Source organism: Vibrio sp. 1F169, from assembly GCF_041439605.1.
GTDB classification, from domain to species: domain Bacteria; phylum Pseudomonadota; class Gammaproteobacteria; order Enterobacterales; family Vibrionaceae; genus Vibrio; species Vibrio tasmaniensis_A.
In genome coordinates this window covers 1-57,671 of the sequence record NZ_JBGOOI010000020.1, presented here as the reverse complement: position 1 = coordinate 57,671, position 57,671 = coordinate 1, and the positions used below count along the sequence as shown (strand labels likewise).

51 protein-coding genes, 1 tRNA gene and 1 pseudogene (1 of these 53 running past the window's edge) are annotated in these 57,671 nt (G+C 43.8%); 15 read left to right on the top strand and 38 right to left on the bottom strand.

The features are described 5' to 3' along the window. Nucleotides 1-1,180: the beginning of an ATP-binding protein gene (locus ACED53_RS10565; protein WP_371692612.1), read on the bottom strand. 2,963 nt of this gene lie to the left of the window's left edge; only the first 1,180 of its 4,143 coding nucleotides appear in the window; its start codon is at nucleotides 1,178-1,180; its stop codon lies off the left edge, out of view. 370 nt (nucleotides 1,181-1,550) lie between these two features. Between ACED53_RS10565 and ACED53_RS10560 the strand changes: the two genes are divergently transcribed. Next, nucleotides 1,551-1,823 carry a hypothetical protein gene (locus ACED53_RS10560; RefSeq protein WP_009846433.1) on the top strand — a complete coding sequence of 91 codons (273 nt, stop codon included), beginning with the start codon at nucleotides 1,551-1,553 and terminating at the stop codon, nucleotides 1,821-1,823. A 19-nt stretch (nucleotides 1,824-1,842) separates the two neighbouring features. Further along, a complete protein-coding gene (locus ACED53_RS10555; RefSeq protein WP_009846432.1) occupies nucleotides 1,843-3,207 on the top strand; it encodes a hypothetical protein in 1,365 nt (454 codons plus the stop codon). 246 nt (nucleotides 3,208-3,453) lie between these two features. On the opposite strand, the gene ACED53_RS10550 is transcribed toward ACED53_RS10555, so the two are convergent. After that, a complete protein-coding gene (locus ACED53_RS10550) occupies nucleotides 3,454-4,227 on the bottom strand; it encodes an ABC transporter substrate-binding protein (protein ID WP_017061505.1) in 774 nt (257 codons plus the stop codon). 10 nt (nucleotides 4,228-4,237) lie between these two features. Continuing rightward, nucleotides 4,238-5,389, bottom strand: a complete 1,152-nt coding sequence (gene hisC / locus ACED53_RS10545; protein ID WP_017101044.1) for a histidinol-phosphate transaminase — start codon at nucleotides 5,387-5,389, stop codon at nucleotides 4,238-4,240. A gap of 181 nt (nucleotides 5,390-5,570) precedes the next feature. On the opposite strand from hisC, the gene ACED53_RS10540 reads away from it, so the two are divergent. The 6 genes from ACED53_RS10540 to ACED53_RS10515 all read left to right on the top strand — a co-directional run bounded on the left by ACED53_RS10540 (nucleotide 5,571) and on the right by ACED53_RS10515 (nucleotide 9,256). Further along, nucleotides 5,571-6,458, top strand: a complete 888-nt coding sequence (locus ACED53_RS10540) for a LysR substrate-binding domain-containing protein (RefSeq protein ID WP_009846429.1) — start codon at nucleotides 5,571-5,573, stop codon at nucleotides 6,456-6,458. A 285-nt stretch (nucleotides 6,459-6,743) separates the two neighbouring features. After that, nucleotides 6,744-6,992: a hypothetical protein gene (locus ACED53_RS10535; RefSeq protein WP_012603658.1), complete on the top strand. Its 249-nt coding sequence runs from the start codon at nucleotides 6,744-6,746 to the stop codon at nucleotides 6,990-6,992. Between the two features lie 161 nt (nucleotides 6,993-7,153). Then, nucleotides 7,154-7,756 carry a septation protein A gene (locus ACED53_RS10530; RefSeq protein ID WP_017101043.1) on the top strand — a complete coding sequence of 201 codons (603 nt, stop codon included), beginning with the start codon at nucleotides 7,154-7,156 and terminating at the stop codon, nucleotides 7,754-7,756. Nucleotides 7,757-7,951: 195 nt separating this feature from the next. Then, the gene (gene yciA / locus ACED53_RS10525) at nucleotides 7,952-8,350 is read left to right on the top strand and encodes an acyl-CoA thioester hydrolase YciA (RefSeq protein ID WP_009846426.1); all 399 of its coding nucleotides are present in this window, start codon (nucleotides 7,952-7,954) and stop codon (nucleotides 8,348-8,350) included. Nucleotides 8,351-8,559: 209 nt separating this feature from the next. Continuing rightward, entirely contained in the window at nucleotides 8,560-8,856 is a 297-nt protein-coding gene (locus tag ACED53_RS10520) for a YciI family protein (protein WP_012603655.1), read from the top strand. A gap of 1 nt (nucleotide 8,857) precedes the next feature. After that, the gene (locus tag ACED53_RS10515; protein WP_029223165.1) at nucleotides 8,858-9,256 is read left to right on the top strand and encodes a GspS/AspS pilotin family protein; all 399 of its coding nucleotides are present in this window, start codon (nucleotides 8,858-8,860) and stop codon (nucleotides 9,254-9,256) included. Nucleotides 9,257-9,392: 136 nt separating this feature from the next. Here ACED53_RS10515 and metE read toward each other — a convergent pair whose 3' ends face one another. Then, nucleotides 9,393-11,741 (bottom strand): 5-methyltetrahydropteroyltriglutamate--homocysteine S-methyltransferase, encoded by a 2,349-nt coding sequence (metE, locus tag ACED53_RS10510; RefSeq protein ID WP_017101042.1) that lies wholly within the window; start codon nucleotides 11,739-11,741, stop codon nucleotides 9,393-9,395. Between the two features lie 278 nt (nucleotides 11,742-12,019). Here metE and ACED53_RS10505 point away from each other — a divergent pair, with 278 nt between their 5' ends. Continuing rightward, complete coding sequence (locus ACED53_RS10505) at nucleotides 12,020-12,931, top strand: LysR substrate-binding domain-containing protein (protein ID WP_017101041.1); 912 nt, start codon at nucleotides 12,020-12,022, stop codon at nucleotides 12,929-12,931. Between the two features lie 156 nt (nucleotides 12,932-13,087). Here the strand turns inward: ACED53_RS10505 and ACED53_RS10500 are convergent, their stop codons facing one another. Continuing rightward, a complete protein-coding gene (locus ACED53_RS10500) occupies nucleotides 13,088-13,288 on the bottom strand; it encodes a DUF4250 domain-containing protein (RefSeq protein WP_009846421.1) in 201 nt (66 codons plus the stop codon). 121 nt (nucleotides 13,289-13,409) lie between these two features. Next, nucleotides 13,410-14,090 (bottom strand): hypothetical protein, encoded by a 681-nt coding sequence (locus tag ACED53_RS10495; protein WP_009846420.1) that lies wholly within the window; start codon nucleotides 14,088-14,090, stop codon nucleotides 13,410-13,412. A gap of 330 nt (nucleotides 14,091-14,420) precedes the next feature. Between ACED53_RS10495 and ACED53_RS10490 the strand changes: the two genes are divergently transcribed. Then, nucleotides 14,421-16,709, top strand: a complete 2,289-nt coding sequence (locus ACED53_RS10490; RefSeq protein WP_032499246.1) for a YgiQ family radical SAM protein — start codon at nucleotides 14,421-14,423, stop codon at nucleotides 16,707-16,709. A 177-nt stretch (nucleotides 16,710-16,886) separates the two neighbouring features. Here ACED53_RS10490 and ACED53_RS10485 read toward each other — a convergent pair whose 3' ends face one another. The 3 genes from ACED53_RS10485 to ACED53_RS10475 are packed head-to-tail and all read right to left on the bottom strand — an operon-like array spanning nucleotide 16,887 to nucleotide 19,841. After that, the gene (locus ACED53_RS10485; protein WP_017101039.1) at nucleotides 16,887-17,351 is read right to left on the bottom strand and encodes a GtrA family protein; all 465 of its coding nucleotides are present in this window, start codon (nucleotides 17,349-17,351) and stop codon (nucleotides 16,887-16,889) included. Continuing rightward, on the bottom strand, nucleotides 17,338-18,825 hold the full coding sequence (locus tag ACED53_RS10480; RefSeq protein WP_017101038.1) for a glycosyltransferase family 39 protein: 1,488 nt from the start codon (nucleotides 18,823-18,825) through the stop codon (nucleotides 17,338-17,340). The genes ACED53_RS10485 and ACED53_RS10480 overlap by 14 nt, the downstream gene beginning before the upstream one ends. Then, the gene (locus ACED53_RS10475) at nucleotides 18,822-19,841 is read right to left on the bottom strand and encodes a glycosyltransferase family 2 protein (protein WP_017101037.1); all 1,020 of its coding nucleotides are present in this window, start codon (nucleotides 19,839-19,841) and stop codon (nucleotides 18,822-18,824) included. The genes ACED53_RS10480 and ACED53_RS10475 overlap by 4 nt, the downstream gene beginning before the upstream one ends. A gap of 125 nt (nucleotides 19,842-19,966) precedes the next feature. On the opposite strand from ACED53_RS10475, the gene ACED53_RS10470 reads away from it, so the two are divergent. From ACED53_RS10470 to ACED53_RS10455, 4 genes are all read left to right on the top strand, one after another. Continuing rightward, nucleotides 19,967-20,644 carry a response regulator transcription factor gene (locus ACED53_RS10470; RefSeq protein ID WP_009846415.1) on the top strand — a complete coding sequence of 226 codons (678 nt, stop codon included), beginning with the start codon at nucleotides 19,967-19,969 and terminating at the stop codon, nucleotides 20,642-20,644. Beyond that, nucleotides 20,641-21,939: a HAMP domain-containing sensor histidine kinase gene (locus ACED53_RS10465; protein ID WP_017101036.1), complete on the top strand. Its 1,299-nt coding sequence runs from the start codon at nucleotides 20,641-20,643 to the stop codon at nucleotides 21,937-21,939. The genes ACED53_RS10470 and ACED53_RS10465 overlap by 4 nt, the downstream gene beginning before the upstream one ends. A gap of 127 nt (nucleotides 21,940-22,066) precedes the next feature. Beyond that, nucleotides 22,067-22,996 carry a pyridoxal-phosphate dependent enzyme gene (locus ACED53_RS10460; protein WP_029223166.1) on the top strand — a complete coding sequence of 310 codons (930 nt, stop codon included), beginning with the start codon at nucleotides 22,067-22,069 and terminating at the stop codon, nucleotides 22,994-22,996. Between the two features lie 117 nt (nucleotides 22,997-23,113). Then, nucleotides 23,114-23,851 carry a dienelactone hydrolase family protein gene (locus ACED53_RS10455; RefSeq protein WP_017101034.1) on the top strand — a complete coding sequence of 246 codons (738 nt, stop codon included), beginning with the start codon at nucleotides 23,114-23,116 and terminating at the stop codon, nucleotides 23,849-23,851. Between the two features lie 76 nt (nucleotides 23,852-23,927). Here the strand turns inward: ACED53_RS10455 and ACED53_RS10450 are convergent, their stop codons facing one another. From ACED53_RS10450 to ACED53_RS10430, 5 genes are all read right to left on the bottom strand, one after another. Beyond that, a complete protein-coding gene (locus tag ACED53_RS10450; RefSeq protein WP_017101033.1) occupies nucleotides 23,928-25,181 on the bottom strand; it encodes a D-amino acid dehydrogenase in 1,254 nt (417 codons plus the stop codon). Nucleotides 25,182-25,406: 225 nt separating this feature from the next. Beyond that, nucleotides 25,407-26,333, bottom strand: coding sequence for a LysR family transcriptional regulator (locus ACED53_RS10445; protein WP_017101032.1), 927 nt, complete (start codon nucleotides 26,331-26,333; stop codon nucleotides 25,407-25,409). A 596-nt stretch (nucleotides 26,334-26,929) separates the two neighbouring features. Then, nucleotides 26,930-27,020, bottom strand: a tRNA-Ser gene (locus ACED53_RS10440). A 180-nt stretch (nucleotides 27,021-27,200) separates the two neighbouring features. Further along, a complete protein-coding gene (locus ACED53_RS10435) occupies nucleotides 27,201-27,650 on the bottom strand; it encodes an L-alanine exporter AlaE (RefSeq protein ID WP_009846408.1) in 450 nt (149 codons plus the stop codon). 248 nt (nucleotides 27,651-27,898) lie between these two features. Continuing rightward, a complete protein-coding gene (locus ACED53_RS10430) occupies nucleotides 27,899-30,355 on the bottom strand; it encodes a hybrid sensor histidine kinase/response regulator (RefSeq protein ID WP_017101031.1) in 2,457 nt (818 codons plus the stop codon). A gap of 170 nt (nucleotides 30,356-30,525) precedes the next feature. Here ACED53_RS10430 and ACED53_RS10425 point away from each other — a divergent pair, with 170 nt between their 5' ends. Beyond that, a complete protein-coding gene (locus ACED53_RS10425) occupies nucleotides 30,526-31,095 on the top strand; it encodes a UPF0149 family protein (RefSeq protein ID WP_009846406.1) in 570 nt (189 codons plus the stop codon). 118 nt (nucleotides 31,096-31,213) lie between these two features. Here ACED53_RS10425 and ACED53_RS10420 read toward each other — a convergent pair whose 3' ends face one another. The 24 genes and pseudogenes from ACED53_RS10420 to aspS form a co-directional block, all read right to left on the bottom strand. Continuing rightward, nucleotides 31,214-32,245 (bottom strand): potassium channel family protein, encoded by a 1,032-nt coding sequence (locus ACED53_RS10420; RefSeq protein ID WP_009846405.1) that lies wholly within the window; start codon nucleotides 32,243-32,245, stop codon nucleotides 31,214-31,216. A gap of 189 nt (nucleotides 32,246-32,434) precedes the next feature. Then, a complete protein-coding gene (locus ACED53_RS10415; protein WP_017101030.1) occupies nucleotides 32,435-33,247 on the bottom strand; it encodes an ABC transporter ATP-binding protein in 813 nt (270 codons plus the stop codon). A gap of 354 nt (nucleotides 33,248-33,601) precedes the next feature. Then, nucleotides 33,602-34,663: an iron chelate uptake ABC transporter family permease subunit gene (locus ACED53_RS10410; protein WP_017101029.1), complete on the bottom strand. Its 1,062-nt coding sequence runs from the start codon at nucleotides 34,661-34,663 to the stop codon at nucleotides 33,602-33,604. Beyond that, nucleotides 34,660-35,700, bottom strand: a complete 1,041-nt coding sequence (locus ACED53_RS10405) for an iron ABC transporter permease (RefSeq protein WP_017101028.1) — start codon at nucleotides 35,698-35,700, stop codon at nucleotides 34,660-34,662. Before ACED53_RS10405 ends, ACED53_RS10410 begins: the two co-directional genes overlap by 4 nt. Before the next feature lie 46 nt (nucleotides 35,701-35,746). Continuing rightward, nucleotides 35,747-36,730 (bottom strand): Fe2+-enterobactin ABC transporter substrate-binding protein, encoded by a 984-nt coding sequence (fepB, locus tag ACED53_RS10400; protein WP_017101027.1) that lies wholly within the window; start codon nucleotides 36,728-36,730, stop codon nucleotides 35,747-35,749. A 117-nt stretch (nucleotides 36,731-36,847) separates the two neighbouring features. Continuing rightward, on the bottom strand, nucleotides 36,848-37,663 hold the full coding sequence (locus tag ACED53_RS10395; protein WP_012603634.1) for a siderophore-interacting protein: 816 nt from the start codon (nucleotides 37,661-37,663) through the stop codon (nucleotides 36,848-36,850). A gap of 168 nt (nucleotides 37,664-37,831) precedes the next feature. Continuing rightward, complete coding sequence (locus ACED53_RS10390) at nucleotides 37,832-39,892, bottom strand: TonB-dependent receptor (RefSeq protein ID WP_017101026.1); 2,061 nt, start codon at nucleotides 39,890-39,892, stop codon at nucleotides 37,832-37,834. 905 nt (nucleotides 39,893-40,797) lie between these two features. Continuing rightward, nucleotides 40,798-41,859, bottom strand: a complete 1,062-nt coding sequence (gene nadA / locus ACED53_RS10385; protein ID WP_009846384.1) for a quinolinate synthase NadA — start codon at nucleotides 41,857-41,859, stop codon at nucleotides 40,798-40,800. 209 nt (nucleotides 41,860-42,068) lie between these two features. Continuing rightward, nucleotides 42,069-42,851 (bottom strand): tol-pal system protein YbgF, encoded by a 783-nt coding sequence (gene ybgF, locus ACED53_RS10380; protein WP_009846383.1) that lies wholly within the window; start codon nucleotides 42,849-42,851, stop codon nucleotides 42,069-42,071. Between the two features lie 33 nt (nucleotides 42,852-42,884). Beyond that, entirely contained in the window at nucleotides 42,885-43,427 is a 543-nt protein-coding gene (pal, locus tag ACED53_RS10375; RefSeq protein ID WP_009846381.1) for a peptidoglycan-associated lipoprotein Pal, read from the bottom strand. Between the two features lie 111 nt (nucleotides 43,428-43,538). Beyond that, nucleotides 43,539-44,891: a Tol-Pal system beta propeller repeat protein TolB gene (tolB, locus tag ACED53_RS10370; protein WP_017101024.1), complete on the bottom strand. Its 1,353-nt coding sequence runs from the start codon at nucleotides 44,889-44,891 to the stop codon at nucleotides 43,539-43,541. 12 nt (nucleotides 44,892-44,903) lie between these two features. Then, nucleotides 44,904-45,941 carry a cell envelope integrity protein TolA gene (gene tolA, locus ACED53_RS10365; RefSeq protein ID WP_017101023.1) on the bottom strand — a complete coding sequence of 346 codons (1,038 nt, stop codon included), beginning with the start codon at nucleotides 45,939-45,941 and terminating at the stop codon, nucleotides 44,904-44,906. Nucleotides 45,942-45,954: 13 nt separating this feature from the next. Then, nucleotides 45,955-46,398: a protein TolR gene (tolR, locus tag ACED53_RS10360; protein ID WP_017101022.1), complete on the bottom strand. Its 444-nt coding sequence runs from the start codon at nucleotides 46,396-46,398 to the stop codon at nucleotides 45,955-45,957. A gap of 3 nt (nucleotides 46,399-46,401) precedes the next feature. Beyond that, nucleotides 46,402-47,085 (bottom strand): protein TolQ, encoded by a 684-nt coding sequence (gene tolQ, locus ACED53_RS10355; RefSeq protein ID WP_009846377.1) that lies wholly within the window; start codon nucleotides 47,083-47,085, stop codon nucleotides 46,402-46,404. Beyond that, nucleotides 47,075-47,511: pseudogene (gene ybgC / locus ACED53_RS10350) on the bottom strand (tol-pal system-associated acyl-CoA thioesterase). Before ybgC ends, tolQ begins: the two are co-directional and overlap by 11 nt. Before the next feature lie 172 nt (nucleotides 47,512-47,683). Continuing rightward, complete coding sequence (gene ybgE / locus ACED53_RS10345; protein ID WP_009846375.1) at nucleotides 47,684-47,986, bottom strand: cyd operon protein YbgE; 303 nt, start codon at nucleotides 47,984-47,986, stop codon at nucleotides 47,684-47,686. Beyond that, nucleotides 47,979-48,086: a cytochrome bd-I oxidase subunit CydX gene (gene cydX, locus ACED53_RS10340; protein WP_000270284.1), complete on the bottom strand. Its 108-nt coding sequence runs from the start codon at nucleotides 48,084-48,086 to the stop codon at nucleotides 47,979-47,981. Before cydX ends, ybgE begins: the two co-directional genes overlap by 8 nt. A gap of 31 nt (nucleotides 48,087-48,117) precedes the next feature. Next, on the bottom strand, nucleotides 48,118-49,254 hold the full coding sequence (gene cydB, locus ACED53_RS10335) for a cytochrome d ubiquinol oxidase subunit II (protein ID WP_017101021.1): 1,137 nt from the start codon (nucleotides 49,252-49,254) through the stop codon (nucleotides 48,118-48,120). Between the two features lie 13 nt (nucleotides 49,255-49,267). Further along, complete coding sequence (cydA, locus tag ACED53_RS10330) at nucleotides 49,268-50,854, bottom strand: cytochrome ubiquinol oxidase subunit I (RefSeq protein WP_009846373.1); 1,587 nt, start codon at nucleotides 50,852-50,854, stop codon at nucleotides 49,268-49,270. Nucleotides 50,855-51,405: 551 nt separating this feature from the next. Then, the gene (gene ruvB / locus ACED53_RS10325) at nucleotides 51,406-52,422 is read right to left on the bottom strand and encodes a Holliday junction branch migration DNA helicase RuvB (protein ID WP_009846372.1); all 1,017 of its coding nucleotides are present in this window, start codon (nucleotides 52,420-52,422) and stop codon (nucleotides 51,406-51,408) included. 103 nt (nucleotides 52,423-52,525) lie between these two features. After that, entirely contained in the window at nucleotides 52,526-53,137 is a 612-nt protein-coding gene (ruvA, locus tag ACED53_RS10320) for a Holliday junction branch migration protein RuvA (protein WP_009846371.1), read from the bottom strand. A 92-nt stretch (nucleotides 53,138-53,229) separates the two neighbouring features. Then, nucleotides 53,230-54,690, bottom strand: a complete 1,461-nt coding sequence (locus ACED53_RS10315; protein WP_017101020.1) for a methyl-accepting chemotaxis protein — start codon at nucleotides 54,688-54,690, stop codon at nucleotides 53,230-53,232. Nucleotides 54,691-54,884: 194 nt separating this feature from the next. Further along, a complete protein-coding gene (ruvC, locus tag ACED53_RS10310; RefSeq protein WP_009846369.1) occupies nucleotides 54,885-55,406 on the bottom strand; it encodes a crossover junction endodeoxyribonuclease RuvC in 522 nt (173 codons plus the stop codon). A 169-nt stretch (nucleotides 55,407-55,575) separates the two neighbouring features. Then, the gene (gene aspS, locus ACED53_RS10305; RefSeq protein ID WP_017101019.1) at nucleotides 55,576-57,354 is read right to left on the bottom strand and encodes an aspartate--tRNA ligase; all 1,779 of its coding nucleotides are present in this window, start codon (nucleotides 57,352-57,354) and stop codon (nucleotides 55,576-55,578) included. Nucleotides 57,355-57,671 lie beyond the last annotated feature (317 nt).

Genomic DNA, 57,671 nt, shown 5'->3' with positions numbered 1-57,671 from the left:
AGTACCCTGAATACTGGCCCTGTAATAGAGGAGACGCTAAATAGAGCGAAAGCATCGCTGAGTCTACCTCTCCTGTATCCACGGCATCGAGCAAAAGCAACTCAGAGCTATAGGTCTTAATTGGGCAAGCCTCACAATAGCGTTTCACAAGCTCTATTCCGACACTGTCGTTTATAGTTCCAATAACGGAGCTCTTCGTTAACTCACCGAATACCGCCAATTTACTCGTATCACTTTTACCAACCAGTGCCCACGGCTCAACCATGAAAGGCTTAGAATAGAGGTGATGCTCATCGTCACCAGTAGAAGGTGTCGCCTTAGTATGAATTACTGGAAGAGAAACTGGATGAGCTTGGTTGCCCTGTAAATCGAGGTCGTTGTCGTAAATAAAGTTTAACCCCGTAAGTCGGGATATTTCACTCAATATATCAATTGAAATACCATCTGGCTTACCTTCACTATTCTCGAAAGAAATAGGCTTCGAGTCTGTCTCAGATGATACATATATGTTCGGATTGAGAAGCAGGAACTGCTGTTCTTTTTCAGTTAATAGCAGCTTGTTTTTACTAACGACTAACAGAAGACGCCTTTGTATTTCGTTCAACCACTTTTTGCGAATATTAACAAGCTTGCTTGAGTTATCTTGGTTTATAGCGTTATTGATAATACCCAGCAACTTCCTATTTTCAGGCGTATCCAGCAAGGCAATAACATAATTATTTAAGGGTAAACCATCATGTAAGTTGACCGACAAAAATAACTCATAGGGGCTATTCATTAACTTGTTGTGCAGTAACACTCCATCATCAACAATGGCTAACGCGTTCTCTCGAGCTACAGCAGCAATCGCGGTTTGATAGGATGAATATGACTTAAAAGAAGAAAATGGGAGAAGCGATTTCACAGAAGACGCGTTACTCGAGTCTTCAAAATAAGCCAGGTTTCGTCCCTTCATTAATAAGTGGCTTTCAATAGGCTCACTACTTAGGCTAACCATTCGACTAGATAAGATAGGTTTAGAGTAAATAACACCGCTACTAGAAACATTTTGTTCAGCCGTAATAATGGCATCAACTTGTTCAGTTTTAAGTACGTTATTTAGATCCGACGGAGAATGAAAACCGACAAACTCCAAGCCATTCAACTCACGCTCTGCATAGAAACCGGTCAATTCAGGCAATAATCCCGAAACCTCCCCCTCTTGGACAACAACGTACGGAGAAAATCCTGAGGTTTGAACTCCGATTGTAATCGAACCACTAGCCTTAACGTAAAAAGATACGGAAGAAGCCAGGATAATTAGAGAAAGTAGATTAAAAGCGCGGAACATGAATAACCTAGAGTTTTATTAATTAGTGCACCTTATATCTTATTCACAGTCTCGACTCACCAATTTGCACTGAACAATATGGAACTTCTGTTTAACGCAATCGGTTGCTCCGTTTTGGCAGTATGACTTATAAAATGAATTGTAAGCAGTTGATACAAAGCTTAATAACCCAATCAGCTACTAGGTTGGTCTCCCCGATGTTATATGAGGTCCCATAACAATGATTAAATTTCTACATATCAGTGCAATTATATTACCTATAGCTTTGATCGGCTGCGGGGGAGATAGTTCAAAAAAATCAACCACCACTTCAAAGCCTAAAACCCAGCAAGTTACCGCGACTAAATCTACTCTAAACCAAAAACTGAACAAGGTAGATTTGCAATCAAAAAAACTGAGCTCAGAAGGCGTTAATACGATTATGAACTTGCCTGTCGGAAAGACGAGCCTATCTATCTCTACACCGACCAAATTCAGTCAAGTTAAACAATAGATATTGAAGGATTTGTATTATGAAAAAAACCGTTTTAGCTTCAACCATTTGTATAAGCCTATTCTCTTCATCTATCGTTAACGCCCACTACAATGGTGCTCATGAAGTCGGTGAGAACATGCGTAGTAGCATTGATGAAATGATTACAACTAAGCTTAAAGCGTCATTTTTTGACTCTGCTGCGCTTTATATGGACGCAACAAATGTTAAGCAATTAAAAACCTCCCCAACTGGATTGCTAACATCTTTGACTACGGGTTCGCAGAACACGGAACTTCCGTTGGAAACTAGACAGGAGTTGATCGACGCATCTCAAGAAGTCGGCTTTGTCGTTGACTACTTGAAGAAAAACCCTAAGACACAAGGTGTCGATAAAGAGGTGATGGATTTCTGTATTGCAGAAAACGTAGAAGCGAAGAATTGGCCGGGTATTGATTATGTTGTCGATCAATACGGCACAAAAAATGGTATCACTACGCTCCCCGTCTCTATTATCTATTTCGCATCCAAAGGCGAATGCCAAGATCCAAATGATTGGGCACCCAAGTTAAATCAGAGCACCGCAAAATCAGAATTTGAATCCTCAATTCCCCAAGAGATCATTGCTTACAGCTCAAACGTAGGTAACACTGGCGGTGAACTCGTCTTCATTCTTGAAAACAGTTATAACTTCAGTGACGAGCCCGAAGAGCAATTTGAGTCTTTTACTTTCTATCAAACATCAAGCGATGACACTCCTGGAACAGGTCTGTTTAGACGTACTCAAGTTAATAAAAACTCCTCAGATCCTACGCAAGCGTATTCAAAGTTTATCAACGTGGCATGTCAGGACTGTAATAGTGACAACGAGAAGTTTAAAGTTGAGAGCCGCGCCGAGTCTGGCTACGGTACAGTGTCAGTCGCTTCAAGTGCTGTCGAATCTGGAGGCAAATTAATTCCTGGTTTCGTAAGTGAAGATTCAACCGAAACCGAATACTTTGTTCAAGTAAACTATGAGACAAAGGCCCCTAACAAGGCTACATCTCTATTCGTTGATGCATTCAAATTCGAAGATTCCCTGATCCATGGCCGTTACTATTACGATGGTTTTAAAGGTGTGAAGTTCAGTGCTGAAGAGTTACAAACCGCGAATTTAATTGCTGAGTATTCCCTAGCTCATCCCCTAAGCTTAAACGGGCTATCGGTAGTGGAAACCAACGGTGTTCTAACGAATAACTCTTACTCACTACAGGTAAAATCAAATAACTCGGTCATTGTTGCTCCAGTAACCGTGACGGACGCAGAAGATATTCAATTATTAAATGAGATATCTAAGGTTACAGCAGAAGCTATCAATTACGACAATAGCGATGTGACGATTGCTGATTGGAATAAAATATACTAATCAGATCATTAGTTACGATTGTTCGCAAGGCACTGCCTACTTTCCTTGCACTAAGCCACTCAGTCGAGTGGCTTTTTTTGTACGTCTCTTCTCCCCTTCCCAACTACACACTTAAACACTTAACACTTAACACTTAACACTTAAACACTTAAACACTTAAACAATGGTCTTTTGGAGCCAATAAAAATCCGAGAGCCTCACAGCCTTCGGATGTTTTTGGTGTTCTACTTTCAGATGCTAGGCGAATTACAAATCAGCGCCATAGATATCAAATGTGAAGTACTTCGCTGCGATCTTATCATAGGTGCCATTTGCTCTAATCTCTTCAATCGCGGCATTGAATTGTTTCGCCAGTTTTGAATCCTGCTTTCTTAGTGCTAAAGCCGTACCTTCGCCAATGTAGGCTTTGTCGGTTACTGCTTTACCTTTAAATTCAAAGCCCTCACCTTCTTTTTTATCTAAGAAAGCTAATGACAGTTGATCCGAGTTGCCAAAGGTTAGATCTAGACGACCATTTTGCAGATCCAGATAAACTTCATCTTGGCCGGTATAGCGTTTAATGTTTGCCACATCACCAAACTTGTCGGTTACGTAGCGATCGTGAATCGTACCTTGCTGAACACCGATGGTTTTACCCGCTAAGCCGGCCTCATCAATGCTGAACTCGGCGCTCTTAGCAGCAACAAACACGGCTGGAGTTTGGTAGTACTTATCGGTGAACAAGATTTTGCGCTTACGCTCTTCGGTAATACGCATCGAAGCCATGATCACATCTGATTTTCTCGCCAATAGACTTGGAATCAACGAATCCCAGCTTTGCGATACCCACGTGCAATCGAGTTTAGCTTGCTCACACAAGGCGTCAGCTATCTCAATATCAAACCCGACAGGCACACCGTCACTGTTTTTATAGTTGAATGGCGGATACGTAAAGTCCGACGCCAAACGGATTTCTTTCGCCTGTACCGTTGTACCAAGTAAAGCGGCCGCACAAGCGAGTCCTAGTATTATCTTTTTCATCATTGCCATCCTAGATATGATCTTTATCGAGTTGAGATTGAGTTTCTATATATTGATCTTGTTGACGCTGTCGTTTTTGCTGATCTTGTTGAGTCTGTTGTAGCTCGATTTGGTAGCGTGTTAGTGACGTTATCACTTCTAGCATGCTCTCTTGGCTACCAATACTGATTCGAACACAGTTACGCAAAGCAGGTTCGTGGTTTTGATTCCTTGTCACAATGCCATCCTTCGCCAATACGCTAAACACATGGTGCCCCGGTTTTTGACGTAGCAAAACGAAATTAGTCGATGAAGGGTAAACCTGTTCTATAAATTCAAACCGCGTTAGCTCACAAGCAAACCGATTACGCAATTCAACCAACTTTAACGTCGCGCTTTCCATCAACGCAATTCGTTCATCAGACAATGCGTCTAGCACTATTTGAGATGAGCAATCTGGCATTGGATAAGGGGGGATCAGTTTCGCGACATACTGCATCACATTTTGACTCGCTAAGATAAAGCCACATCGAACCGCAGCCAATCCAAACGCCTTAGACAAGGTGCGAATCACAACCAAATGCGGATAACGCTCAATAAGGCTCACCGCTGACGTTTGTGGTTCAAATTCGATATACGCTTCATCGACCACCACTAGCGACTTGCCAATCGTGCCTTCCAGTACCTGAATCAAATCCAATTTAGGGATCACATTGCCCGTAGGGTTGTTTGGTGAGCAAAGAAACACGATATTAGCCAATTCCGCTTTATTCACGATATCAGCGACGTTCAGGCTGAAGTCTTCCTGCAATGGAGAGTCTAAAGTATTAATCGCCAATGCATCGGCGCAAAACTCATACATCGCATAGGTTGGAGAACAGATAAGTATGTTGTCGCTCGCCGGCTTACAGAATGTTCTGATCAGCAAATCAATCGCTTCATCTGCACCACGGACAGCAACCGTCGCGGCATCAGTGCCACAGTAATCTTGGTAAGCCTTAGCAATATCTTGTGGTAAGAAGTCTGGGTATCGGTTGTGACTTGCTTCTCCTTGAAACAGCGAGCTTTCCAATTCATTGGCGTTTAACCAAACACGTCCATCACCACCAATTCTTCTTGCCGATTGATAAGGTATTAATTTTTTTACAGCCTGAGGTACTAAGCTATCAATAAAAGATGTCAAGAAGCTATCCCTTTCACAAAATCACAATGTCTTCATCATTGCCTTTATATTCAATAAATGTGACCTATACACATATTGAATCACAAATGATGATTAAGTATTTACATTTAAACAGAACACTATTGATAAATGAATCGAAATAATCACATAATAGTCATGACAAAAACTCATAGGTAAAGATATGAATCGCACACTTCCTTCAACCAAAACCTTGCTCGCGTTTTTGTCTACGGCAAGGCATCTCAACTTTACGCGAGCGGCACATGAGCTGAATGTTACGCAAGGTGCAGTGAGTCGTCAGGTATTGTCGTTTGAAGAAAGTCTCGGGTGCGATCTTTTCTACCGACATGCTCGCGGGTTGTCATTAACACCTAAGGGAGAAGAACTGGTTCCGCTGATTCAAGATACCATCCAACAACTGCAATCGGCGTTAAATCAAGTTGCCAGTTCTCCATCGAAGATCAAGCTCAACGCACCAAGTTGTATTACCTCTTGGCTGCTACCCAAGTTGATGTCTTTTCAGCAAGCCTATCCTGAAATTGATGTCGAACTCACGTCGACCATCAAGCACGTTTTTGAACCAAGCTTTGACCCGTTTGACGCCGTAATCACCTATGGTAAGAAGCCAAGCCAACAATCGATAGTGAGCCAGTTATTGTTCAACGAGCAACTGGCTCCGGTCTGCCAAGCGCAAAGCATTACGCAAAGCCATCTTGTAAGTAGCGCTTCTACTATCATCAAGCCACACAAGCTCGCTCAATACACTTGGTTACACGCCAACAATGAGCAGAGTGATTGGCGACTTTGGTTAGAGCACATAGGAAGTCATGACCTTTCAAGCAAGAACAACCAACAATTCGCGACGCTCGATCAAGCGATGAACGCCGCCATTCAAGGGTTTGGTATTGCCATAGGCGACATAACGCTGGCCAAGCAAGATATTGATTTGGGTAGATTGGTGAAAGTGAGTGAAGGCAGTGTCTTCTCTGGAAATGGTTACTTCTTACTGCAACCCAAGAATCGACAAAATACATCCTTATCTACGCTGGTTGATTGGCTCGTCGATTAGCGGCAATCATCGTTGGTAGGCCCCTTTATTAGCGGCAGTAGAGCGTCATAATGAGAATTTTACCGTTCTCAAAATGAAACTATTTTCCGGTAGCTACGTATTGGTGTTTAGAGTTTAGAACGGACGTTTCTTTAACTAGTTGAAAAGAAAATTAATTCAACTTTTTACGTCAGAAATTCTATCCCAATGGATAAAATGGCATTCGAATTGCTTTGTCATAGATAACCCAACCAATATACAGCAGGTTGCACCAATAACATTGCAGCTTGTCACGGAGGATAGGCTATGACCTTACAAAGACATACATATTACGGCTTAATTCACCATGGAATTAAAACCCTATTAATGGACAGAATTGGCCACTTCACAGAGCGTGAATATCACGAATACCTTGACCTAACGACCGGCAAATCGACATGTTTTGCCATGAGTGAACAAGAGCTCGAGAATACCTTAGACAGTTTAAAGAGCGAAGGTTACCTTGAAGACATCAAGAAGCTAATACCTCGCTATCAAACCACATCAATGCAATAACGTTCTTAATCTCGATTAGGCGCTTCAATCCTTTATTGGGGTTAAACTTGTCAAAACGGTTAGATGTAATTAATTGGCATCCAATTGTCTCGAGCTATTTAGCATCGAGACAGTTTTGGTTAGACTGTCTGCAACTCAACTAACTGGATAGTCAGTGCCACATGAAGCAAATTCTTGATTTCATTCCTCTCATTATTTTCTTTGCGCTTTACAAGATGTACGACATCTACACCGCTACAGGTGCATTGATTGTTGCTTCCGCAGTACAAATCATTTTGACGTACATCATCTACAAGAAAGTAGAGAAAATGCAGATCATCACATTCTTGATGGTTGCCGTATTTGGTGGCATGACCATCTTTTTGCATGATGACAACTTCATAAAATGGAAAGTGACCATCGTTTATGCGCTATTTGCTATCGGCCTTACAGTCAGTCACCTAATGGGAAAATCAGCGATTAAAGGCATGTTGGGTAAAGAGATCTCTCTTCCTGAAGCAGTATGGGGCAAGATCAACTGGGCTTGGACTCTGTTCTTCACATTGTGTGCGATCCTCAATGTTTACGTTGCTTTCAACCTGCCATTGGATGTGTGGGTCAACTTCAAAGTGTTTGGCTTACTAATCGCTACTTTTGCATTTACCTTGCTAACGGGCGTTTATATCTATAGACATTTACCAAAAGACACGCTTCCGTCAAAAGATCAAGAAACACAAGACGATAAGCAACAAGATCTCTCCGGTAAAAATACCGACGAGAAATAACCCTTGGGGATGAGTCCTCATCCCCTTTTTGATACAATTATTATCAATATGCGATTTAACAGTGGCCAATGATACTCGTGATCATTGGCCACTGATTGTTTGTGTTCGGTGAATACGTTAAAAATACGACCACCGCGAACCCCGCAAACACATCTATTTAAATTTAAAACAATCAATACCATTAAGAGTACAACAATGACTATTCAATCAACTTTGAACCCGATTGGTTCTTTACTTCTTCGCACTTTGGCGATGCCTTCTGATACCAATGCAGCAGGCCAGATTTTCGGTGGTTGGATAATGTCTCAGCTCGACCTTGCTGGCGGGATACTGGCGAAAGAGATCTCTAACGGCAAGATAGTCACCGTGTCAGTATCAAGCATCGAATTCAAACAGCCAGTGTCGGTTGGCGATGTGGTCTGTGTTTATGGCGACTGCACCAAGATTGGCCGTAGCTCGATGAATATCGACCTAGAGGTGTGGGTTAAGCCGGTACTTGATCACGGTATTGGCGATCGTTACAAGGTATGTGGCGCGACATTCAACTACGTTGCCGTGGACGAAAGCGGTAAACCTCGCTCAATCAACAAATAACGTTTTTCATTAAGCCATTAACGCAAATGGTCTTTAGTTTCAGCAAATGAAATTACTAAAGACCATACAACTCTCTCGTACCAATTCACCTCGCACCAATTCACAATTTCTTATCATTAACTCTTCCAATACCGATTAGTTCGCGTAAATTAGCCAGATAACTAATTTAATCGCTCTCATTCAGTGAAGTAACATAAGGATATCTCAACATGTGGTACGTGATTTTTTCTCAAGACGTCGAAAACTCATTAGAAAAACGCCTAAGTGTTCGCCCACAACATCTAGAACGCCTACAAACACTTCACGATGAAGGCCGACTGTTAACAGCAGGTCCAATGCCAGCAATTGACTCCGATAACCCTGGCGAAGCAGGCTTCACTGGTTCTACTGTTATTGCTGAATTCAACTCTTTGGAAGACGCACAAGCATGGGCTGATGCAGACCCGTACATCGCTGCTGGTGTCTACCAGAATGTAATTGTTAAACCATTCAAGAAAGTATTTTAACGTGAAAAAATGGATTATTGGGTCACTGGCTATTGCCCTACTCGCAGGCTGCAGCTCATCAAGTGAACAAGACAAACAAAGACAGTTAGAGATGATGGCTCACCATCGTGCGGGCGTTTTATCTGCCGGCCTACCTATTGAGTATGGTCCACTCTCTATCATGCGTGTGCTAGCAAAAAATACTGTCGTCGAAATCATGATGATCTACAACCAAGATGCAAAAGGTGCTAAGCCTTTAAACCAAGTTGTAGATATGAGTGTGAATAGCTACTGCACCAACTCTGAAGTAAGAGCTAACCTCGACATGGGCTTAGCTTACAACATCAAAATTCGCAATACTCGCGGACAACTGATGGTTGAAAAGCTGATCAGCAAAGAGACTTGCCAGAGCAGCAGCTAGATTCGAGATTCGAGATTCGAGATTCGAGATTCGAGATTCGAGATTCGAACAAGTATAAAACCAGAAGGCCTCGCAAATGCGAGGCCTTTTTTGTGGGTCATCGTGGAGTAGAGGGTCAATCAAATCTTAGACTGAATTATGCCTCAGCTGATTCCCACTCTTTACGCAGTGTCTTCGTCGCCGAAACTAAGTTAGTGAGTGCCGCTTCTGTCTCTGCCCAATTACGTGTCTTCAGCCCACAATCAGGGTTTGCCCATAAACGTTCTGCAGGTATTTTTTCTGCCGCTTTCTTAAGTAAATCAACAATCCACTCTTCTGAAGGGATGTTTGGCGAGTGAATATCATAAACGCCAGGTCCAATCGCATTCGGATAGTTAAACTCTTCAAACGCTTTCAGTAGTTCCATGTTCGAACGAGAAGTCTCAATGGTAATCACATCGGCATCTAGCGCGGCCACTGAATCAATGATCTCGTTGAACTCGCTGTAACACATGTGGGTATGAATCTGAGTTTCTGGTTTAGCACTCGCCGCTGAGATCTTAAAGGCATCCACTGCCCATTCTAAGTACTCTGCATGGTCGCGCTTTTTCAAAGGCAAACCTTCGCGAATAGCAGGCTCATCGATTTGAATAATGTTGATTCCTGCGTCTTGCAGATCAGACACCTCATCACGCAGCGCAAATGCCAGCTGGTTAGTGATCTCTTTACGCGAGATATCTTCACGTGGGAATGTCCAACATAAGATAGTCACTGGCCCTGTGAGCATGCCTTTCATCTGCTTTGAAGTTAGAGATTGAGCATAAGTCGACCACTCGACCGTCATTGGTTTTTCACGCTCAATATCCGCAACCACAATCGCCGGTTTCACGCAACGAGAGCCATAACTTTGTACCCAACCAAACTTAGTGGTTTGGAAGCCGGCTAGGTTTTCTGCAAAGTACTCCACCATGTCATTGCGTTCCGCCTCACCATGCACAAGCACATCCAAATCTAAGGCTTCTTGGCGCTTAACAGCATCAGCAATATGACCTTTCAATGCGGTTGTGTATTCCGCTTCATTCAGTTTGCCAGTTCGGTAAGCACTACGCTGAAGACGAATCTCTCCTGTCTGTGGGAACGAACCAATGGTTGTCGTTGGTAACAGCGGTAACCCGAGAACTTCAGACTGATGCGCTGCGCGCTCTGCGTATGGAGCACTGCGTTCTGCCAGTGCTTTGGTAATGGTATTGATACGAGCCTGAACTTGTGGCTTGTTCACATGAGTCGCGTTCTTACGGGCAACAATTGGTTGGCTGTAAGTCTCACACGCCAAAATGGCATTTTGATCGCCGTCTAACGCCGCACCCAACAAGCTCACCTCGGTGACTTTCTGTTTTGCGAAGGCAAACCAACTCTTCACTTCTTCGCTAAGCGTTTCTTCTAACTCCAAATCAACAGGACTATGCAGCAATGAACATGAACTTGCGATCCAAAGCTTATCTCCTAGTTTGTCTTTCACAGGTTGCAGTAACTCAAGCTGCGCGGCTAAGTCAGCTCGCCACACATTGCGTCCATTGATTGCACCCGCAGAAAGTACCCAATCTTCCGGTAACTTATTAACCACTTCATCGAGTTGCTGCGGTGCTGCTACTAAGTCGATATGTAAGCCGTTGATAGGCAGATCTACGATTTTATCTAATGTATCTGTGACCGAATCAAAGTAAGTGGTAAGTAGTAGTTTTACATCGCCTTGAATCACTTGGTAAGCCAGCTTGAATGAATCTACCCACTGATTATCAAGCTCCAAAGCCAGGATTGGCTCATCAATTTGGACCCACTCTACGCCAAGCTTTGAAAGCTTTGCCAAAATGGCTTGATACGCGGTAAGAAGGCGAGGAAGTAGAGATAAGCGGTCAAACCCATCTTCCACTTCTTTGCCTAGGTATAAGTAAGAGAGTGGCCCAAGGAGTACAGGCTTAACTTTGTGTCCTGCTTTAATCGCTTCATTCACTTCATCAAACAGTTGAGGCCAACTTACTTCAAAAGAGTCATCTTTGCTGAACTCAGGAACAATGTAGTGATAGTTAGTGTTGAACCACTTGGTCATGTCAGAAGCAGCTGAACTGTCTTTAGTGACATCATTCGACGTATGCGAACCACCGCAGCAAGTAGATTGAACTTGAGACTGACCACGACCAACGCGGAACAAGGTATCTAAATCTGGGAAGGCTTTTTCATCTTCTGATCCACCAGCATGGCGCTTGGGAACGTGGCCTAGAAGTAGAGTCGTAGTTAGTACATGGTCATACCATGCGAAGTCACCCGCAGTTGCAAAGCTTAGATTCGCGTCAGCTTGTACATTCCAGTTACGATTTCTTAATTCACTGCCGATCTGCTTAAGCTCAGATTGATCGATCTCACCGCGCCAGTACTTCTCGAGAGAGAATTTGAGTTCGCGTTTTTCACCGATACGTGGGTAGCCAAGAATATGCGTTGTTGTCGTCATGTGTGTGTTCCTTATTCGATAATTTTAATTTCCGGTCAGACTGCCTGTAATGATTGCATTTTTAACAAAGGCGTCTGGATGGCTAAACTATCTCCCTAATCTGAACGATGAACAAGGTCCAAATATTCATCTTGTTTATTAATAATTTTCATCTTTAATAATCTAACCGCTAATTTATTAAATCCATCTGGACATCCAGACGTTTACAAATGAAAGAAAACACCGTAGGGTGATTATTAAGAAATATTGAATTAGCTTAGGGAATATGAGGAATACTCATGATAGAGCTTAAACACCTTCGAACATTGACCACCTTGAGAGACAGCGGCTCGCTAACCGCGACTGCAACTTCTCTTCATCTGACTCAGTCGGCACTTTCTCACCAGTTGAAAGACCTTGAGGCTCGAATTGGCGGTCAGCTTTTTTTGCGTAAAACAAGGCCGGTTAAATTTACCTCGGAAGGCGAAATCTTGTTAAAACTGGCTGATGAGATACAGCCACAAATCGCCAAAGCTGAAAACGAACTCGCAAGCCTAAAAGAGGATGTGAATGGCCGATTGCACATGGCGATCGAGTGTCACTCATGCTTCCAATGGCTAATGCCCGCTTTGAAGGAATACCAAGTTGCTTGGCCAAGCGTGACCTTAGATTTCTCGTCAGGGTTTGGGTTCGAGCCTCTACCGGCATTGATGGCTGGAGAACTCGATTTGGTGATCACCTCTGATATACAGCCCCGTTCTGAAGTTCACTACGAACCGCTTTTCGATTTTGAGATGCGTTTGATCACCGCGATCAACTCTCCTTTAGCCGAAAAGCCGAGTATTGAACCGCAAGATCTTAGTGATATTACGATGCTCTCTTATCCGGTTCAAAAACAGCGTCTCGATGTAGTGAAACACTTTTTGCAACCAGCAGGCGTTGAACCAAAGAAATGGAAACAAGCAGACAACACATTGATGCTGGTGCAAATGGTATCGGCAGGCTTAGGGGTTGCTGCGTTGCCAAATTGGGCAATCAGTGAATTTTCGAGACAAGGGTTAATCGCCAGTAAACCATTGGGTAACGGGCTTTCAAGAAGGTTGTTCGCAGCGGTAAGAAACTCAGAAAAAGACAAACGTTACCTACAAGCTTTCTTTAGCACGGCAAGACAGCAAAGTAAGAGTCACCTAGATGGCATTGAGGTCGTTTAAGAGACTCGTTGTTGGGTTAGTTTATGCCTGCGTTGAACCTGATAGATATGCGCCAGAAACAAAAAAAGTCACAGATTATCTGTGACTTTTTTATTGCCAATACCGACAACAGGTAATGAGTGTTAATCCACGATAGAAGAAACTCTCATTGTGAGCTTATCTTGAGTAAGACTTGAACTGATTAGTCAGTGGGTCGTATTGATAGCCCAACATATCAAGCTTGCCCACGACACTTTCTATATCCATTTCATACATACTGATCAGCTCTTCAAAGCTATCGCATTCTAAGCGAAGTTTTTCATTCACGATTCCCAGCAAAATAATGCTATCGAAACCTTTGACGTTGCTTAAATCCATCCCGTACTCCTAACGAACACACCGACTAGATTTAAGTTTAGAACGCTTACCAACACCACGCTAAAAAACAGATCACACTTTTTCGATTCAACACCGAAAGGCTTGTGAGATCAGTAACCGCCTACATCGCCCAAACTGGCGTTAAACCAACAGCCGCCGCCAATAACATCAACAATGAAATAGTCAGCTGAAGCTTTTCAGGGGTTTTAACGAACAATAAATGCCAACACCACACCACGATAGCTGAGATTAGCAAAGCAAAGCTAAACAGCAGAGTTGAAATCATTGGCTCTAATTGCGCTTCAGACAGAGAGTAAACATTGATGACCGTCGCCAAAACCACCAACATCCCCGTCAGCACACCAACAACGGGCAGAACACGGTGAAAAGCCTGTAAGCGTGTTCTTGCAATCGTCAGCAGTAAATGACCAAACGCTGCCCCCAATAAAACCACGAGTAATAAAGTGCTAATAATACCGACTGTGGTTGCTTGCTCCGTCGCTTGTATAGCAACGTATGACAGTGCTAAACCACAAGCTAAATACATCACCCAAATAGGGCCAGAATCTCGAGTCTTCTTGGTTTGAACTTGAGAATAGAAATAAAAGATCGCGAACACGACAAGAAATGCTTCAATTCTTAATGAGGCAACGGCAAGCCAAAGCACGCCAATTGCAGGCAACATCTTGTGAATGCGGCCACGTTGTCCCGGGCAAATATCCCCTTTCACTAAGATGAGGGTTAAGATCAGTTGGGCTCCTAATAGCATCGGAGCAAATTGTACTAATAACGTTTCGACCATTGTGGATCTACTTCTTCAAACTTATTTTCGCGAATAATATCAAAAACTGGTGCGAACACTAATCAAAATCATAAATTAGAGACGAGATTCAAGGCTTCAACTATGCTGATGTATGGCTCTTCTGTCGCCATTTACCGTAAAAATACGAAAGACATCAAAACTAACAGGGGCATGTTCTACTGGCTAGTCTAGGCTCATGCCGCTATAATTCCCGCCTCAAAAATCAGAGGTTGAAATATGTACAGCGATATCACTCCTATTCACGAACACAAAAAATACTGGGCCGAGTGCTACGGAACTGCACCCTTTTTGCCTACCAGTAGAAAGGAGATGGATGCTCTTGGATGGGATAGCTGTGACATTATTATTGTAACTGGTGACGCTTATGTCGATCACCCGAGCTTTGGCATGGCTATCATTGGTCGCCTTCTTGAAGCTCAAGGATTCCGCGTGGGCATTATTGCGCAACCAAAGTGGGACAATAAAGACGCCTTCATGAAGCTAGGTAAACCTAACCTATTCTTCGGCATTACAGCGGGTAACATGGACTCCATGATCAACCGCTACACCTCTGATCGCAAATTACGTCACGATGATGCTTATACGCCAAACAACGAAGGTGGCAAGCGTCCTGACCGTGCAACTCTAGTTTATTCCCAACGTTGTCGCGAAGCCTACAAAGGCACGCCAATCGTTCTTGGTGGTATCGAAGCAAGTTTGCGCCGTGTTGCGCACTACGACTACTGGTCAGATAAAGTTCGTCGCTCTGTATTGTTTGACGCAAAAGCAGATATTCTTCTTTTTGGTAACGCTGAGCGTGCACTGGTTGAAGTGGCACACCGCATTGCCGATGGCGAAGACATGTCTACGCTGACCAATATCCGCGGTACTGCTATCAATCTTCCTGCTGCCCCAGAAGGCTTCAAGATCATTGACTCTTCTCGTATCGAAAAGCCGAACAAAGCGTACGTTCCGGTTAACCCTTACGAAGTTGAAACCCAGTGTGATACTAAGAAAGACGAAAAAGAAGAAGTAAAAGCGCAACCTATTACTATTCGTCCTTCTCGTCACGACGCAAAAACAACCGCGGTTCGTATCCCAGGTTACGAAAAGCTAAACAATGACCGTATTCTTTACGCTCACGCTAGCCGTATTCTGCACCTTGAGACAAACCCGTACTCAGGTCGTGCTCTGATTCAACGTCACGGTGATCGCGAACTTTGGGTTAACCAAGCGCCGATTCCATTGACCACAGAAGAGATGGACTACGTGTTTGGCCTTGCTTATAAACGTGTTCCGCACCCTATGTACGGCAAAGCGAAAATCCCTGCATACGACATGATCAAAACCTCGGTTAACATCATGCGTGGTTGTTTTGGTGGCTGTTCTTTCTGTTCAATCACAGAGCACGAAGGTCGTATCATTCAGAACCGTTCGAAAGAATCTATCTTGGATGAAATCGAAGACATTAAAGATAAAGTGCCGGGCTTCACAGGTACTATTTCTGATTTGGGCGGCCCAACGGCGAACATGTACCGTTTAGGTTGTTCAGATCCTAAAGCAGAAATTAACTGTCGTCGTCCATCATGCGTGTTCCCGAAAATCTGTGAAAAGCTAAACACAGACCATCAACACACCATCGACCTGTACCGCTCTGCGAGAAAAGTACCGGGCGTTAAGAAGATCATGATCGCTTCTGGTGTACGTTACGACTTAGCGATTGAATCTCCAGAATACGTTCGTGAGCTTGTGACTCACCACGTTGGTGGTTACTTGAAGATTGCTCCAGAGCATACTGAAAAAGGCCCACTGGATCTGATGATGAAGCCGGGTATGGGCACTTACGATCGTTTCAAAGAGATGTTCGAGAAATACAGCGCTGAAGCCGGTAAGAAACAGTACCTAATTCCTTACTTCATCTCTGCTCACCCGGGCACAGAAGATGAAGACATGCTTAACCTTGCAATGTGGCTGAAAAAGCACAACTACGAGTGTGACCAAGTACAGAACTTCTATCCATCGCCAATGTGTAATGCAACGTCGATGTACTACTCAGAGACCAACCCTCTGAAACGCGTGAAATATAAGAAGCGTGAAGATGTTCCTGTACCGAAAGGTGATCGTCAACGTCGTCTGCATAAAGCGCTGCTTCGTTACCACGATCCTGAAAACTGGAAGATCATCCGTGAAGCGCTGATCAGCATGGGTAAAAAACACCTAATTGGTGACAAAGCAAACTGTCTAGTACCAGAAGAAGATTTTGAAGCTCAGACACCGGCGCAGCGTCGTAAGTCTGGTCGTCACGGCTCACAGCGCTTTGCGACTAAGCACAGTAAGTCTCAACCAGGTCTTGGTGGCGAAAGCCCACGTAACCATTCTAAGCCTGGCGGCAATAAGCCTAAACCGGGTGGTAAGAAGCCAACAGGTAGCCAAAGCAACGGCAATCAGGGTAATGGTAATAAACCAGCGACTGGCTTCATCAAAAAAGCCCCTGCTAGTCAGCAATCTCAAGGCAATGGCGGCGGGAATGGCAAGCCAAACCGTAACAAAGCGGGTAATGGTCAAGGTGGTAAACCTGCGAGTAACGGCAAGAATCGCCAACGCGCAGCACAACGTTAAGATAGCGATCCATTGACTTCGCTATGGTAAAAACACGAAGCGCAGCTATTTAGCTGCGCTTTTTTGTGCCCGTTGCCAATGGCTAGCTCCTTAGCCACGTAGATGCTCTGATGTTCAGATGCTAAGATGCTAAGATGCTAAGATGCTAAGATGCTAACCAGGGGGTTACCTACTTATCTAACGCGTAAACACCCAATACTGGCTAAATAGGTAATTGGTGACCATTCCGGCCAGAGTCCCCACTGCCATTGCGATAAAAACAGCTCCGATAAAGGTAGGAAGCAATTCCGTCATCAGCTTAAAGCACAGCAAATTAGGTACCGCTGATACTGATGCGGTAAACATGAACTTTTGCCACTGAATCAGCTTCTCAGACCAATGACCTCGCCCTTTATATTCAAAAGTCAGTATACGATTACCCAACCATGTCGTCGTTGCAGCAGCAATAAAGGAGCTAATTCGCGCCATCATTAAAGGCAGCCCAACAACATAATGCAGCAATGCAAAAACCAAACAATCAACAAAAAACCCACCAACACCAACCACAGCAAATCGAACCATCTTGTGGTGGGACTGTAGTCTTTGGCTATGTGATTGAAGCTTGTCATTGAACATTCGTAGCCTTGAGTTAACGCTGAACATCATTTTCACTTTCAATATGATTCAACGAAAAATTTGGTGTGTTGCTCTGGTGATGGCAGCTGAACAAAGCACGCTTTATTTTCACCGTTGGCTCTAGAATGCACGTTAATGCGTTCTCTTTAATCTTGGTTTCCACTTCAGATCTTTTACCAATCAGATAGAACTTATCAATGCCATCTATCTGCTCGATATCGAGAAGTCTTTTCGCTTGACCATGACTGTAAAATTGCCCAGAGAATGGTCGTTTACCCACGTAAAAGCTTGGCGCAGAATCCGTAATCTGTTCGAAAATAATACGGTCACTTTTCTCGTTCGCCTTTCCGAGATTCAGGTAGACCATCGCAATCATTAGCAACACAGGTAGAACCAAAGCCACGCTCGAGAACCACTTCTTATCTTTTTCCACTACGAGTATAGCAATCAAAAAGCCAAGGGCCGGAATACCTGGCAGGACGTAAGCTGGGAGAATATTGCCCGCCATAGTGAAAAGAATCAGAGGTGAAATCAACCAACAGACAAGAAATGAAAACAAGCCGCGATTTTCAGTATTAATTTCTGCAATTTTCTTGCGACGAGCGAAAGTTAAAATAGGTAATACAATCGACCACGGCGCAGCGGCCTGAATCCAAAATACCCAGATCATGCCTCTGGTTTCATCATGAGCAGAACCGTATAAATCGCCCTCCCAACCACTCACAACAAAACGCTTAAAGTGTTCGCCAACAATAAAATAATCAATAAAGCCCGGAGTAGCCATTTCAGCCATAATGTACCAAGGCAAGGCAATCGCCAGCATGACACCTAAACCAGACAACAGTGGAAAGCGTTGCCACAACACTTTAAAAGCCCCCAAAATACCATGTTGTAATAGCAACCAAGGGAATACTGCGATACCCATGATCACAATCGCAACAGGACCTTTTGCAAGCAAGCCCAACGCCAAGCCTACAAATCCAACGTAACCCCAGGTTTTGTTGGTTCTCTCACTTCCTTCGCCTTTACAGTCTTCTCCACCGAGCCAACATAAGTAAAAGCCCAGCATCGCGATGGTCATGGCTAACGTTAACGCCATGTCGGTCATCACAGCACCCGCGGCGATAGAGAAAATCCCACATGTTGCCAATACAACAGCCGCCACTAAGGCACTTTGTCCCGTACGCTTCGCCAGATACGCGACCAATAGAATCGTCGCGAAACCTGCTAACCAATGCGGAGCACGCACAGCAAACTCACTCAAGCCGAACAACTCAATACCAGCAGCACTCATCCATGTGAACAACGGTGGCTTACCCCAAAAAGGAATACCGTAATCAAACTGAGGGGTTAACCAATTGCCAGTTTCTACCATCAAGCGAGCCATTTCTCCATAGCGAGCTTCAGTGGTGTCCATTAACGGATAAGTCGCCAAAGATAAAAGCCTTAAAACTAGTGCAAAAGCCAACAAATACCATAGATGCGTTCTGTTCAAACTCATGCTGATTCCTCTAATTTAAAATGTGTTTTCAATGCGGGTGTATCAACGACCGATTGGATCAGATAAAGAGGGCGATTCTTGGTTTCGATGAAAATACGACCTATGTACTCCCCCATTAAACCAATACTCAACAGTTGGATTCCGCCAAGTGCAAGTTGCACGACCATCATTGACGGATAACCCGTAATTGGCTCACCAAACATCATGGTTTTGAACACGATGAAGACGCCATACACGAAAGCAGTAAGCGCCACTAATCCACCAACTGCCGTCGCAATACGCAGTGGGCGGATAGAGAATGATGTGATGCCATCCATCGCCAATCCGATGAGTTTCAGATAGTTCCACTTGGTCTCGCCACAGAAGCGAGCATCACGCTTAAATTGGAGTGTCGCTTGTCGGAAACCCGGCCATGAAAAAATGCCTTTCATGTAGCGGTTACGTTCTGGAAGCTGATTGATATGGTCGACAACCTCGCGGCTTAACAGTCGAAAATCACCCACATTCTCAGGAACATCAATCTTCGCAGCCACGTTCATGACTTTGTAAAAGCTCGCTGCTGAAAACTTCTTAAACCATGTTTCACCATCACGCTGGCTGCGCTGCATATTGACGACGTCATAACCTTCGCGCCACTTGGCAATCATTTGCGGGATAAGCTCAGGTGGATCTTGTAAGTCAGCGTCTAGCAAAATCACCGCTTGTCCACGACAGTGCTCAAGGCCTGCGCTCATCGCTGATTCTTTGCCAAAATTACGGCTTAAACCGATAACAGAAATTGAGCTATTGATTGAAGTGAATGAACTCACCAACTCCAAGCTGTTATCTTTGCTGCCATCATCGACATAAACGATTTCACTGGTGATGGGTAAGCTATCCAGCACCTTGGTAAGGCGAGAGTGGAACTCTTCCAATACCTCTTGTTCATCGTAAAAAGGCACAATGATAGACAGAGAAACCGCAGGGTTGATCTGCGATGTAGATATCTTAGGGCGGCTTATATGAAGTTCAGACATAATACGTTCTTCTATTTTTTAATCTGAATCCAATCTACCCTCCCATAAGTGAAAGTTATGTTATTGACATATTTTTCACGCTCACTCAGGATAATGTTACCGTCTATTTCTGTATGAGAATCAAAATGAAACGAGTTCTATTAGTCGAAGATAACCGTGAAATCGCAGGTGTCTTGTTTGATTATTTTGAGTGTATTGGTATGGAACTCGATTATGCGGACAACGGCGAGCTCGGCCTGCAACTCGCGTTGGAAAACTCATTTGATATCATCATATTGGATCTGATGTTGCCAAGAATGGACGGCCTCACGGTTTGTAATAAATTGCGAGACCAAGGCAACGCGACACCTATTTTGATGCTGACCGCGCTAGATAGCCGCGATGATATGTTGAAAGGGTTTGAGCATGGTGCCGATGACTATCTAACCAAGCCTTTTGATTTGGATATTTTAGAAGCAAGAATGAACGCACTAGTTCGTCGTTACCGCGGAAAAGTAGCCTCTTCAAAACTTCAGTTCGGTGAACTCACCATCGACCAAAAAACCCGTAAAGCTTACCGCCAAGATAAGCTTCTTGCGCTAAACCCAACCACTTACACCATACTTGAGATGCTCTGCCAAAACGCACCAGAAGTGGTGACTCGTGAAGATATCTCCTACAAATTATGGGAAGAAGATGAACCCAATAATGATGTGCTGCGCAGTCACATCTATCAATTACGAAATCAACTCGACAAGCCTTTTGACAGTCAAATGTTGATTACGGTTCCTAAAATAGGATTCCGCTTGGAGTCATCGAATTGATTTCCAACTTTCTGACAAGCACTAAAACCCTCACCGGCCGCTTAGCTGTTTTCTTTGGGCTAATGGCCGTGATTGTGTCTGCGTTCGTCTATGTCGTTTTTATTGTCGCGCTCTATATGTCTGAAGACCGGGTCGGTGAAAGACGCATCTTGATTGACCGCAATTACGCCGTCGAGCTATTTCAAGCCGGAGAAAGTGGTGAGTTAAGAATTGATGATCTGACAGTCGCCTATAACGACCCGTCATTCGTACCTCTCGAATATTATAAGCTCATTGCAAATAAAGAGAGCTTTCTCGGAGAGATCGGCGAAGAGCCAGAGTCAAGAATGGTCTATGTTGGCGAGTATTCTGACAAAGGAAAAACCCACCCAATAATCCTACTTTCCGAAATAGACCGTGTTGAATTTGCTATTTCTGAACTTGTGTACGCGACCGCCTTTGTGCTCACGTTACTTTCTATCTTAATTTTTAGTTTTGGTGCTCTGCTCTATCGACTCTCAAAACGACTGATTGAACCATTCAACTCTCTGTCTGAGCAACTTGAGTCGAATAAACTCAATCTCAACGAAGAGTTCGGTGTGAGCGATGATGCGGCAGTTGAATTTCGTCAGCTAACCGATCAACTGAATCAGTATCGTCGAGAAATCAATTCCTTGGTCAAGCGTGAACAAGCCTTTGCTCGATACTCAAGCCATGAGTTAAGAACACCACTAACCGTTGCTCGTGGTGCGAATAAATTGCTATTAAGAAGCGAAACCACCGAGTTTCAATCTCGGCAGGTTGAACGCATTGATGAAGCCATTGTTCAGATGTCTGAGATGGTCGATGCTTTGCTTGGCCTAGTTCGTTACGAAAGAAACAGTGACGATGCACCGCTGCGCTTGTTCAGTCAGCAAGAGTTGGAAGCTATCGTTTCCAAGAATTCATTACAAGCAGATGAGAAGCAAGTCGAGATATCCCTTCACATTCAATCTGAGCCTATAATTCAAGCCACAAGCGCGATAATGAACATGTTGGTCGGAAACTTGTTGAGAAATGCGATTGCTGCGACCAATAGTGGCACCGTAACTATCACTCTTTCCCAAGACACTCTTGTGATTGAAGACCAAGGTGAAGGCCTTCAGGAACAGTACAATCCGAATGGTCATGGATTAGGTTTATTGATTGTCGACGACTTGTGCCAACGCTTCCATTGGGACTTTGAGTTGGTCAATCGCGACTCCGGAGGGTGCACTGCAAGAATCGCCTTTCAGACAGGTTCCTCCTTATCCACATTAAAGCAAGCAAACTCGTAATACGAGGCTCAATACCCGATGAAAACTTGATTTAGTTGGTTTACAGCGCTCGCTAGCTACTAGATACTCAGTAGTCCTTTTTGATTTAAAAATGCTGGCTCTTGAGTCAGCATTTTGTCTAAGTGCGATGAAACTAAATAATAGCCCTGTAACTCAGCATCAATACAACGATCACACCTTTTTCTTAAAGCGAGACGATAAGCTTCACTCCCACTTTTGCGGCAACAAAGCCAGAAAGTTCATGAAGCTACTGGAAGACGATCACCCAGACACCACCACTCTAATAAGCTATGGATCCGCTCAAGCTAACTCCTTGTTCTCGCTAGCCGCACTTGCAAAAATCAAAGGCTGGACGCTTGAGTTTTACGTCGACCACCTTCCTCAATGGCTACAAGAACGCCCACTCGGCAACTACCGTGGCGCTATCGATCTTGGGGCTAAGGTTATTTCAGTCAAAGAAACAGGCTCTGAGCTTCATCCACAAGCGTATATTGAACAAATAAGGCAACCAGGTTCCGATTGTATTGTGTTACCTGAAGGTGGACGTTCTCAGCTTTCTGAATATGGCGTGAAGCAACTGGCGATGGAAATACTCAGCTGGACGCGCTTCGAAAACAAACACGATTTTGTGGTTGCACTGCCCGCTGGTACTGGTAGCACAGCGCTGTATCTTCATAAGCATTTAAAACTGCACAACATCCCGGTTTTAACCTGTGCTTGTGTTGGTGGCAGTGACTACTTAACGCAGCAGTTCAATGAGCTTGGCGAGACCGATCACCCGCAGATCTTACCGCTCAAAACCAAACACCACTTTGGTAAGTTGTATCAGCAGGATTATCAAACTTGGTTAGATCTACAAGAGCAAACCGACATTGAATTTGACCTGCTCTATGACCCTTTGATGTGGCAATGCTTGGAACGTTGGCAAGAAGACAACCCGACCAAAACCATCATCTACATCCATCAAGGCGGCATCTTAGGCAATGAATCGATGTTGCCGCGCTATCAGCGGAAGTATCCGGAGATGAGCATTAGCAAAACCAACGCATCTTGGTAATTTTTTCCCTTTATTCTCCAGTTTAGCTATTCAAGTTATAAACTGAAATCTGGCGAGAATCATCGCGTTATCTATACTTTCGATTGGAACGTCAATTGTCATCGAAAGGAATAACGCATGCGAAAACTCACAACGCTCGGCCTGTTTTCAGTTTTACTGCCCTTCTCTGCGATTTCAGGAGAAAACATCACTTACCAAGTCGATGGTATGGATTACGAAGGTTATTGGAGTGAGGCCAGTGACCAAGCGCCTTTGGTGCTGCTAATTCACGATTGGGATGGCTTAACTGATTACGAAAAGAAACGTTCTGAGATGCTCAACGAACTCGGTTACAACGTGTTCGCCATCGACCTATTTGGTAAAGGCATTCGCCCTACCGAAGTGAAAGGCAAAAAACAACACACAGGCGAGTTGTATAAAGACAGAGAAAAAATGCGTGCACTACTTAATGCGGGAGCGATGGAAGCGAAAAGGCTTGGTGGTAACTTAGATAACAACGTGATAATGGGTTACTGTTTTGGTGGCGCAGCCGTTTTAGAAGCCGCTCGTGCTGGCATCCCATCGAAAGCTTATGTCACCTTCCATGGCGGTTTATCGACACCTAAAGGACAAGACTACTCTGAGACAAAAGCTCCAGTTGTCGTGTTCCATGGTACAGCAGACGCCATGATCTCAATGCACGACTTTGGAAGCCTCGCAGCTCAACTTGAATCAAGCAAGGTTCCGCATGAAATGATCACCTACAGTGGTGCGCCACATGCCTTTACCGTATTCGGCTCAAACAACTATCAACAAGAAGCTGACCAGAAATCGTGGGATAGATTTACCCATGTACTAGAAACCACCACCAGATAATCTTCTCCTTGAGAACCCATAACCCCATTCTACAGTTTAAGAATGGGGTGACTTTAGTTAACACGGTGTCATGCCGCTACAAATAACGATGGATACTTAAGTCATCAGATTTAATATCACTGGCAGAGCCACTGACTATGCTTGCTAAGATCTTTCCTGAGCCACATGCCATTGTCCAACCTAATGTTCCATGACCTGTATTGGTAAATAAATTTTTGATAGGCGTCTTGCCGATGATAGGCGTGCCATCTGGCGTCATTGGTCTTAGCCCAGTCCAGTATTCAGCCTTAGAAAAGTCCCCCGCTTGTGGGAAAAGATCTTTTATCACCATATCAATCGTGGCTTTGCGTTTTTCTGGGATTAGGTAGTCAAAACCAGCGAGTTCTGCCGTACCCGCGATACGAATACGATCATCAAATCGCGTCATCGCGACCTTGTAGGTTTCATCCATAACAGTCGAAGTCGGTGACTTATCTACATTCACGATAGGCAATGTTAGTGAATATCCTTTCACTGGGTAAACCGGTATAGACAAGTCGACTTGCTTTAATAGTTCTCGAGAATAGCTTCCTGACGCGACCACGTAAGCATCCGCTTTAAACTCGCCTTGAGTCGTTGTAATAGTCTCAATGGCTTGATTCTGATGATTCAAACTTACCACTTCAGTATCAAACACGAACCTAACACCGAGTTGCTTGGCTTTCTCAGTCAAGGTTAAACAGAACTGATGGCAATCACCGGTTTCATCATGAGGTAAGTATAAGCCGCCCACCAGCTTGTCTTTAACGTCCGCTAAACCCGACTCCACTGACAGACACTGGTCAACATCAAACAGCGAGTGTTCGATCCCACTCTCTGTTAATAGCTTCATATCCTGCTGAATAGCATCGAGTTGCTTTTCGCTTCTGAATACTTGCAAGGTGCCTTTCTGCCTGCCCTCATAAGCTAAATCTTCACTGGTTCTTAGATGAGTGAGACACTCTCGACTGAAGTTTGCCACTCTTAACATGCGTGACTTATTCATGGCGTACTTGGCTTCATTACAGTTGGCCAACATCTTAGTCGCCCAAGCAACTAATTCAGGAGAAAGTGACGGCTTCACTTTTAGAGGCGCATGCTCTTGGGTAAGCCATTTCATTGCTTTCAACGGAATCCCCGGTGCCGCCCATGGTGAAGAATATCCGTAAGAAATTTGCCCTGCATTCGCAAAGCTGGTTTCCTTGCCACTGCTATCTTGACGATCAATAACCGTCACTGTATGACCTTCTTTCGCAAGGTACCAAGCACTGGTTAACCCAATAACACCGCTACCAATTACAATAACTTCCATTCTCTTCTCCTAATGCCCGACAAAGCCAAAATCTGTCGAACACAGCTGTCAGTCTAAAACTCGTTTCGTTAATAATTTGTAACTTATTCCGCGCATGTTGACTTAACAATAGAGGGAGCGTTGACAAAAACTCAATTCAACTTAAAAACGAATTCGGCAATTTGGAACTGTGATATTGGCGGTATTTGGTCGCTTAGGAGGAGTTGCTAAGTAAATCGATTAAGCCTAGATATTGTAAGCGTCATGGCTTAAGAAAGTGGCGTTTTCGAGTAAGAAATCTAACAAGGTTTCGGCCTGTAGCGTGAGTGCGCGGTCTTTTAAAGATTGAACCTTAACCGTCGCCTTCGATAGCATCTCCAACTCGGTCGCAACCACTTCAATCTGCCCTGACTTTATTTCATCGATCACCGTGAGCTTAGGCATAAAGGTGACACCCAATCCTGCTGAAACAAAGTTAGTCAGTGCAGTGACCGAATTGGTTTGAAGCTTCGGCTGTAAGGTAAGGTGGGAGATTTGTTCGGCCTGCTTGACCAATCGACCCATCCCTGTTGAGTTGTCGATCAACGCCAAAGACACATCCTTAATATCTTGCAGTGTCACAGGTGCTTCTTTCATCGTAAGGAAGTGCCCCTTCGGAGCAATCAATTCGAGCGGATGGCTACGTTCAACGTGGGAGTGCAGTTTAGGATGTGGAGCAGAAGCATAGGTTATTGCGAAGTCTATCTGTTGATCTTCCAACATCTTGACCGCGTCCAATGCCCCAGCAATTTCAATAGAAAGGTTGATATCAGGATAACGGGTCATAAAGGTTTGCATCGGCTTTGACACCAAGTTGGTAATAAACCCTTCACCGATGGCAATACTGACACTGCCTCCTTTGAGGTTTTTAAGCTTGGCTAGTCGAGTAAGCACTGCAGCCTCTCCACGAACAATGGAACGATAGTAATGCAGCAGCTCATTACCCGCCTCGGTTAACAGTGATTGGCGGTTGTTGCGTTCCCAAACTTTCATTCCCGCTTGCGCTTCGAGCTGGGTCAGCATTCTGCTCATTGCAGCAGGGTCAACATTCATCATCTTGGATGCCTTACGCAATGAGCCATACTTAGACAACGCGTTTAAATACTCAAGAGCGCGGATATTAAAGTGATGCATTCAACTTCCTTGTGATTCGACTGACACTAGATCAAGCGTCTCACAAATTGGCTGCGAACATGTATCCCATTTTATCAAGAACGTATTTACACTTACTAACTTGTGCACCGAGTCACTTCAAGGCAGCTAAAGGCTCATGCTCGTTTATTCGATCTACTCTTGATAGACAGATGGAAAGAGCTTAAAGAACCTGTTTGAAACCGCTTAACGAAGCATTTTCGATGACATGGCACCTGTGAGGTTCGGCTTTCACTTGAGTAATACCAATCACAGTAAATAAGTGATCAAACATAGCGTAGGAAAAAAGCTTGAGAACAAGGCAGAATTTTTCGATAAGTAGTTATTCTACAATCAAAAATTCTAACGAAGTTATCGAGGTTTTTAACAAGCTAGGGTGACCAGTTATTTACTACGATTGGTATAATACCAATCACAGTAAGCAAGTGGTCATAAATAGCGTTGGAAGGCGTGATAACTAGGCAAAGGACTTTGGGCTAGAGATAGAGATAGAGATAGAGATAGAGATAGAGATAGAGATAAAATATAGGTGCTCTAAAACGAGAAAACCCCAGCATTTCTGCTAGGGTTTTGAATAGTGGTGGAAGGATGGGGATTTGAACCCCAGATACGCTATAAACGTATACTCGCTTTCCAGGCGAGCGCCTTAAGCCACTCAGCCATCCTTCCACAAATTGTGTGTTGAGCTTGTCACTCAACGAGGCGCTACTTTATTGATTCTGCTTGCTTTGGTCAAGAGGCATTATCAAAAAAAGTGCCTTTTTCAGTTTGTTCGATTACAAATTAACTCATTAGATCAAAAACAAACCAAATTTCATTCTATCGTTGTACTTACGCTTGTTGCTTTTCTTAAGCTTGTTGATAGTAGCCCGGAACTCTAAACCATTTACGGCACATATCTAAGAAGTAACCGTACAGCACGCCCATACCACATGAGATAACAGCGTTACTGGTGACAGCCGTAACAATCTGGTCGCTTGAAGCACCTACTGCCAATAAAATACCGGCATACACAGGTGACTGGAATAACACGTACGCCACCAAGTCAGACAAGTTTTTCATCAATGAGCTTTGTGAAAGCTTTGCGCCGTTACGCAAGAACCAATCACGAAAGACTCCATAAGGCCAAGCGATAGCTATGTTTACCGGAATAGATAACGTTCGAGAAGCAAGAGACTGCTCAAACGTCATACCAGAAATAAACACTTCAACAATCATTCCAGAAATAAAACAGAAAACGACCATAGCGAATGTATCCGCAGCTGCGTTTCGAATACAGAATGGACCACGAGACTTCATTGACGATAAACCTAAAATATATCACTACTTAATTAGTGATTTAACAACACATAAACAAGGCTAGATTACACCTAGCCAGATAATGTCACTATTAAATCACAAGATAAGCAGTCATACATTCCAAATTAAAAATAAAGTTGTAAATTAACAACCAAAAACCACTTTAAAAGCAGTCACTTCCACCAACAAAACCCACAAAGGTCAAATAACGAGCGATTTGTTATTATATTTCCGTAATTAAACAACAACTATGCCATAGGAAGATTTACCGTAATGGTATTGATGATTTCTTGTTCAGGAGTGAAACCGAGAGAAACCTGCTCTAAAGCTTTATCGACGTGATCTGTGAGCTGTGCATTATTCATAGGTTCAGCATGAACACGCAAGCTCTCTAATGCAGACTTAATCAGCGCTAAGTTATTATCTTCGAGCGCAACGTACAGCGTGACGAGCAGCTCTTCGGTGTTATCTTTGTTTCGTAGATCAGGTTTAGGTAGTGACTCGCTGTTACTTTGCGAATCGTTTTTTTCCACACCCAGGCAATCAAGATCATGAGCTTTAACTTCATGGTATTGGTAAAGCTTGTTTGAATAGCGGAATAACGCATCATCCAACTCACGCTCATCAATCGGTTTGGCAATAATATAATCCACACCCGCACCAAGCATACGTTCGCGAGTCTCTTTAAAGACATCAGCCGTACAACCAAACACCAGTACCGATGATATCTCACCTATCAAAGCTCGAATTGCAGTGGTTGATTCAACGCCGTCCATCACTGGCATATGGTTATCCATTAATACCAAATCAAAGCGCTCAGCCACCACGGCTTGTATCGCAAGTTCACCATTTTCGACGCTCTTACAAGTAAAGCCTTTACTGCTCATGAAAGTTTCAATAATGACGGTATTGGTTCGGTTATCTTCGACAATCAGTACCTTCAAGCCAGAGTAATCTAACTTCTTATGTGGCAAGCTCTCTATTTCGCCAGGCTGGCAAGGTTTAATCTTCAAGCGAACATCGAAGCTGGTGCCTATCCCTTCTTCACTGGTGACGCTAATACTGCCCTCCATCAATTGGGCAATTTTCTTCACAATCGCCAACCCGAGACCAGTACCGCCAAAGCGTCTCGTAGTCGAAGACTCAGCTTGTTCAAACGGTTTAAAAATACGTTTTTGTGCTTCTTTAGATATACCAATACCGGTGTCGCGAACTCGAATACTAAGGTAGGTGTCACTCCCCTCTACGACTTCTTTAAGATACACCTCGACAAAGCCTCGAGAGGTAAACTTGACTGCGTTGTTTAAGAGGTTAAATAAAATTTGGCGAAGGCGTGCTTTGTCTGAGAAGTACCAACGGCCAGAAGGCACTTCGGAGTACACTTTGAATTGAAGCCCTTTCTCGGAAGACAATGTGTAATAGACACTGTTGATACTTCCTATAATTGAATCAAGCGGGAATCGTGTTTCATCTAGGTCTAACCGACCCTGCTCTATCTTTGAAAAATCCAAAATTTCATTGAGTAACGTCATCATATGATCCCCCGAATCATACAGGCTCTTAAGATGCTTCTCTTGCTCTGTGCTCAAAGGGGTTTTCAGTAAGATCTGAGCCGTTCCTAATACACCATTCATCGGGGTACGAATTTCGTGTGACAAGGTCGCAAGAAAAGCCGTTTTGGCATTGGTTGATGCTTGAGCTTTAACCTTCTCAGCTTCGAGATAGATGGTTTTTTCGTTGAAGGTTTTGATCAAATGTCCGATTTCATCATCACTAGAGTAGTCAACATCGATGATCTCGCCCGCTTTAGAACTATCAACTTGGGCGGCAATCGTTGTGATTGGGCTTATCAAATAGCGGTTCAGTAAGTAATAACCGGCCATGACACACAACAACAACAGCGGTACAATACCGCCTTCAACGCTCATTACCTGACGAAACACTTCGTCTGCTACTCGTGATTTTGAGTTGACGACATCCACTTGCCATCCAAACTCTCCAAATTGGTTACTACTAATATAAATCCCATCAACGAGATTGAAGTTATGAGAAACCAACACTTGGTTGAGTTTGTCTCTTAGAGTAATACCAAGGTTGTATTCTTCCGCATGGTTCTTGATAAAGCCGAGTAACTCTTCGAGTGAGAGATCCACCGTCGCGACACCTGCAAAAGTTCCATCGTAATAGTAAGGTGAAGATGCTGTGATCATTTGAACATGTGTATATGGGTCAATATACACATTGCTCCATGCAATGGTTCCCTGCGCTTTGTTTACTACAGATGTATACCAATATTCGTTCTGATAAGGCGCATTTTTGGGGTTGTTATAAGAAAAGAGCTGGTCAATATCACCATCGTCGGCTTTGTTGAAAAAATAACTGTTAAGGATTTTATCAGAATCCAAAGCATGCGGTTCTGGCCAAATACCTGCGCTGACGATCGTGTCATCGCTCGCCGCCAACATTGACTTAATAAATAACGGTATAACATCAGTATCACTGCGCTGCGCCTGAGCGAAACCAACCAAACTATCAACAAAACCTTGAGAGCTGCCGAGGGGTGCTGTAATCAATTCCGATAACAGTTGTGTACGTAAGTCGAGGTTTTGTTGCAACTTAGCGCGTACAGGAGATTCTACGACGTAATACGTCACACTACCGACAATGGCAATGAACATTGCGAGGTATACACCAAGCGCTACCATACTTTTTTTCTTGAGAGACGAGCGTATTTGCATAATTATCTTGTTATTTTCTTTTCTGTTTAACCTAGTGTTTATCACTAATGACATCAAGCGTTTTTAGATGAAGCTTGATTGGCGCAAGTTCATTGGTACTATAAGCACAAATATGTTCCCTTTTACGGTACCTCACTTTGACTTTACAAGATATTCTTGCGCTTCCAGAGTTGGAAGGAAAGCTAATCACAGAACACAAAACCATGGGCTTTGTCACTGCAATGGCAGCCGCTCCAAATGTGTTAACCCCTCATGAATGGCTGCCATTCCTTTGGGGTGGCGAAGAAGTCGCACCTTTTACCGACGGTGAACAGCTGGAAAGCTACATTGAAGTTATCATCGCGCTTTGGAACAAAACCCGCCCAGAACTGATCGAAGGTACTTGGGTATGGCCTGAAGCTTGTCAACTAGATGATGCAGAAGTTGTAAATACAGCAGCTCGCGATTTTTGTGAAGGCTTACTTCAAGGCTGGCAGATTGCCCGTGATGATTGGGAAACACTGATGCCCGAAGACAGTGAAGACAACGCACTGGTCGGCGGCGTGTTGCTTTCACTCAGCATGCTTTACGATCCAGAAACTTCCATTGCTACCCTTGCCGAACAAGGCATCGAAGGCCTTGAGCAGTTTGAAGAGATCTTTAACGCTGTGCCTGTGATGCTTTGCGGGTTAACGCAACGCGGTATCGCATTAGCCGAAGCTCAATAATTCTCCATTCTCTCTAAAGCGAGAGATATAAAAGAAATAAGCTGCGCTATATTCGAACGATAGTAAGAAGGCCTCACAATGAGGCCTTCTTTCGCTTCAGGAGAGACTAAATAGCCGCCTAAAAGCCTTTCCAATCGAAATGATCAATTCGCTCATCGGCAATGTAAAACAACTTAGTGCCGCTGCTGACAACTTGGTCTAACTCCGGATTAAGCTCTATACCACTCCCCGTATCAATCGCGATCAGCGTTGCTTTATACTTCTCTTTGAATACAGAGAAAATAGGCGCGACGGTTACAGGTTCGGCATCTTTAGGGTAATACGTCGAATACTGTGTCATACCTCTAGTTGAGCTTAAAAGCTCTTGATGAAGAGCACTTGAACCGGGATCAACCGCAGCTTTAGCCAGCATTTCGGCACCCACTGCCGGAATACATTCAGAGTTTGGGCAATGTTGATGCAGTAAATCGCTCAACGCCTCATCTTTAAAGTAAACCAGAAGATGAGCCTTAGGGTTTCGGTTCGCACAATAAAGCGCTGCAGACAGCGTGATGTCGTCTTCGGGGTTATCAATAAGAATACAGCTGGCTGACTCAATGCCCGTTTTCTCCATCTCTTTACCATCGGTGTAGCTGTTTACCTTAACGAAATTGATCTCACCGGGTAACGGATTTTCGATATCTGAACGCGTACATAATACGATTGGTCGCTTGCCCGTTTCTTCATGTTGCAGCATACGGATGAGATGAATGGTTCTTTGTTCATTCCACCCCAACATCAAAATGTGGTTTTCCACTCTAACTCTCCTTTTACCTAACAAGCCCGCTCGCCAATATTCAACACCTTCTGTTGCCACCTTACCCAGTAAAGCAGCGAAAAGGCTGAGCCCTCCAGGGATAACAAACAAAATAACAATCCATCGCCCCGCTTCCGTTGTCGGTGACAAATCGCCATAACCAACTGTAGAAGCCGTCACGACTAAATAGTATGCAAATGTAGTAAACGAGTTGGTTAAGTCCGTTTCACCCGCTAAATACAATGTCGACCACGATAAAAACACGTAGCCGAGGAAAGTAAACAGTAGGTTTTTACCATTCAAAACAAAGATATTCGCTTTGACCCAACGTTTGAGTTGTAACCAGATTATCATTAGAGCCTCTAATCCATTTCTCTTAGTTACATGCTAGAAAAAATAAATGATATCAACAAGATGTATCTTAAGAAAAAGGCACATGAGCCCAAAATAATGCCAATAGTCCACATTTAGGTACAAAAAGACTTAGAAATATCTACAAACAATTTCTGGAGTTAATCAAAACTGAGCAAAAAGTCATATGAGTTACTTCCCCAGAGGCACAATCAATGGAGTATGACTTACGGGATCATCAATAATAACGCTATCTAAGCCAAATACTTGCTTAACGAGTTTGGCGTCAATTAAAGACTTAGGTTCCCCTTGTGCGACAATTTCTCCACCAGCAAATGCAATCAGATGATCCGCATAACGACAGGCTTGATTCAAATCATGCAGCACGGCTACGATAGTGTGTGTTTTCTCTCTATTGAGGCTGCGGAACAACTCCAACAAATCGATCTGGTGTGCGACGTCCAAATAAGTTGTCGGCTCATCAAGTAATACTATCGGTGTCTTTTGTGCTAATACCATTGCAATCCAAACTCGTTGTTTCTGACCTCCTGATAGTTCATCAACCTGCCTCTCGGCCAAATCGGTGACACCAGTATCTTCCAGCGCTTGGAAGACCGCCTCTTGATCATCTAAGCTCCACTGCTTAAATAGTTTTTGATGCGGATAACGGCCTCTTGCTACCAAATCAACGACTCGAATCCCTTCTGGAGCTTGTGAACTTTGGGGAAGTAACCCCAACTCTCTCGCCAACTCTTTAGCTGGTACTTTTTGGATATTCTGACCATCTAGACAAATTTGGCCTTTAGAAGGTTTCAATAAACGGCATAAGCTTCTCAATAAGGTCGACTTTCCGCACCCGTTGGGTCCGACAATGACCGTAAATTTACCTTCAGGAATATGAAGTTCGAGATTTTCACAAATAACGCGATTCTCGTATGCAAGTTTAAGGTTACTTCCATTTAGTCGAGAGGTGATTTTAGATTTAACCGGTGTCGATAGGCTCATAAGTTTCTGATTTAATTTATGTTAAACAATATCCCCAAGTAACTTTTAGCTATTTGCTTATTTAGCTAATTACTTAACTAATTAGCTCTAGCTATTCAGTTGCTTGGGAAAGCGTAGCATCAAGAATAGACTTGTTGCTGCTTAAGGTTACGCTTGGTTTCTTCGGGGCTAAAACAGGCAGCGTTACACAATTTCAAGTTCAGTTGGGTACACCATAACCCATTGGACCAACTTGTCATTTTTGAGTACTGATCTAACTCGGTAAAACGAGTCTTGCTCTAACACTCATATACTTGACAAATAATCGGTAAACTTAAGAAGTATCGCTCTCATTAATCATATGAGTACCTATGCTTAAAACTGGCGAGATCGGGTCAATAGCCAAATTAAATATATGCCACCAACAATACCCGTCATCCTGCCTATGGGCACGCTTGCTTGAAAAGGCAACCATTGAATTAAAACGTCCGCAGTTAAGACCAACAACGCGCCCATAAGGGCTGAGGAGAATAAGGATAATGCTCGCGACTTTCTCAATCGACCGACTAATTGAGGAGCAGCAAGGGCAATAAAGGCAATAGGCCCTGCAGCTCCTGTCGCGAATGCAGCTAAAACCACAGCAAAGAAAATCATAGAAAGACGGACTCGCTCAACTCGGATACCCAGCTGAGTTGCGATGTCATCCCCCATCTCTATCATGGCAAGCGCACGCTTTAGCATCATCATAAAAGGGAGGAGGAGAAATACCCCTATAAGTACAGGATAAACATGTGTCCATGTCCTAGCATGCAGTGATCCTGCAAGCCATAGATTAGCCAAAATGGCATTGTCTAAATTACCCTTAACTAACATCAGGCTGTTCAGCGCACTCAAAATGGACCCGATCCCAATACCAGTGAGTATTAGGCGATACCCTCCAACCACTCCTGCTTTTACCGCGAGTAAGTAAACGATAACGGCCGTAATTACTCCGCCGACTATCGCCGCGATTGCAACTTCTATTGCCCCTTGCTCAAACAAAACTATTTGAGCAATTGCCCCGGTCGCAGCCCCCGTAGTGAAGCCAATGACATCTGGAGAACCAAGAGCATTTCTTGATACCGATTGAAATACCGCACCAGAAATGCCTAACGCAGCCCCAACAAAGAGCGCAGTAAGAACCTTAGGTAGTCTTATGTTAAGAATTATTCGATCTTTTACGCCCCCCTCTCCAACCCCAAGAATGATATCGGCCACTTGAGGCAACGAGATATTAAACTTACCCAATGTCATGGAATAAGTTGCAATAGCGCAAACTGATATCAACAAAATCAAAGCGATAAGTATATGAGACGGTTGATAACAGAAAGAAAACTGACCGAAGCGTACAACACTTCCCGAGCCAGAATTTTGAAGAGTGTAAGGCTCAATCATCATAGGAGAGATATCTTCCAACGTTTCACTAAGAATACAAAGAATGGCCCGCCGATTAGAGCAATCATAATACCTACACTGATCTCATTGGGATACCCGACGATCCGGCCTAGCACATCGGCGACAACCGCCAGAATGGATGCAATCAGTAAAGAGAAAGGCATCAACCATTTATGATCCGGCCCCGCCGCCATCCTTGCAATATGAGGGGCAGTAAGACCAACAAAGCTGATAGGACCAGCCGCCGCAGTAGAGGTCCCCGCTAAAACCACAATAGCAATAGAAGCAAAACACCATATTTTGATCGGGTTAACACCTAAGGCGTGACCAATATCGTCCCCTAACGAGACAGTATCTAAGGCTTTACTTAATGAAAATGCGATTACTAATCCAATGGCTACTAACATGGCAGCCGGGATCAAGACATCGTAACCTCGCCCTTGAAATGACCCCACAGCCCAATGTCTATATTGTTCAAACACCATTTCATTGCTGTTTATTGTGATCATGTGAGTCAGTGCAAGCAACACAACCGACAAAGCAGTTCCCGCCAATACAACTCTTACAGGGTTAACCCCTTTATTGACCCCAGCAAGGGCAAAAACACCCGCTCCGGAAACAGCCGCCCCAAGTAAACCAAACCACATCACATAGGCCATATCATGGATGCCCAGAAAGGCTATCGCTGAGACTATGGCAACTGTCGCCCCCGCATTGACACCGAGTATCCCAGGATCTGCTAATGGGTTACGAGTTAAGCTTTGCATGATAACGCCAGCAACACCAAGCGCACCGCCAACAACTAAAGCTAACAAGGTGCGTGGAATTCGAAGGTGGACAACCAATAGATGATCACTGTTGGTTGGATCAAAAGAAAAAATCGCATCCAAAGTCACTGCCGGCGATATGTAATGCGTGCCGATAAAAAGGCTAAAACACGAGGCAAAAAATAACAACACGACTCCCGCCATCAGCCACCGTCGTCGTTGTCCATTTCTTATCTGTTCAAATGCTTCTGCAGGACCAGCAATACTTGTCATTACGGACATCCTTTACCCATTTACCATTGGCATTAACCATTAGCCATTAACCTGCATTTGTATCTCGTTCAAAAAGCTGAACAATGTCGTTAACGATTTCAGTGGCACTATACATATCGATACGAAATGAATTCTCACCTAGGCCAAAGACTTGTTTATTCTGGACGGACGGAAGGTTGATCAAGATTGGGTCATGCATGAATCGATTAGCGCTGTCGTCGCTCGCTTCTAGCAAAAATGTCGTATCGGCTTTAAGTTGAGTCAGCAGTTCAAAGTGGACGCGCATAAAATCTGATAAAGGCACGGTGTTGTCATGCCATTGACGATTTTGCACTTCCATTTTGAAACCGAGGTCAATGAGCAAGTCCGCATGAACGCCGTCCTCTAATGCGATAGCATTGGTAGCTCCAGGTCCAAAATACGCCACAATATTGGTTTCGCCTTCTGGTATCTGTAGTTTGTTTTTACTCTGGTTAACGAACAACTCAAACTGGCTAATTTTTTGTTGGGCTTGTTCTTCTAACCCTGTCGCCTGTCCAAGCCTCAAAGCCAAGTCTTGCCATGATTGTGCGGTGTAATCCAAAATAATGGTTGGTGCTATTTGCTTAAATTCAGCTATTTGATCTCTCGCCGAATCACCACCGCGCCATGCTACAACAATCAAATCAGGTTCATAGATATAGGCAGACTCTAAATCAACGCTGCCAGCAGGCCATGCCTTTTCGACGCTTCTCTGTTCAGCAATATCTGCCCATTGACTAAAAAACTTCCCTTCATAAGTGAGTGCTGTTGCGGCTAAAGGAGCATCAATCGCCAGTAGCGTCCCGCTAATCGTCACCGAGGTAGAAAGGATTCGAGTCGGTTTAGATGGGATCACTGTCTGTGAGCCATCCGCATTGACGAAAGTCTTGGGATAAGTATTTTGATATGTCATTTCGGTTTCTGCGAAAACAGAAGCCGAAGCTGAAATCAAAAAAACAACAACGAACTTAAACACAATATTGATTTTAAAAATTACATTGATTCTCATTTACTACTTGCACTTCATTTAGTCTGAGTTTAATTATTAAGATGGACTTGCTGTGGTGACTACTAAATCAGAAAAATCATGGCTGAAACATCTATCGAATAACTTCAATAAAGCTGATTAGTACTCTTCATCCATAACTTCATGACGTTCATCATGGTACGCTTCTTCATCCTTACCTCGTTTCCAGTAAGGAATCGCATACATATCTTTTTTAGACAGCTTGTACTCTTGTTTAAGCGCTTTACGACACGCAATCACGCTTTCATTTTCACCCGCAATGAAAGCCGAAAGCGAGTGAGATCCATTCGGTGCAATTAAGCCGGAAATAGCTTCGCTCAATAGAGATTGATCGCTATTTTCGTCTCTAATTAGCCACTTCAGAACCAGACCTTGCGGATGCTGAATATCATGCTTATCTGCGGCATCCTCTATCTCGATAAATACATAGCCTTGAGTGTCAGAGGGAAGGCTCTCCAAAATCGCACTAATGGCTGGTACTGCTGTTAAGTCTCCCGCAATAATATGCCAATCTGCGGGTTCAAGTAATGGGTCAGGCCCAGCAGGACCTACAAGGCCAATTTGGAAACCTTGTTCTGCTTTAATTGCCCACCCGCCGCCGGGAGAATCGGTTCCGTGGATCACGAAATCGATATCAAGCTCATTCACATCAGCTCGATACTTTCTTACGGTATAGGCTCGGGGCACGGGTTTATGCTCAGGCCAAATCACAGTTTCACCTTCTCGGTAAGGTAACTGCAATATCCCACTAGCTCTATTGGGGAAAAACACTTTTATGTGTGTACCATTTTGATCTTCAGGGAACCCTTTTAAAGAGTCGCCCGTAACAGTTACTCGCAGTAGATGCTTTGAGATCTTCTCCTTGCGAACAAAGTCCAACAACATCGGATGTAAACGCACTGGTTGATCGCTCATCAATTTTCCTCTTAAAGAGATCTACAGTATTGAGGGGAAAGCATGACTTGGGTGGGAGCCTCTCCTAATGATCAGAGTTTTACTCATAGGGTCTTCGCCACTTTCCATGCTAATGATTTCAAAATAAACGCCTTGTTTTGAGCAAGGCGTTTTATTATATCTAACCGATTAGAAGTACAATTCTACTGAACCACCAATTTGGCGAGGTGCTTGCTTCGTAATATCGTCTCCACCAAAATTGAATGTTTCTTTTTGAGAATCAAACAAGTTTGTAGCGAATAAAGACATACGTCCGTTAGTAAACACATAGGCAACTTGTGCATTTGCAACCCAGTAAGCATCAATACTCTGGTTAGCTGAGTTTTCAACGTCACTGAAGTAATCTCCAGTGTAATTCGCATTACCACTCAATTCGAAATTCTCAGCAAACATGTATAAAGCACCGAAGCTTGCCGTCAAAGAAGGGGCTCGAGCGAGTTCTTTTGAGCTATTAGCATGATCTTTGTAGCTTGTTTTCAACAAACCAAGTGAAGCCAATAGTTCTAAGTTAGATGTCGTTAACCAACGGCTTCCTAGTTCTGCACCGTAAGTATATGCTTCATCAACATTATCAACTTTCACATCACCTTTTGATGAAGTCTCCAGTACTTGGAAATTATCGTAGTCGTTGTAGAAGACGTTAGTTGTTAACTCAAGTTCATTATCTAGCAGACTATGGCGAGTGAAGAATTCATAGTTCCAAACGTATTCGTCTTCATACGTATATGAAGAAAATGCCCACGTTTTGTTATTGAAGCCAACACCGCCGCCTCCAGAGTTAAAGCCCTTAGCTGCTCGGATACCCACGGTTTGGTCTGATTCAGGCTTATAGGCAACTTCAAGCTTGGGAAGGAATACATTTGATGTTTCATCATAATCTAAGCCAAAACGACCCGGGGCAACATAGCGTTTTTTGCTTTCGCGTTCGAATCGCCCTGCCGCTACAACTTCAATGCTCGGCATCACCAAGTACGTCACTTCAGCGAATGCCGACATAGCACGGTTTTTGCCTTCCATTGGTATAGATGACCCAGTCTGTTCAAATACATCATCATCTTCAGATTTGAAGTAGCGTAAACCAAACAAACCAGAGAGATCTTCGCTAAGGGAATCAAATCGAACCAAAGGCTCTATTTGGAATTCATTACCTTTGGATTTGAAATCCTGCTTTCTGCCTGCAGGATCAGTGATTCGGTCGTAAGTGCGATCGGTGTAGATCAAATTATTTTCAAACACTAACGTATCTGAGATGTCATAAGATACATCCCAAATGCCGCTTGTTGACTGAGTTTCGTAAACAGCTCTATTGATCTTTGTTTGTTGAGATTCAGATTGAGGTCCCACAGTATCCATATGGGCAATCGTTAACGTGGTTTTGAACCCAGGAAGGCCTGCTGGCTCTAGCAAAAATTTACCACGAGCTGTCGTCATTTCAATGCGATTAGGGTCACCGACTGGTTCATAAGCAGTAAGGTCTGCGTCACTACTGCGTTTTTGTTGATCAACACTCAATCTGAAGGCCAGTTGATCTTCTAGTATTGGCGCCGAGATAACCGCTGCGGTTTGAGAATAGTCTTGCTGACCAATAGCAGCCTTTACTTTGCTCTCAAAATCGTAAGTCGGATCATTAGATTTTAAAACGATAGCACCCGCAGATGCATTTCGGCCTTGAACGTAGCTTTGCGGTCCAAGATAAATTTCCGCTTGCTGCATATCCCATAAAGAACGAGGGCCAAACGCAACTTCAGAATAGCTGAGTGAACGTCCATCAATTGAAAGGTTCAACCTTGGCACGGAGCCACCAAAAGCAGCCAACCCGCCAATAGAAGGTCCAGAACCATCAACACCACGAATCGATGGTAGGTTATTACCCTGCCCTGAATCCACAATGTTTGGTGTTAACTGCAGCAGATCGTCGACCTCAGATGCGCCTGGAGTACTCGCGATACGATCTTCATCATACACATGCACGCTTGAGCCTGTATCATAAATCGAACGTTCTATTTTTTCGCCATACACGGTAACTTCAAAAGTAGTTTTGTCTTCGTTAGTGGTAGTTTCATTATTATTGTTTGTCGCTGCAAAAGCTTGACCACTTACACTAAGTCCCATGATGATTGCAGATAAGGTGCGAAGTTTGAATCTGCTATTTCCTAGCTCATTCACTGTCGCGGGGCGTAATGCTGTCATTTAAAATTCTCCTTGATTAAGCATTAACTTTAGGTGGGCTCATGTAACGGCATTTATAATGAAAACTAGGGAAGACATTCAAAAGGTGTTGAAAACGCAACAACTCAAAATGAGTATAAGCTGTACTTCCTTAGCTCCTTATTGACCACTGCTTTAATACATGAGCCAAAATTCCGACTGAAAACCGTCACATTGAACAAGCCCTAAGTCACTCAACGAATAAATTGAAAAATGATTTCCCTTTCAATGACCTGACGAATTTTCAACCGTACCTTATCGGTTGCATGTTTAAATGTAAAGCATTCTCATTTAATATTGATAATAATTATCACTGGCGTTAATTAACTTGAATTGAGAATTCTGATTTTTGATGGTTCGAGCACCTAACGAGACGCCCTATTCATGAAGAAGGGAAGAAAAATTAAAAATAAGACAGTATTAAGCTTATGTAGAGTTAATCTGAGACAGAGTTAAGAGCTTTAGAGAGGTACTTGAGCAAATGATTAGCAGGCTGAGTACGTAATCCTACTCATCTCTTGAATAGTTAAGCGGTAGCCTGCAATTCCGCTATCACTGACACCAATAATCGAATATTGCTCTCCTGCTAAAGCGCTCGTGCGGACTGACCATCTCGCTGATACTGGCTCGTGAACACTCTGTCTCAGACTTACCATGTCCATAAAAATCAGGACTTATTAACTGATAGCTATTACTAATAGTGGTATTTGCTACGATTGGTACATATCTAATGCAAACAGCAGCTACTAGTCAGACTAGATAGAGGCTAATATTCAGATACAAAAAAACCAGCACTGCGGCTGGTTTTTTAATGATGACAAATGCACCACATTATAAAGACTGCATAGTTATAAATATTGGATTATTTATAACCTCACGTCATTAGATTAAGCGTTGCCTTTCACTTGCACGTTAAGCTGCTCAGCAAAATCTAGCATGCGGTTCAATGGGATAAGGGACTTCACGCGCAGTTCGTCAGAAACGAAGATCTCGTGTTGCTCGCCACCATTCTCAAGCGCATTTTCAATCGCTTCAAGGCCGTTCATTGCCATCCAAGGGCAATGCGCGCAGCTTCGACAAGTTGCACCGGCACCTGCTGTCGGCGCTTCAATCAGCTCTTTTTCAGGAACCAGTTGCTGCATTTTGAAGAAGATACCTTTGTCTGTCGCGACAATCATCTGTGGATGAGGCAGCTCTTTTGCTTTCTTGATCAGTTGACTTGTTGAACCAACAGCGTCAGCCAGTTCAACCACGCTTGCTGGTGATTCTGGGTGAACCAAAATAGCCGCTTCTGGGTATACTGATTTCATTTTCTTCAAAGCATCAGCTGAGAACTCGTCATGAACAATACACTCACCTTGCCAAAGCAACATGTCAGCGCCAGTTTGATTTGCGATGTAAGAACCTAGGTGACGATCTGGGCCCCAAATAATGGGTTTGCCTTCAGCGTCTAGGCTTTCAACGATTTCTAAAGCGATGCTCGACGTAACTACCCAGTCTGCACGAGCCTTAACAGCCGCAGAGGTATTCGCGTATACAACCACTGTATGGTCAGGGTGAGCATCACAAAATTCTGTAAATTTGTCTGCAGGACAGCCAAGATCAAGAGAACATTCAGCTTCTAGTGTTGGCATTAGAATGCGTTTTTCAGGTGTAAGAATCTTTGCTGACTCCCCCATAAAACGAACGCCAGCGATGATCAAAGTGCTTGCAGAATGGCGGTTACCAAACTTAGCCATTTCTAATGAATCGCCAACAAAACCACCAGTTGCTTCAGCCAGGGCCTGAATTTCAGGATCTGTGTAGTAGTGTGCAATTAGAACTGCATCTTTTTCTTGAAGTAGTGTTTTGATGTTTGCGATGTGGGCCTGCTTCTGAGCGTCGCTCAGTGGAACTGGCTTAGGCGGAAACGGGTAAACTGTATCGATTTTATCTAGTATATGACTCATTGCTCTTGCTCTACGCAACTTCTTCCGAGAATTAGAGTATTCTACACAGGACAGCGATTGGGATCAAAAAGGATTGGTTTCAAGCGATGACTAACTAATGCTTAAAACGCATAAACAAAGCGATGCGTTGGCATTACAAAGAAGAGAAGTAGACACAAAAAGAAAGTGATCAGATATAAAAAAGAGGTACCTGAGCACCCCTATTTTGTTTACAAATGGGTTTTAGCCACTTTAGCCGAAGCACTGTTTGGATACTCGGTTACAACTTGCTGGTAATATTTCTTAGCTTGCGTCGCGTTGTTGTTACGCGTAGCTATGTCACCAAGCTTAACCAGAGCATCAGAGCGCTTGTTGGAGTCTTTGTATGACACAACAGCGGCAAAGCTCTTCACAGCTTCCTTATCTTGCTTTTTAGCGAAATAAAGCTGACCTAACCAATAATGGGTGTTAGGCGTGAAGGTCGAGTCTGGGAAGTCTTTTTGAAACTTTTGGAATGCTGCAATCGCACCCGTGTAGTCTCGTTGCTTTAGAATCATATCTACAGCATTTTGATAAGCGGTTTGCTCATCAACATCAGTACTGAACGTACCAGAAGCATCCTTAGAGCCTTCGCTCGCTGCTACTGCTACCGTTGCTGTTCCTGCTGCTTTCACCTCGCCTCTCACACGATCCAGTTCAATGAACAATTCACGTTGGCGCTCGAGCATTTGTTTCATATCGTAGCTGTTTCGCTCCAACTCACCACGAAGTTCACTGATCTCCAGTGACATATCGTCGATTTGCTGCTGCATTTGAAGCTGAACGAGATTACGATTTTGAAGCAAGCGCTCTAAACGCTCAATATCTGATTCGTTAGATGCTGATCGAGAGGAAGATGATGAATTTGTTGCGGTGCTATTGAGATCGGATACTGGAGCTGGTGCAGCGAACGTAGTGTTCGCTGCACTTGCCAGTAACGAAAGCAAAATGACTCGCTTTGTGTTACTGAACATGAGGCAATTCCTCAATTATATAGCCTACTGAAATTAGTAAACTAGTACTGCACGACGGTTTTTAGCGTACACGTCTTCAGATTGACCTAGAAGAAGTGGCTTCTCTTCACCGTAGCTTACGATAGAGATTTGGTCTGCTTGAACACCTAGAGCTTGTAGGTATTTCGCTACAGCTTGTGCACGACGCTCACCAAGTGCGATGTTGTACTCAGGAGTACCGCGCTCATCAGCATGACCTTCAACAGTAACGTTCATATCAACGTTCTTAACTAGGTATGCTGCGTGAGCTGCAAGCATTTCTTCGTAGTCGCCAGCGATAGTAGAGTTATCGAATGCGAAGTAGATTGTTTGAGTTTCGCGTAGCGCTTGCTCTTTAAGCTCTTGCTCAGACAGTTGACCGTTAGCGTCAATTGGCGTTACAACAGTTGTATCTACGTTGCCTTCTGAACCTGAAGTTGTTTGGTTGCTTTCTGTGCCAGATGTTGCAGAAGTTGCTTCATCAGTTGAGCTACATGCCGTTACTGCCATCACTGGTAGTGCAATCATCAAGCCTTTAAGAACTTTGTTAAGTTGCATCTTTTTTTCCTTACGTTATCAAACTTAGTTTCTACAGCGACTAAGTGCTATAGATAGTTAAATGCCACAATAGTTAACACTATCAATAGCTAAAAGAATGTATCAAATCAACTAGAGAAACGGTGACCACGAAGGCGCTCTTACGCGTCCGTTCGTTGCCGGTAATCTAGCCTTAAAACGACCGTCGATAGAAACCATCGATAGTACGTTTGTTTTATTGTAAATAGAGCTATAGATAACCATACCTCCATTCGGTGCAATACTTGGAGATTCATCTAACAATGTTTTTGTTAGCACCTGAACCGCACCGGTTTCCAAATCTTGTTTAGCCAAGTTAAAACCCGAATTGCTACGATTAACCATAATCAGGAATCGTCCGTCAGGGGTGATCTGGCCACCTAAGTTTTGGCTACCTTGCCAAGTAATACGAGATGTCAAATTATTTGACAAATTTACATTATAAATCTGTGGTTTACCACCACGATCAGATGTGAAAATTAGAGACTTGCCATCTGGGTGCCAGAATGGTTCAGTATTGTTAGAACGACCGCGGGTAATTTGAGTCAGCTTACGGCTAGCAAGGTCGAGTGTGTACACCTGAAGACTGCCTGTTTTCGACAATACCAACGCCAATGTTTTACCATCTGGCGAGAATCTTGGCGCACCATTATGACGAGGGTATGACGTCACTTTCTCGCGCTCACCCGTGTAAATATTCATTATGAATATTTCAGCTTGGCCATTTTGGAAACTCACATACGCAAGCTTCTTACCGTCTGGCGACCATGCTGGTGACATAAGAGGTTGCTTAGAACGAAGCACCAAACGCTCGTTAAAGCCGTCGTAGTCAGCAACACGAAGCTGGTACGGGTATTTGTCTTTGTCGTTCACAACTACGTAAGAAATACGCGTTAGAAACGCCCCTTTCTCACCCGTTAGCTCTTCATACACTAAATCAGAGATTCGGTGTGCGTACTCTCTCAAGCGTTTACCAGGCACTGTCGCTTTCTTGTTGAACAGCACATGATCTTTAGAAAGTACTAATTGGCCTTCATCGCTTAGTGCACGGCTTTGCCCTTTAGTCAGTTGACCACGAACAATGTCGATCAGTTGGTAGTTCACCACATACTGCCCTTCGGCATTTTTAGTGATGCTACCTGTTAGCAGTGAATCAACACCTAGGTTAGTCCAAGCATCAAAATTCACCTCGGTTTCGCTGTAAGGCGTTTGAGGCATTTTACTTGTCGCAACTGGGCTAAATTTACCACTGCGTTGCAAGTCAGAAGCGATAACTGCTGACACATCGTGCGGCAGTGGTCCTGCGCCTTCCCAACGGAAAGGAACAATAGCGATAGGTCGTGCAGAGTTAATACCATCTGTAATAACCAGCTCCAGTGCCGCATGGGCAAACTGGCTGCTTGTAGCTATTAAGAAAACAAAACTCAGTAATAGTTTCTTTAACACAAGTTCGTCCTTTTACTCTGGTGATACAGTTAAGTTAATGTCTTTCAGTGATTTTATAATGTCTGGGTCCTTAGGTAACGGGTAAGATTGCACTTGTGCTACCGCACGCTTCGTTGCCGCACATAAGCGACTGTCACCATCTAAGATACTCAATCTACCTAATATCGCATTCGATCCCGTTGGAATAAGCTTTAGGTTTACTCGACATGAACGACCTCTGTAGCTGTCTTCTAACAACAAGTTTTGTTGAATGAGTTGGGTATAGATAGCACCATAACGCTGCGCTTCATCACGAATAAATTGTTGTCTAGCTGAAGAGTTTTGAGTCGCTTCAGTTTCAAGCCCAGCAAAAATATCGTTCAATGCCGCTTCTTGCTGTTTACGCTCTTTCTCCGCTCTTGCTGCAGCTTCTTTCGCTTTACGGGCTTTTTCTGCTGCGGCTGCCGCTTCCTTCTCTTTCGCTATACGTTGTTTCTCAGCACGCTCAGCGGCCTCTTTCGCGGCTTTTTCTTTCGCCACGCGTTCTTGTTCAGCTTTAGCAATGGCCGCTTCTTTTGCCTTGCGTTCTTTTTCCGCTTTCACAACCGCTGCTTCTTTCAATTTACGATCAGCTTCTGCTTTAGCGGCTTTCTTTTGTTCTTGCTTTAAACGAGCCTCTTCAACTTTACGTTGTTTTTCATTCTCAACTCGACGCTTTTCCGCGTCGCGAGCCGCTTTGGCTTCTTTAGCTTGCTTTTCTTTCAGCTTTCGAATGTTCTCTTCTTCAGCTTTACGATTTTTTTCAAGTCGTTCGCTTTCACGTCTTAGTTTATCTAAACGCTCTTGCTCTTTTTTGCTCGCCGCTTCTCTTTGTTGACGAATCTGTTGAGCTTGCTGGCGAACCAACTGAGGATCAATCACCACAGCTTGAACCATCTGCCCTGTAGGCTTTGGCTCTGACATGGTGAAATCCGCTCCCCAAATGAGCGCAACGAATAAAACGACGTGCAGCCCAAGAGAAATAAGAAGCGGTGATCTAAAATTATTGGATTGTTTATTATTCGCTTTCATGAATGCTACGGAGCTATTCCCTTATATCCGTTAAAAGGCCAACCTTTGGCACACCTGCACGGCTTAATTCATCAAGTAAGATAACCACTTCAGCGTAAGGCGTTGCAGCATCACCGCCAACCGCCACTGGAGAATTTGGGTTCAGAGACAGTTCCGCCTTCACTCGGACGATAATATCTTCCAGAGACAAGCCTCGCTGAACCTCTTCGTTATTAACGCTCAAACCAAGCTCACCATCTTTGTTCACTTCAACGATAATGAAACTCGCGTTGTCGTCACCCAATAGATCTGGTGCAGATTTTGCCGTTGAAGCTTGAGGCAATTCAACATCTACGCCTTGAGTAACAAATGGCGAAGTCACCATAAAAATGATCAGCAAAACAAGCATAACGTCGATGTAAGGTACAACGTTAATCTCTGCTGTCATTTTGCGTTTTTTAGGTTGGTATCCGGCCATCTATTATTCCCTGCCAGCCATCGCTTGACGGTGAAGAATACTATGGAACTCTTCAGAGAAAGTCGCGTAGTTGTGCTCTAACTTACCAACTCGGCTGCTAAAACGGTTATACGCCATCACAGCGGGAATCGCCGCGAATAAGCCCATTGCTGTCGCGATCAGTGCTTCTGCAATACCAGGAGCAACCATTGCTAATGTCGCTTGCTTCACTTCACCTAATGCGATGAATGAGTGCATGATGCCCCAAACCGTACCAAATAGGCCAATGTATGGGCTGATAGAACCGACGGTCGCCAAAAAAGGTAAGTTCGTTTCGAGTTCATCAACTTCGCGAGCAACCGCAACACGCATTGCACGACCAGTGCCTTCCATGATGAAGTCTGGAGACGCTGCATTTGATTTTCGAAGGCGAGCAAACTCTGTGAAGCCGGCGTAAAAAATCTCTTCAGTACCAGAGAGTTCGTCTTTGCGCTTATTACTCTCTTGATACAATTTAGCGAGATCAACTCCAGACCAGAACTTATCTTCAAACACGTCAGTTTGTTTAGTAGCTTGAGATAATACTTTGCTTCGTTTGATGATCATCGCCCAAGAAACAACAGACATGCCCATGAGAATTAGCATGACCATCTTAACTAGTAAGCTAGCTTCTAAAATTAGGCCTAAGATTGAGATTTCAGCAGTCACTATTCGTTAGCTCCGTGAGAATAAATGTTGGCATTGCTTTGGGTTTCATTTTTTGATTGTCGATACATGCTACCTTAACCATTGCTTTACACAATGCTTTGCCATCAGGATTTACGATCTCTTGACAGAAGACCAAGGTAGCTCGCTTCAACTCGTAAATATTTGTAATGACTTGTAAAGAATCATCAAGGCGCGCACCTTGAATAAAATCGATGTCCATATGTCGGACTACAAACCGATATTTTGTTCTAACAAGACTTGCTGAGAGACGCCAATTGAGCGCAACATCTCAGTTCGAGCGCGTTCGAAAAACTTAAGATAGTTTGAATGGTATACAACACCACCTGCATCGGTGTCTTCGTAATACACTGTCACTGGCCACGTAAATGGCTTAGATAATCCCTGCAATTTGATACCACAATTCAAAACGATAAAGATCTCACTATAACCTAACTCCTTATCATTAATAGTATATCGCTGTGAATTTTTTGATTTAAGAGACGAAAAAAAAGGCCATCTGTATAAGATGACCTCTTTTTGGCTAAAAACCCAACAAGTATAAAGGTTCACGTCGTTATGAACCTAAATCCTTTGCCTTTTATAAAAGGCGCAGCACCGTTAGGTAGAGCAAAATTGTGAGTGAAACGTATGGGCTGAACAGTAGTTGCCACATCCAAGCTCTCGGCTTAAATCCGATACCGTAAACCATGCTTGAACATGCTGCCCAAATGAACATTGGCCCGATGATCGCATTAAAGCCACCGATGCTTGTCGCATACGCTTCAGGTTCCCACATCACTAAACCTACATGCATGAAACCCAATACTAGAGATAAAGCTCTTAACAGAGTCTTATCCATAGGTTGATGCAGTTTAGCGATTTGCTCTGCGAGATTACTCACTGTCTTTATCCATCATTTCTGAATGCTCTAACCATAGAGCATTGATGATGCCGAATGCACATGCTAGAAGTACACCCAAAATCCATGCGAAATACCACATAAAATTTCTCCTAAGTTATTTAACTTCTAGCTTAGTAAGCTGAAACGTCGTTATCTTCGATGTGTTTCTTATCTAGACGGCCGAACATTTTGTAGTATGTCCACGTTGTGTAGCCAAGAATCACAGGAACCATTACCGCCGCAACTCCAGTCATAAGACCAAGCGTTAGCTCACTTGCTGTTGAATCCCACATAGTCAAGCTATGGTTAGGGTTCCAGCTTGATGGCATTACGAATGGGAACATTGCAAAACCAGCCGTTAGAATAACACCAGCGTTCGATAGGCTTGAGAACAAGAATGCGAAACCACCACGCTCAAAGCGAGATGCAACCACAGCAAGCAGTGGCATTACTACACCAAGAATCGGCGCAGCCCACATTGCTGGATACGTTTCGAAGTTTGTCATCCAAGCACCAACTTGAGGTGATACTTCTTTATTTAGTGGGTTTGAATCAGCAAACGTGTCTATCGTGCTTGTAATTACATAGCCTTCGATAGATTGAACCCAGAAACCACCGATAACGAACAGAGCAATAGCAATTAGGCCAGTGATCTGAGCAACGTTACGTGCGCGGCTGTGCAGTTCTTCTGTTGTCTTCATTTGAAGCCATGTTGCACCTTGCATCACGAACAACATCAGAGCCAACACGCCACATAGCAATGCAAACGGGTTTAGCAGAGCGAAGAACGTACCATGATACTTAGACATCATCAGGTAGTTCAGCTCGAATGGAACACCTTGTAGTAAATTACCAAATGCTACACCGAAGATGATTGGCGGAACTGTGCCACTAAAGCAAAGTGCGTAGTCCCATGCCTTACGCCATTTTGGCTCTTCAATCTTTGAGCGGTAATCAAGCGCAAGTGGACGTAGCCAAAGTGCTGCTAGCGTCACGTACATTGCGAAGTAGAAACCAGAAAACGACGTTGCGTAAACCAATGGCCATGCAGCGAACAATGCACCACCAGCCGTAATTAGCCATACTTGGTTGCCATCCCAGTGAGGGGCAATAGTATTCAGCATAATACGACGTTCAGTGTCGCTCTTACCGATAACCGGTGAAAGAGCAGCAACACCCATGTCAAAGCCGTCAGTTACGGCGAAACCAACCAGTAGAACACCGATCAATACCCACCAAATAAGTCGTAAGCTTTCGTAATCAAACATAATATTCCCTCACTTATACTTCGACTGAACGGCTAACTTTGTCTTCAACAGAGTTATCGTTTTGTTCAAAGTGGTAACGGCCTGTCTTTAAGCTACTTGGACCTTTACGTGCGAATTTCAGCATTAGGTAAACTTCAGCAATCAAGAACACTGTGTACAGTGCAAGAATTGCAAATAGAGAAGTCCAAAGCTGTTCAATAGTCAGTGCTGATGCAGCAACGTTAACCGGCAGGATTTCACCAACCGCCCATGGTTGACGACCAAATTCAGCAACAAACCAACCTGCTTCAATCGCAATCCAAGGTAGTGGGATTGAGAATAGCGCCGCTTTAAGTACCCATGGTTTCTGTTCGATCTTCTGACGACACGTTTGAACAAACGCCGCACCGAATACAAACAGCATGATGAAGCCACAAGCAACCATCAGACGGAACGACCAGAATAGAGGCCAAACTGTTGGGATAGAATCATCCGCAGCCATTTGGATTTGGTCTTCTGTTGCATCAACAACATCGTCTGTGTAGCGCTTAAGAAGCAGACCGTAACCTAGGTCACCTTTTACTTCGTCAAATGCCGCTTTGTTCTCTTCTGAACGGTCACCACCACGTAGCTTTTCAAGCAACTCATACGCATACATACCGGTACGAATACGATCAACGTGATCGTCGCGCAAGTCACGTAGTCCTGTTACTTCTGTATCAAAAGAACGTGTTGCAATAATACCCATAACGTAAGGGATCTTAATTGCGTAGTCTGTGTGCATGGTTTCTTGGTTTGGAACACCAAATACAGTGAACGCGGCCGGTGCTTCTTCAGTGTGCCATTCAGCTTCAATAGCTGCTAGCTTCACTTTTTGAACTTCACCAAGCTCGTAACCAGATTCATCACCTAGCACGATTACTGACAAGATTGCCGCCATACCGAAAGATGCTGCAATCGCAAAAGAGCGACGAGCAAAGGCAAGGTCACGACCTTTAAGAATGTAGTATGAGCTGATACCAAGGATGAACATTGCACCCGTTGTGTAACCAGACGCTACTGTGTGTACGAATTTAACCTGTGCTACTGGGTTTAGTACAACTTCAGCGAAGCTCACCATTTCCATACGCATAGTTTCAAAGTTAAATTCTGCACCCACTGGGTTTTGCATCCAGCCGTTAGCTACCAAGATCCAAAGCGCAGAGAAGTTAGAACCAAGTGCTACTAACCACGTTACCGCTAAGTGTTGACGCTTTGACAATCTGTCCCAACCGAAGAAGAAAAGACCAACAAAAGTAGACTCTAGGAAGAATGCAACAAGCGCTTCGATAGCCAGCGGAGCACCAAAGATGTCGCCAACATAGTGAGAATAGTATGACCAGTTAGTACCGAACTGGAACTCCATGGTTAAGCCTGTCGCTACACCAAGAGCAAAGTTAATACCAAACAATTTACCCCAGAACTTAGTCATGTCCTTGTAAATTTGCTTGCCAGTCATTACATAAACTGACTCCATAATGGCAAGTAGAAATGCCATACCTAAAGTCAGTGGAACAAATAGGAAGTGATACATCGCTGTAAATGCAAATTGCAATCGCGACAGATCAACAACATCAATCATGGTAACTCCTTTGTGTCGGCTGAATGACACTTGTGTGATTATTCACCGCAAAAATCCGTGTTAAAACAATTCGTGAGATTGTTATTACAAATTGAAATTTGTAGTAAAAACGTACCGTTATAGTTAGATTATTGTTAAGCATGAGCTAATATAGCTGACGCTAATATTACTGGTAAAATCAGTATGTTTCAAAAGGTTTATAGGAGAACCTTGCGTTGATTTGTATCAATTTTATTCAAGCAAATTAGAGTTATTTTTGAACAGTTATGATTAAAATCACACCAATTATGTCTCTATTAATAGCAGTATATGATATCTGTGACAAAAGCTCAGCACTGCATCAACATATGAATTACAACTACCCATAAAGTATTAACAAAAAACATAACAGCTTATTTCATTTTTTGTTACTCAATTCAAACGTGAAATCAAAGTTTTCATTTTTGAGGGAGCTATTCAGCTTTTTTATCGACTCGCTCAAAGAGTTGTTATTCAATAGAAAGCAAAAAATCCCAGCGCTTATGCAACTGGGATCTTTAAAAATGAATGAATTAACGATTAGATGGTTTATCGATGCCGAAGTGTAAATACGCTCTGTCGGTCGCGATTCGACCTCTTGGCGTTCTTTGTAGATAACCTTGTTGAATCAAGTAAGGTTCTAACACATCTTCAATGGTATCTCTTTCTTCACCAATCGCCGCAGCCATGTTGTCTATACCAACCGGGCCACCACCAAACTTCTCCATAATCGCAAGCAAAAGCTTCCTATCCATGTAGTCGAAACCTTTAGCATCGACATCCAACATGTTTAGCGCTTTATCAGCAACCTCTGGGCAAATATGTCCATCGCCTTTCACTTCCGCATAGTCACGAACGCGGCGCAGTAAACGGTTAGCAATACGTGGCGTACCACGAGCTCGACGAGCAACTTCTAACGCCCCTTGCGATTCCATAGAAAGACCAAGACAATCAGCACTTCGTTGAACGATGTTTTGTAAATCTTCAACTTTATAGTACTCAAGACGCTGAGTAATACCGAAACGGTCACGCAACGGCGAGGTCAGTGAACCAGCACGAGTGGTTGCGCCAATCAAAGTGAAAGGAGGGAGGTCGATCTTGATAGAACGTGCCGCTGGGCCTTCACCAATCATGATATCTAATTGGTAGTCTTCCATTGCTGGGTACAACACCTCTTCAACCACAGGGCTTAAACGGTGAATCTCATCAATGAACAGCACATCATTTTCTTCAAGATTGGTCAGCAACGCCGCTAGGTCACCCGCTTTTTCTAGAACAGGGCCTGAAGTGGTACGAATGTTCACATCCATTTCATTAGCAACAATGTTTGCCAATGTGGTTTTGCCCAAGCCTGGAGGACCAAATATCAACAGATGATCGAGCGCCTCATTACGCATTTGTGCTGCTTTGATGAAAATTTCCATCTGACCACGGACGTGATCCTGACCTTGATAGTCAGCCAGTGCTTTAGGGCGTATTGCACGATCAATGACATCTTCATCTTTGAATACTGGGTTGTCCGGTGCAATAAGGCGATCGGCTTCAATCATAAATTCTGCTATTCCTAACTATGCTCTTGTTGACTCTGCGCTTCTTGATTCTGTGTAAAGGCAAAGTGAATGAGTCTATTTTGTCGAACAAGTATATTGGGTATTAAACCATCGATTTCAGAGCTTCGCGAATCAACTGTTCGCTGGTCATGCCATCTTTAGCCACTTGAGAAACCACCTTAGAAGCTTGAGTCGGCTTGTAGCCTAATGCAAGTAGCGCACTTACCGCTTCTTCTTCCGCGTCGTGCACAGTTGGCATAGAGTCCATTGGCGCTGCATCTGTTGCAGGTGTAAACAGGTCACCTGCGCCCCACCCTTTCAGGCGGTCTTTCATTTCAACGACCAGACGTTCTGCGGTTTTCTTACCAACACCCGGCAGTTTAACCAGCGTTGAGATATCTTCTCGTTCAACACTTTGAACGAATTGGCTAGCGGTCATGCCTGAAAGAATCCCAAGACCAAGTTTAGGACCGACACCATTCGCTTTAATCACTTCACGGAACAAGGCACGCTCTTTAACCGTGTTAAAACCATAAAGTAGCTGAGCATCTTCACGTACCACAAAATGAGTGTAGATAATTGCTTCTTCGCCTACGTTTGGTAACTCATAAAAACAGCTCATTGGCATTTGAACTTCATAACCAACACCACTGACTTCAATCAATAATTCTGGTGGCTGTTTTTCTATTAATGTACCGCGGAGACGTCCGATCACAATTCACTCTCTTGATGGAATTTAATTTGGAGGACAGAATATAAAAGAACTGGATACTTATCCAGTTCTTTGTGTTTTTTGAAGTGAATTATTTAGACTTGCTTGGCTTGCGAGACCACGCTGTTCAAGCTCGCGACCAGTTCTTTAACCGAAGTCACATGACCTGTTAGCTCAGAACCATAATTCGCGACTAAGCCTGACACCGATTTAGTTTCCGCCACACTTTGAGCCACTTCTGAACTGACGAGATCGAGCTCTTTTAACGAATTCATCTGCATTGCCATAATATTGGTGAGCTGATTAACATCTGTTGATATGGTTTGCACCTCTGAGATGATGCCGTTCATCTCGCTCGCCGTGGTTTCGATGATTGCTCTGCCATGCTCCACTTCCTCTTTACTTCGGTCTAACAAAGTTCGAATCTCTATCGCGGAATGACTGCTTTTCGCCGATAGCTCTCTTACCTGATCCGCTACCACAGCAAAGCCTCGCCCCTGCTCACCTGCACGCGCAGCTTCGATTGCCGCGTTGAGTGCTAATAGATTGGTTTGCTCAGCAACCGAGGTGATCAAATCAGCCACTTTCATGATTTCTTGATTACTTTGAATGATTTGACTGATCGCATCGGTTGAAGCTTCTAATGACTCTGAGCTCTTTTGCGCTTTGGTTCCCACCGCTTCGCTGCGTTCTTTCAGTTCACCTACAAATGAATTGGACTCTTCGATACCTTGGGTCATTTGGTGCAATTGTTGGCTCATCTCTTCGGCAGCGCTCGCTTGAGATTCACAATTGACATTCAACACTTCGACTTGAGCATGCAAGTCTTGTGACTGCTGTTCTAAATGAACCGAAACACCTTGTAGACTCTCTGAATTCGAATTAGCTTGATCAAGCACCACCGAGAGTCGCCCTTCACTTTGAGTCGCTTGATTGGCAATCTGTTGGCTTTCTGAAATCGCATCCTCTGCCATTTCGATCGCCACCTCTTTCTGTTTCGCAGTAAATGCTTGGGCAATGCAGATCACCACCAACGGCATAATCACACCGGACCACGTTTCTACCACTACCGCATCAGGAGTTAACTCAAGCTGGGGAAATGCAAATCCATTGAGATGTGCTGAGGTCATCACTAATGAAACACCGATAACCAGTCCACTCCATACCAAAGCCACAATTCGTGTTCCTGACAAGAAAAAAGCGACCACTAACAAAGGCACCCAATAAGCTTGAGTGGAAGCCACAACTCCACCGCTTTGATAAATGATGTTCAACGCGTGGACAGCCATGCCGACAAAACCAAAGTTAAGTGCAAGGCTCGGCTTACTCGTCACACGAAGTAGCAGTGCCGAGATCAGTTCGAATACGATAAGAAATACAGATGTGGCGATCAGAAGTTGCTCTTCTTGCTTAGTCCACTTGATTAAGCTATAGACACCCACGAAGAATGCGATAAAAGTGAAGAGTAATAAGATATCGGCTTGTCTGACTTCGTTGTTACTCCAGCCATTGCTTTTAGGTAGAAACAGCGCGCGCCACAGCTTGATTGGGTTCATCAGTGATCATCCTTGATTAACTTATAAGACCTCCGACCAATGTTAATAACATGTTAAATGATACGCAATGTTATTATCTGGGTTCTGTTCGAAAGATCTCATTTCATCAAGGATTTAGGTGCGTATTGTTTTGATATGAGCCAAACGGGGCGTAAGGCTCATCGAAAGAAAACTTCTAGAAAGCGATAGGGGGATTAACGGTAGCGTCCTTTTCTCGCACCTGTCGCTTTACCTGCCAGTGCAACCAAGGTTTTATTGGTGTTAGCGTGAGTGATCGCTACGCCGAGAGCATCGGCAGCATCAGCCTGGGGTTTGGCAGGTAGCTTGAGCATGCTCATCACCATGTTCTGAACCATCGACTTATCAGCGCCACCATTACCAGTCACCGCTTGTTTGATCAAACGAGCCGCATATTCATGAACAGGTAAATCTGCATTCACCGCTGCCACAATCGCGCTACCTCGAGCTTGTCCAAGCTTAAGTGCAGAGTCAGCGTTCTTCGACATAAAAACCTGCTCGATCGCAAACACATCCGGTTGGAACTGAGTGATGATTTCGCTCACACCGGCATAAATCTGTTTTAGTCGACCTGGCAGTTCTTTTTCGGAAGTACGAATACAACCACTACCTAAGTAATATAGATGGCGACCATTTTGACGAATCACGCCATAGCCGGTAATGCGAGAGCCAGGGTCAATCCCTAAGATAATAGACATAACTTCAATACTGATTATTTATACATGCTTTTTAGCTTAGTATATCGAACGCAAAAAAAAATGCCCGTCAAATTAACGGGCATTTTCTAATTTACTCACAAATCTTGACTAATTAATTAAGAGCTATCTATCAACTAGGATCTCTTCATCAACGAGAAAGATAACAGGCTTACGCTTGCTCTTTCTTCTCTGCCAATTTAACAGCGATTGCTAGCTCTTCCAGTGATGCTGGGTTTGCTAGGCTTGGCGCATCTGTTAGTAGACATGCTGCTGCTGTTGTTTTCGGGAATGCGATAACATCACGGATATTCTCTGTACCACAAAGTAGCATTGCTAGACGGTCAAGACCGAATGCTAGACCTGCGTGTGGTGGCGTACCGTACTTAAGTGCTTCAAGTAGGAAGCCGAACTTCTCTTGTTGCTCTTTAGCTTCAATACCTAGGATACCGAATACAGCCGTTTGCATTTCTGCGCTATGAATACGTACCGAACCACCGCCTACTTCGTAGCCGTTGATTACCATGTCGTATGCATCAGAGTTTGCAGCTGCTGGGTTCGCTTTTAGCTCTTCCGCGTTCACACCTAGTGGCGATGTGAATGGGTGGTGCATTGCGTGTAGGTTACCTTCGCCGTCTTCTTCGAACATTGGGAAGTCAACAACCCACAGAGGAGCCCATGCAGATGTGTCTGTTAGCTCTAGATCAGTACCTAGTTTAAGACGAAGTGCACCCATTGCTTCAGCAACGATGCCCGCTTTGTCTGCGCCAAACAGAATGATATCGCCAGATTCAGCTTGAGTGCGATCTAGAATACCGTTGATTACGTCTTCGCTTAGGAATTTAGCAACTGGAGATTGAATACCTTCCATGCCTGCAGCACGGTCGTTAACCTTCATCCAAGCTAGGCCTTTCGCGCCGTAGATGTTTACGTGTTCAGCGTAACCGTCAATTTGCTTACGAGTTAGCTTAGCACCACCTGGAACACGGATAACCGCTACGCGACCTTTTTCGTCGTTAGCTGGGCCAGAGAAGACTTTGAACTCAACGTCTTTAACCAAGTCAGCAACGTCCACTAGCTCTAGTGGGTTACGTAGATCTGGCTTATCAGAACCGAAACGACGAATCGCTTCAGAGAAAGGCATTACTGGGAATTGACCTAGTTCAACATCTAGAAGTTCTTTCCACATATCATGAACAAGCTTCTCAGTCACGTTACGCACTTCTTGAGAAGTCATGAAAGATGTTTCGATATCGATTTGAGTAAATTCAGGCTGACGGTCAGCACGTAAATCTTCATCACGGAAACATTTAACGATTTGGTAGTAACGGTCAAAACCTGACATCATCAGCAGTTGCTTGAACAGCTGAGGAGATTGAGGAAGTGCGTAGAAGCTACCTTTGTGAACACGGCTTGGTACTAGGTAGTCACGAGCGCCTTCAGGTGTCGCTTTCGTTAGTACTGGCGTTTCGATGTCTAGGAATAGGTTCTCGTCTAAGAAACGACGAACGAAGCTAGAAGCACGCGCACGAAGCTTGATACGGTCGCTCATTTCTGGACGACGAAGATCGATGTAACGGTACTTAAGACGCTGCTCTTCAGAGTTCGTTTGGTTGAAGTCTAGTGGAAGCGCTTCTGAACGGTTGATGATCTCAAGGCCAGTTGCGTAAAGCTCAACTTCACCCGTCGCCATATCTTTATTTACTTGGCTGTTCGGACGAACGCGTACTTCACCAGTAAACTTGATACAGAATTCATTACGCAGTTGGTTAGCGATCGGAAAGATATCTTTCATACCTGGATCGACAACAACCTGAACGACGCCTTCACGATCTCGCATATCGATAAAGATAAGACCGCCTAAATCACGGCGACGGTTTACCCAGCCGCACAATTCTACAGTTTGTCCCGCCAGGGACTTGTTCAGGTTACCACAGTAATGGGTACGCATAATGAATTTCCCAATCTCTTAATTATTTACTAATTTCCAAGCTGTCAGTGGTCATTCCACACAACAGAGCAAAGGAACATTTATACGCGGAAACTCGCTTAAAATCGACCTTCCACATTCGAATTTATTGTGTTTTATCTGGCTTTGCTGCTTTTTAGCCCATCAAGTGCGCAAAGATTCATCAAAACCGAAAGAATTGCGATAATTATATCTCGAAAGTACCTTAATCAGCAAAACTCTCGTAAAGTAGATTTTAGGGCGCGTTGACCTTTCGTGGTTAAATTTTGTTCGAGATAAAAGCGTTTTAATCGCGGCGA

Coding starts and splice junctions, on each gene's coding strand:
- ACED53_RS10560 (WP_009846433.1), top strand. CDS start 1,551: ATGATTAAATTTCTACATATCAGTGCAATTATATTACCTATAGCTTTG.
- ACED53_RS10555 (WP_009846432.1), top strand. CDS start 1,843: ATGAAAAAAACCGTTTTAGCTTCAACCATTTGTATAAGCCTATTCTCT.
- ACED53_RS10550 (WP_017061505.1), bottom strand. CDS start 4,227: ATGAAAAAGATAATACTAGGACTCGCTTGTGCGGCCGCTTTACTTGGT.
- ACED53_RS10540 (WP_009846429.1), top strand. CDS start 5,571: ATGAATCGCACACTTCCTTCAACCAAAACCTTGCTCGCGTTTTTGTCT.
- ACED53_RS10535 (WP_012603658.1), top strand. CDS start 6,744: ATGACCTTACAAAGACATACATATTACGGCTTAATTCACCATGGAATT.
- ACED53_RS10530 (WP_017101043.1), top strand. CDS start 7,154: ATGAAGCAAATTCTTGATTTCATTCCTCTCATTATTTTCTTTGCGCTT.
- yciA (WP_009846426.1), top strand. CDS start 7,952: ATGACTATTCAATCAACTTTGAACCCGATTGGTTCTTTACTTCTTCGC.
- ACED53_RS10520 (WP_012603655.1), top strand. CDS start 8,560: ATGTGGTACGTGATTTTTTCTCAAGACGTCGAAAACTCATTAGAAAAA.
- metE (WP_017101042.1), bottom strand. CDS start 11,741: ATGACGACAACAACGCATATTCTTGGCTACCCACGTATCGGTGAAAAA.
- ACED53_RS10505 (WP_017101041.1), top strand. CDS start 12,020: ATGATAGAGCTTAAACACCTTCGAACATTGACCACCTTGAGAGACAGC.
- ACED53_RS10500 (WP_009846421.1), bottom strand. CDS start 13,288: ATGGATTTAAGCAACGTCAAAGGTTTCGATAGCATTATTTTGCTGGGA.
- ACED53_RS10495 (WP_009846420.1), bottom strand. CDS start 14,090: ATGGTCGAAACGTTATTAGTACAATTTGCTCCGATGCTATTAGGAGCC.
- ACED53_RS10490 (WP_032499246.1), top strand. CDS start 14,421: ATGGATGCTCTTGGATGGGATAGCTGTGACATTATTATTGTAACTGGT.
- ACED53_RS10485 (WP_017101039.1), bottom strand. CDS start 17,351: ATGTTCAGCGTTAACTCAAGGCTACGAATGTTCAATGACAAGCTTCAA.
- ACED53_RS10480 (WP_017101038.1), bottom strand. CDS start 18,825: ATGAGTTTGAACAGAACGCATCTATGGTATTTGTTGGCTTTTGCACTA.
- ACED53_RS10475 (WP_017101037.1), bottom strand. CDS start 19,841: ATGTCTGAACTTCATATAAGCCGCCCTAAGATATCTACATCGCAGATC.
- ACED53_RS10470 (WP_009846415.1), top strand. CDS start 19,967: ATGAAACGAGTTCTATTAGTCGAAGATAACCGTGAAATCGCAGGTGTC.
- ACED53_RS10460 (WP_029223166.1), top strand. CDS start 22,067: ATGAAACTAAATAATAGCCCTGTAACTCAGCATCAATACAACGATCAC.
- ACED53_RS10455 (WP_017101034.1), top strand. CDS start 23,114: ATGCGAAAACTCACAACGCTCGGCCTGTTTTCAGTTTTACTGCCCTTC.
- ACED53_RS10450 (WP_017101033.1), bottom strand. CDS start 25,181: ATGGAAGTTATTGTAATTGGTAGCGGTGTTATTGGGTTAACCAGTGCT.
- ACED53_RS10445 (WP_017101032.1), bottom strand. CDS start 26,333: ATGCATCACTTTAATATCCGCGCTCTTGAGTATTTAAACGCGTTGTCT.
- ACED53_RS10435 (WP_009846408.1), bottom strand. CDS start 27,650: ATGAAGTCTCGTGGTCCATTCTGTATTCGAAACGCAGCTGCGGATACA.
- ACED53_RS10430 (WP_017101031.1), bottom strand. CDS start 30,355: ATGGTAGCGCTTGGTGTATACCTCGCAATGTTCATTGCCATTGTCGGT.
- ACED53_RS10420 (WP_009846405.1), bottom strand. CDS start 32,245: ATGATAATCTGGTTACAACTCAAACGTTGGGTCAAAGCGAATATCTTT.
- ACED53_RS10415 (WP_017101030.1), bottom strand. CDS start 33,247: ATGAGCCTATCGACACCGGTTAAATCTAAAATCACCTCTCGACTAAAT.
- ACED53_RS10410 (WP_017101029.1), bottom strand. CDS start 34,663: ATGATGATTGAGCCTTACACTCTTCAAAATTCTGGCTCGGGAAGTGTT.
- ACED53_RS10405 (WP_017101028.1), bottom strand. CDS start 35,700: ATGACAAGTATTGCTGGTCCTGCAGAAGCATTTGAACAGATAAGAAAT.
- fepB (WP_017101027.1), bottom strand. CDS start 36,730: ATGAGAATCAATGTAATTTTTAAAATCAATATTGTGTTTAAGTTCGTT.
- ACED53_RS10395 (WP_012603634.1), bottom strand. CDS start 37,663: ATGAGCGATCAACCAGTGCGTTTACATCCGATGTTGTTGGACTTTGTT.
- ACED53_RS10390 (WP_017101026.1), bottom strand. CDS start 39,892: ATGACAGCATTACGCCCCGCGACAGTGAATGAGCTAGGAAATAGCAGA.
- nadA (WP_009846384.1), bottom strand. CDS start 41,859: ATGAGTCATATACTAGATAAAATCGATACAGTTTACCCGTTTCCGCCT.
- ybgF (WP_009846383.1), bottom strand. CDS start 42,851: ATGTTCAGTAACACAAAGCGAGTCATTTTGCTTTCGTTACTGGCAAGT.
- pal (WP_009846381.1), bottom strand. CDS start 43,427: ATGCAACTTAACAAAGTTCTTAAAGGCTTGATGATTGCACTACCAGTG.
- tolA (WP_017101023.1), bottom strand. CDS start 45,941: ATGAAAGCGAATAATAAACAATCCAATAATTTTAGATCACCGCTTCTT.
- tolR (WP_017101022.1), bottom strand. CDS start 46,398: ATGGCCGGATACCAACCTAAAAAACGCAAAATGACAGCAGAGATTAAC.
- cydX (WP_000270284.1), bottom strand. CDS start 48,086: ATGTGGTATTTCGCATGGATTTTGGGTGTACTTCTAGCATGTGCATTC.
- cydB (WP_017101021.1), bottom strand. CDS start 49,254: ATGTTTGATTACGAAAGCTTACGACTTATTTGGTGGGTATTGATCGGT.
- cydA (WP_009846373.1), bottom strand. CDS start 50,854: ATGATTGATGTTGTTGATCTGTCGCGATTGCAATTTGCATTTACAGCG.
- ruvB (WP_009846372.1), bottom strand. CDS start 52,422: ATGATTGAAGCCGATCGCCTTATTGCACCGGACAACCCAGTATTCAAA.
- ACED53_RS10315 (WP_017101020.1), bottom strand. CDS start 54,690: ATGAACCCAATCAAGCTGTGGCGCGCGCTGTTTCTACCTAAAAGCAAT.
- ruvC (WP_009846369.1), bottom strand. CDS start 55,406: ATGTCTATTATCTTAGGGATTGACCCTGGCTCTCGCATTACCGGCTAT.
- aspS (WP_017101019.1), bottom strand. CDS start 57,354: ATGCGTACCCATTACTGTGGTAACCTGAACAAGTCCCTGGCGGGACAA.